Origin of the sequence: Streptomyces mangrovi, assembly GCF_900114215.1 — a bacterium.
GTDB lineage: Bacteria > Actinomycetota > Actinomycetes > Streptomycetales > Streptomycetaceae > Streptomyces > Streptomyces barkulensis.
This window is the reverse complement of sequence record NZ_FOSG01000029.1, coordinates 1-53,785: the sequence shown is the minus strand read 5'-3', so window position 1 is coordinate 53,785 and position 53,785 is coordinate 1. Positions and strand designations below refer to the sequence as shown.

The window sequence follows — 53,785 nt, the reverse complement described above, 5'->3', positions numbered from 1 at the left end:
CCGCGACACCTCGCAGATGTTCATCACCGGCCCCGACGTGGTCAAGGCGGTCACCGGCGAGGAGATCACCCACAACGGGCTGGGCGGCGCCGACGTCCACGCCGCCACCTCCGGAGTGGCGCACTTCGCCTACGACGACGAGGAGAGCTGTCTGGAGGACGTGCGCCACCTGCTGTCGCTGCTGCCGGCCAACAACCGCGAACTCGCCCCCGTCGAGCCCTCCGACGACCCGGCCGACCGGCTCACCGAGGCCCTGCTCGACCTGGTGCCGACCGAGCCGGGCCGCGCCTACGACGTGCGGGCGGTGATCGAGGAGATCACCGACGACGGCGACTACTTCGAGGTGCACCCGGCGTGGGCCCCCAACATCGTCTGCGCGCTGGCCCGGCTGGACGGGCATGTGGTGGGCGTGGTCGCCAACCAGCCCTCCGCCATGGCGGGGGTGCTGGACATCGAGGCCTCCGAGAAGGGCGCGCGGTTCGTGCAGTTCTGCGACGCCTTCAACATCCCGCTGGTCACCCTCGTCGACGTGCCCGGCTTCCTGCCCGGCGTGGACCAGGAGCACGACGGGATCATCCGGCACGGCGCCAAGCTGCTGTACGCGTACTGCAACGCCACCGTGCCGCGGATCTCGCTGGTGCTGCGCAAGGCCTACGGCGGCGCGTACATCGTCATGGACTCGCGCTCGATCGGCGCGGACCTCGCCCTGGCCTGGCCGACCAACGAGATCGCGGTGATGGGCGCCGAGGGCGCGGCGAACGTCGTCTTCCGGCGCGAGATCAACGAGGCCGACGACCCGGAGGCGGTGCGCCGGCAGCGCATCAAGGAGTACAGGGCCGAGCTGATGCACCCCTACTACGCGGCCGAACGCGGCCTGGTCGACGACGTCATCGACCCCCGCGAGACCCGTTCGGTCCTGGTGCGCTCCCTGGAGATGCTGCGCTCCAAGCACGCCGACCTGCCGTCGCGCAAGCACGGCAACCCGCCGCAGTGAGGAGGAACCCCGTGACCGCGCATGCCGAGCCTCCCCCGCCGGACACCGGACCGCGGGTCCTCGTGCGGGTCGAGAGGGGGGCGCCGACGGACGACGAACTGGCCGCGCTGGTCGTCGCCCTCATGGCCCGCGCCTCCCACACCTCCCACGCCTCCGGCGCGGAGCCGGCGGAGGGGGAGGAGGAGCGCCGCCACCGGGCGCGCTGGCGGCGTCCGGAGCGCGTCACGGGCCACCGCGCTCCGCGCAGCTGGAGGGACGAGACGCACCGCGCCGTCCCGGCCGCGGGAGGCCGCCGATGAGGAGACGCGGCCTCGGGGTCGTCCGCGCCGTCGCGGCGGCGGCGGCCGCGGCCCGGCTGCCGGTCCCGGCCGTCGGACCGGGCGGGGCCCTGCGGGCCCCCGGCGGCCCGGGGCACCGGTGCACGGACCACCGGTGCCCCGGTCACCGGTGCACGGCCGAACCGGGGGAGCTGTGGGCCGAGGTGGAGGCGCTGCGGCGCCGGGTCCGCGAGCTCGGGGACCGGATGGAGATCCAGGCGCTGATCGACCGCTACGTCACGCTCCTGGACACCCAGGACGAGGACGGGTTCGACGAGTCCTGGCCCGCCACGGTCTTCACCGACGACGTGCGGCTGCGCTTCCCCGTCGGGAGCCACCGGGGCCTGGAGGGCGTGGCCGGTTTCCACCACCGGGCCAAGGCGAGGTTCGACCGGACCCTGCACACCGCGTCCAACTACGCGGTCCGGCTCGACGGCGACCGGGCCCGGGTGCGGCTCCACATGACCGCGACGCATGTGCACGGGGACAAGCCGACGGGGCCGTTCTTCGGCATCGGCGGACCCTGCGGCGGGCTGGCGGTGCGCACGGAGCGGGGATGGCGCCTCGCGGAGTGGGAGTACGACCTGACCTGGGCGTCGGGACCCGGCCCGAACGGTACCCCGCTGGTGTGGCGGGGTACCCACTACACCCCGTCCTGACAACCGTCCCGGCACCCGGCCGGGCACCCCGCTCCGGCGCCCCCTTCCGGTGGTGCCGGAGCGGGGCGCCGGACCGGGGCCGTCGCTTCCGCGTGCTCCGAGGAGGACTGATCACATGCCCGATTCACCGGACACCGGTGTTCCGGATGTCCGCGAGACCGTTCTCGACGCCGCGGGCGTCCCGCTGTCGGCCCTGGTCGCCGAACCGGCGGAGCGACCGCCCAGGGCCGTGCTGGTCGCCTTCCACGGGGGCGGGATGAGCGCCGGCTACTTCGACAGCCGGGCCCGCCCCGGGCTCTCGCTGCTGGAACTGGGCGCCCGGCTGGGGTACACGGTGCTGGCGGTGGACCGCCCCGGCTACGGCCTGTCCGCCCCCCACCTGCCCGAGGGGCAGCGTGTGGCGGACCAGGCGGAGACCGTGCACACCGCGCTGGCCGGGTACGCGGCCGCCCACGACACCGGCGCGGGCTTCTTCGTGGTCGCCCACTCCAACGGCGGCAAACTGGCGCTGGCGCTGGCGGCCCGCGCCGCCGGCGGTGACGGGCCGATCGGCCTGGACGTCTCGGGCCTCGGCTGCCGCCTCGCCGTCGAACCGCACCGGATCCCCGGCCCCGGCGGGCACGGCGACTGGCGCCGCCACTGGGGAGCGCTGCGGCTGTACCCGCCGGACGCGTTCCGCCTGGGCGGCGGGCTGGTCAGACCGGTGCCCGCGCTGGAGGCCCGGGAGGGGCCGCTGTGGCCGCGGATGTACCCGCGGATCGCGTCACGCGTCACGGTGCCCGTCCGCTTCACCTTCGCCGAGCAGGAGCAGTGGTGGCGCTGTGACGAGGAGGCTCTGGCCGCGCTCAGGGCCCCGCTGACCGCCGCCCCGAGGGTGCGCGTCGACTTCCAGCCCGACGCGGGGCACAACATCGGCCTCGGCTGGGCGGCCCGCACCTACCACCTGCGGGTCCTGGGCTTCCTGGAGGAGTGCCTCCTCGCCCGGGACGCCGCCCCCGCCGGCCGGCCCCGGCCCGCGACCGCCCGCGGCACGGGACCCGGCACGGGATCCGGTACGGAGAAGAGTCCGTCCCCAGGAGAGGAGGAACGAGATGTCCCTGAGCGTCGAGGAGGCGGGCCGGACCGCGCAGAGGCTCCGGCCGCCCGGCTCACGCGGTGAGACGGCCCGCCGCGGCGGTCTCGCGGACGCGGACGCGGACGCGGGCGGGCCGGACCGCACGGCGGCCGGCGTCCGGGCCCGGGAGGGGTGCGGCTGCCGGGAGGCCGAGGCGCAGCGGCCCGCGCTGCTGGCGGGGGAGGAGGGGGAGCATCCCGACCCCCATGTCTTCCGCGGCCTCGACTGAGCGGCCGGTCCCGCCGCCGTCGCCGCCCGCCGCCGCACCGCCCGCCGCGCCGCCCGCCCTCACCGCCCGCCGTAGAGACGGAGGAACGTCTCCACGCCGGAGGAGATGAGCGCCTCCGCCTCCTGCCGGGGCAGGGGGCGGGCGCCGTGGAAGGACCGCTCGTACACCTCCATGGTGACGAGCTGGACGAAGTGGGTCGCGGCGAGCCCGGGGTCGGACGCGTGGATCCGGCCGGCGGCCGTCCACGCGGCGAAGTGCTCGCCGAGCCGGGCCCGGGTGTACTGCGGCCCCTGCGAGCGCCAGTCGGCGAGGACCTCGTCCGGCAGCCGGGAGGCCTCGGTGAAGATGATGCGGACGAGGGCGAAGTGCTCCCCGAAGCCCTCCCGGGGCGTGGTGAGGTCGTGTCCCAGGCCCTCGAGCGCGGCACGGACGTCGTCGGGGTCGGTGAGGTGGCGGTCGACGAGCGCCCGCTGGTACTCGGCCACCGCGCGGGTGCTCTCCCCCAGCACGGCGAGGAAGAGCCGCTCCTTGTCCTGGTGGTGGTTGTAGATGGTGCGCTTGGACACCCCGGCCTCAGCCGCGATGGCGTCGACGCTGGCGCCGGTGTAGCCCTCACGGCCGAAGACGGTGCGCGCCGCGGCGTCGATGGCGGCTCTCTTGGCCGGGCGTCCGGTACGGGTGACCGTGTCCGACGGCATGGCCGGCTCCTCTCGCTGATGGCCGATGGCCGGTTCACATTTTGCTATGCACGGTGTAGTTTACTTTCTGTGGACGGGGCGGCGGAGGAACGAGTCCCCCGCTGTTCCGCCGTGCCCCGTCCATCATGGCGAGTCGCCGTGCTCTGAACCGGATGGGGGCGTGGAAAGGAACCACGGCATGTTCGGCAAACTGACGGTCACCAAGATCTTCTGCGCGGACCTGGACGCCATGGTCGCGTTCTACCGCGACCGGCTCGGTCTGGCCGTGCGCGAGGAGTACCCCGGCACGGCCGTGGTCCTCGACACCGGTCACGGAGGCGAGCTGATCCTGGCCAGGGGGGACCGGCCCGCCGAGGGGGACCGGCCCATCAGCATCGCCTTCACCGAGGTGGACATCCCCGCGGCGCGGGAGGCGCTGGCGGACCTCGGGGCCACCGGCATCGTCCCGCACAAGACGGGCCGGCGCTTCGAGGTCCGCGACCCGGAGGGCAACAACGTCATCTTCGTCGACGCCTGACCGGCCGCGCCGGGCCGCCGTACGCTCTCTCCTCCCCGGAGCGGACGGCGGCCCGGCGTGCCTCAGTCGGTGAGCGCCAGCTCCACGTCCGGCACCACCGGAACGTCCGGCACCACCGGAACGTCCGGGGCGGCCGCGTCCCGGCCGGAGCCGAGCAGCGCGGGCAGCTCCTCGGCGCACAGCTCCATGTGCCGGACCACGAGGTCGTCCGGCATCCCGGCGATGCTCGCGAAGAGGATGACGTGCTCCACCGGGAGCCCCCGGGCGAGGTCCTGGATGTGCCGCGCCGCCTGCTCCGGCGTGAGCACCCGGTGCAGCTCCCGCAGCTCGTCCCCGTCCCGGTCGGGGTCGAGCAGTTCCGGCTCCGGCTCGTCGCGGCCCTCCGCCCAGCCCAGCCGGTAGCTGTTGCGCTGGTGGACGACGTGCGGCACCAGGCGCGGCCACACCGCCTCGGGGTCGTCGGCCAGGGTGAGGAACAGTACGCCGCCCGCACGGGCGGCGTTCACGTCGTGACCGCCCTCGGCCAGCCCCGCACGGTAGTGCTCGAACATGGGCCGGGACAGGTTCAGGTACCCCATCCCCGCGCGCCCGGCCATCCGGGCTCCCCTGGGACCGTAGAAGCCGCCCCACACCGGCACCGGACTCTGCAGCGGTCCCGGGGTGACGGCGCGCTCCTCCCACAGCCGGCGCACCTCCCCGACGGCCTGCCCGGCGCGGGAGACGCGGCGCTCGTAGGGGACGCCGAAGAGCTGGAACTCCGGCTTCCGGTAGCCGGCGCCGACGCCGAGCTCCAGCCGGCCCCCGCTGATGAGGTCGACCAGCGCCGCCTCCTCCGCCAGATGGGCGGGTTCGCGCAGCGCGGGCAGGACGACCGAGGTGCCGATCCGGGCGTGCCGGGTACGGGCGGCGGCCGCGGCGGCCATGGTCAGGGGCTGCGGCAGGTAGCCGTCCTCGAAGCGGTGGTGCTCGGTGAACCACAGACCGCCTATGCCGCGCCGGTCGGCCTCCTCGCAGAACTCCAGGGTGCGCGCGTAGTGGTCCGCCCACGGACGTTCCCACCGCACGGGGTTGCGCATGTCGAAAAGCAGGCCGATCTTCATGCCGACTCCGTCTCAGGATTTCGGAAGAGCGAGAAAAGCGGGAAAAACGAAAACGAAGACACCCAGGACCACCGGTCCTGGGTGTCTTCTGTGCCCGCGGGGGCGCCGGGGCCGTTCTCCGCGGCTCCCCGGCGCCCCCGCGGAGATTCAGTTGCTGGTGAACTCCACCACGTTGCCCTCGGGGTCCTTCATGTGGAACTCGTAGCCGTCCGGGTGCCTGGTGATCTCACCGGGTCCCAGGTCGCCCAGCGCCGCGTGCGCCGCCTCGATGTCGGTGTGGGTGAAGGCGTAGGTGACGGCGGGCTTCTCCGCCTGCTGGAGGATGAGGCGGGTCCCGGCCTCGGTGACCAGCACCTGCTCGCCCTCCTTCTCGGCGAGGGTCTTCATGCCGACGCGGTCCCTGTAGAACTCCGTCATGGCCTTGAGGTCACGGCAGTAGATGACCGTCAGGGAATTGTTCGCGTACATGGTGGACTCCCTTGTGGGAAGTGGAAGTGGAATTCCCCGTCGCGAATACGGTAGGGGGCGGAATCTGAATTCTTCGTCCGGGCGGCGTCAAATCTTCGCAGGTACCGGACGGATGCCGGACGGATGCCGGGCGGACACCGGGCGGGCGCCGCACGGGCCGCCCGCCCGGATCACCCCTCGTAGGGGCGCTCGGCGCGGCCGCTCCGGAGGGTGGTGCCCCACCAGTCGAGCTGCTCCAGCATCCGCTTGGCCGCGGAGGCGGCCGCCTCCTGGTCCTTGGGCAGGCCGTCCTCCCCGAAGACGTCCCAGGCGTTGTGGAAGCTCAGGGCGTCCCGGACGGTGACCGTGTGCATCTCGGCGAACACCTGGCGGAGCTGCTCGGCGGCCCGGACGCCGCCGGCCTGCCCGCCGTAGGAGATCAGACCGGCCGGCTTGGCCTGCCACTCCTCGCGGAACCAGTCGATCGCGTTCTTCAGCGACGCGGGGAAGCTGTGGTTGTACTCGGGGGTGACCACCACGAAGGCGTCGGCGGCGGCCAGGCGCCGCGACAGCTCCTGCTCGTGGGGGGCGGCGGCCGGGTCGGTCTCCTCGCCCCAGCCGGGCATCACCAGGGGGAGCGGCACGTCGGCGAGGTCGATCACGTCCACCTCGTACCGGCCGTGGGCGCGGGCCTCCTCGGCGAACCAGTTCGCCACCGTCGGCCCGAAACGGCCCCGGCGGACGCTGCCGATGATCACGGCGAGGCGCAGCGGCATGTCGGTCATCACGGTCTCCTCGGTCGGTTGGCTCTCGCGATGACCCAACGTTCCAACTTGAACCTAAGGTGAAGTCAAGTCAGTCTGGTGTGTATGACGTCCCTCTCCTGGAAGACGCAGGAACTGACCGTCGGTGAGCTGTCCGCGCGCAGCGGCGTGTCCGGCTCGGCGCTGCGCTTCTACGAGCGCAACGGCCTCATCCACAGCCGCCGCACCACCGGGAACCAGCGCCGCTTCAGCAGGGACACCCTGCGCCGCGTCGCGTTCATCCGGGCGTCCCAGCGGGTCGGGATCCCGCTGGAGCGCATCCGCGAGGTGCTCGGGATACTCCCGCAGAACCGCACGCCCGACCGCGAGGACTGGGCGCGGGTGTCGGAGTGCTGGCGCAAGGACCTCAACGAGCGGATCCTCCAGCTGGAGGAGATCCGCGACGACCTCGACGACTGCATAGGGTGCGGCTGCCTGTCCATGGAACGCTGCGGCCTGGTCAACCCGATGGACATCGCCGGTGAGGAGGGGCCGGGGCCCCGGCGGCGCCTCAACCACTGAACGGGTCCGGGCCCGCGCCCCGGAAGGCGCGGGCCCGGGCGCGCGGGCGCGGGTTGTGCGGGCCCGGTCGCTCAGGCCGCCCGGAGCGCCGCGGCGAAGGCCTCCTCGGACTGCTCCCCCGTCAGGGTGGGCCCGCCCTCGAACTCGAAGACCGGGACCGCGCGCACGCCCAGCGCGCGCACGCTCTCCAGCTCCCGCCGCAGTTCGGCCTCACCCCCTTCGGACACGGTCACCCCGGCCTCCTCGGCCAGCCGGGCGAGGACCTCGGGGTCGCCGAGGTACAGCCCGTCGGTGAAGTGGGCCCTGAACAGCCGCTCGACCATCTCCTCCGCCCGCCCCTGGGCCGCCGCCTGGGCGATCAGCCGGTGCGAGTGGAAGGTGTTGGCTCCCACGGCCCGCTCGTAGCGCAGGTCCAGGCCCTCCCGCGCGGCGGCCTGGGCGATCCGCCGCGCGCTCTCCAGCGCGCCCGGTCCGAACGCCTCCCGCAGGGCGTCGAGCAGCGGCTCGGGCTCGTCGGGGGCGTCGGGGGCGAGCTGGAAGGGCCGGAACTCCAGCTCCGCCGTGCCGCCGCCCTCACGGTGCCGCCGCAGCACCCGGGCCAGCCGGGTGTACGCGATGTAGGAGTGGGCGCAGACGACGTCGAGAACCATGGTGATCTTCATCGGTCCACCTCTCTGTTGGCTGCCATCATCTTCAAAGGGGCCGACACCACCGGTTGGTTCACGCCACTTCCGGCCGCCCGGACGGCCTCCAGCAGTTCGGCCTCCCGCAGGCACTCCGGCCCGGCCACCACCTCGCCCGCGCGCACCGCGGCGGCGAAGGCGTCAAGGGTGCGGGCGACCTGGTCCTCGGGCGGCAGCCGCGGCTCCTCGCGCTCCGTGCCCCGCTCCACGAGCACGGCGGGAGCCTGGTCGGGGCCGGGGGTGAAGGCCCGGTCGACACGGATACGGCCGCGCGAGCCGACCAGTTCGTAGCAGGAGCGGTAGCCGTGGTCCAGGCCGAACAGCAGCTGCGCGGTGACCCCGCCGGGCGTGCGCAGCAGCGCGGCGCCGGAGACGTCCACACCGTGGCGCGGATGCGTCTCCAGGTGCGCGCCGAGCACCGACAGCTCGTGGCCGAGGAAGTGCAGCGCGGCCCGCACGGGGTAGACGGCGGTGTCCCACAGCGCGCCGCCGCCCAGCTCCGGGCTGTGGCGGATGTCGCCCTCGGGACGGGCCGGCACCGTGAACTCGGCTCGGAAGGAACGCAGTTCGCCGATGGCTCCGCCGCGGACCAGCTCGCCGACCGCCCGGTGCTGGCCGTGGTGGACGAACATGACGTTCTCCATCAGCGCCAGCCCCCGGGCACGGGCCAGGGAGAGGAGCGCGGCCGTGCGGTCCCGCCCGGTGGTCAGCGGCTTCTCCGCCAGTACGTGCTTGCCCGCCCGCAGCGCGGCCTCGACCCAGCGGGCGTGCAGCGCGGCCGGGAGCGGCACGTACACGGCGTCGATCTCCGGGTCGGCCAGCAGCTCCGGGTACCCCGTCGCCCGGCAGCCGTAGGGCCGCGCGGTCTCCTCGGCGCGCCGGGGGTCCCGGGCCGCGACGGCGGCCGGCCGGACGTGGGGGGAGGCCGCCATGGCGGGGAGCATCCGGCGCCGGGCGATGTCCGCGCAGCCCAGCACACCGATCCGGACCGGTTCCGTCACAGCTCCACCGCCCCCGTGTTGAAGCAGGCGAGCAGCGTGCGCGCCTGGACGTTGACGTAGTGGCCGTGCCGCACCAGGGCGTTGAGCTGGTCGACGCTGACCCAGCGGTAGCCGGGCGGCGGCGCCGTGCCGTCCCCGGCCCCGGTCACGGCTCCGCCCTCGTCACCGTCATCGTCCGAGACCACCAGGTAGCGGGACTCGGCGTTGAGGAACCGGCCGCCCTCCTCGGAGTGGACCGCCTCGTACAGGACGCTCTCCGGCCGGGCCCGCAGCACCCGGTCCAGGAAGGCCGGCCGGTCGGCCCCGGCGAGGTGCGCGTAGTTGTCCGGCGTGTACTGGACGGTCGGGCCGAGCTCGACGGTGTCCAGGAAGCCGCCCTCGACGCGCGCGTGGACCAGCACGTGCGGCACGCCACCGATCCTGCGGGTGAGGAACGCGGTCACCCCCAGCCCGACCGGCTCGAACAGCGGCTGGGTCCAACCGGTGACCTCTCGGTTCCCGGCCTCCACGGAGACGGCCACCACCTCGAAGTACCGCCCGGCCTCGTGGCGGATCGCCCACTCGTCCCGCCGCCAGCCGTCCACCCGGTCCAGCGGGACGCGCTCGGCCCGCACCTCGTGCCGGGACCGCTCGGCGGTGAACCAGGACAGCAGCTCGGTGTCCGAGTGCAGCGCCCCCCGCCCGTCGCGCCCGGCCGGGGCGCAGGCCAGGACGGTGCGGGCGTCCATGTTGACCACGTTGTCCCGGCGCAGCAGCTCGCCGATCTGCCCCAGGGTCAGCCAGCAGAAGTCCGGGTCCACCGGTACGTCGCCGGCGGCCTCCACCAGCATGTTCCGGTTGGACTTGCGGAAGAACCAGGAGCCGTGCTCGGACTGGAGCACGTCGGCGAGCACCCGCCCGCGGCCCGGCGAGACGAAGTGGTCGATGTACTTGACCGGCGAACCCCGGTGCACCCCGGTGTAGTTGGAGCGGGTCGCCTGCACGGTCGGGGAGAGCTGGAGCAGGTTCCTGTTGCCCGGCTCCATCTTCGCCTGCATCAGGAAGTGCAGGACGCCGTCGAACTCCTTGGCGACGATGCCCAGGATGCCCACCTCGGGCTGCTTGATGATGGGCTGGCGCCACTGGCGCACCGGCCCCTCGTCCACCTCGGCGTGCAGCCCCTCGACGGTGAAGAACCGACCGCTGTCGTGGACCAGGTTCCCGGTCCCCTCCTCGAAGGACCAGCCCCGCAGCCGGTCGAAGGGGATGCGCTCGACGGAGAAGCGGTGCGCCTCGGCCCGCCGGGCGAGCCAGCCGGCGAACTCGTCGGTGCGCATCTGGGCCCCGGCGCCGCGCTCGGCGGCGGAGCGGGCCAGGCGCGCGGGCAGCGCGGTGTCCTCCCGCGGCCGCAGCGGGACCGTGGTCGTCACCGGTGCCTCCCCACGAACTCCTTCACCGAGGAGACGACGTAGTCGATCATCTCGTCGGTCAGTCCCGGGTAGACGCCGATCCAGAAGGTCTGCTCGGTGATCAGGTCGCTGTTGGTCAGGTCGCCCACGACCCGGTGCGGGCGGTCGACGTACGCCGGCTGGCGGGTCAGGTTGCCCGCGAACAGCCTGCGGGTGCCGATCTTCCGGCCCTCCAGGAAGTCCACCAGCGCGGCCCGGCTGAACGGGGCCCGGGGGTCGACGGTGATCACGAACCCGAACCAGCTCGGCTCGCTGCGGGGCGTGGCCTCGGGCAGCAGCAGGTGCGGGACCCCGTCCAGCCCCTCGCGCAGCCGCCGCCAGTTGCGCCGCCGCGCCTCGATGAAGCCGTCGAGCTTGTCGAGCTGGGTCAGGCCCAGGGCGGCCTGGAGGTCGGTCGCCTTCAGGTTGTAGCCGACGTGGGAGAAGATGTACTTGTGGTCGTAGCCCTTGGGGAGCTTGCCCATCTGGTACTCGAACCGCTTGAAGCAGGTGTTGTTCTTCCCCGGCTCGCACCAGCAGTCCCGGCCCCAGTCGCGCAGCGACTCCACGACGCGGGCCACCTTCAGGTCCGAGGTCAGCACGATGCCGCCCTCGCCCATCGTCAGGTGGTGGGCGGGGTAGAAGCTCACCGTGGAGAGGTCGCCGAAGGTGCCGGTCAGCCTGCCGTCGTAGGTCGAGCCCACCGCGTCGCAGTTGTCCTCGACGAAGAACAGGTCGTGCTCACGCGCCAGTTCGGCGATCTCGGCGACCTCGAAGGGGTTGCCGAGGGCGTGTGCGATCATGATCGCCCTGGTCCTGGGACCGATGGCCCGGGCGACGCGCTCGGCGGTGGTGTTGTAGATCCCCATCTCCACGTCGACGAAGACCGGGATCAGGCCGTTCTGCACGATCGGGTTCACCGTCGTCGGGAAGCCCGCCGCCACCGTGACCACCTCGTCGCCGGGCTTCAGCCGGCGGTCCCCCAGAACATGGGAGGTCAGGGCGGTCAGGGCCAGCAGGTTGGCCGACGAGCCCGAGTTCGTCAGATGGGCCTTGCGCCGTCCCAGCAGCCGGGCGAAGCGGGACTCGAACGTGCGGCACCGCCGTCCCGCGGCGATGCTCATGTCCAGCGCGGCCTCCACCAGCGCCGCCCGGTCGTCGGCGTCCAGCACCGCTCCCGAGGGCCATATCTCGGTGACACCGGGCACGAAGCCGCGGTCGCCCTGGACCTCCAGGTGGTACTTGCGGGTCTCGTCCAGGACCAGAGCCCTGTGCTCACTCATGTTCGGCTCACTTCTCCCTCGTCAAGGCGTGCCCCGTGGAGCGCTCGTCGCCGCCGTGCTTGGCGGCCTTCCACCAGCCGGGGTTGGAGCGGTACCACTCGACGGTCTCCGCCAGCCCCCTTTCGAAGTCGATCCGCGGCGCGTAGCCCAGCTCCTCGCGGATCTTGGTCTCGTCCAGCGAGTAGCGCAGATCGTGGCCCTTGCGGTCGGCGACGTGGCGGACCATGGACCAGTCGGCGTCGCACAGCCGCAGCAGCCGCTCGGTGACGGAGCGGTTGGTCTGCTCGTTGCCGCCGCCGACGTTGTAGACCTCGCCGGCGCGCCCCCGGGTGAGGACGAGCTGGACGGCGCGGCAGTGGTCGTCCACGTGCAGCCACTCCCGCACGTTGCGCCCGTCCCCGTAGAGCGGCAGGGGCTCGCCCTCCAGCAGGTTCGTCACGAACAGCGGGATGAGCTTCTCCGGGTGCTGGTACGGCCCGTAGTTGTTCGAGCAGCGGGTGATGGACAGGTCCAGCCCGTGGGTGCGCCAGTAGGCGCGCGCGACCAGGTCGGAGCCGGCCTTGGACGCCGCGTAGGGCGAGTTGGGGGCCAGCGGCCACTCCTCCGTCCACGACCCCCGCTCGATGGAGCCGTAGACCTCGTCGGTGGAGACGTGCACCACCCGCTGCACGCCCGCCTCCAGACAGGCGTGCAGCAGGTTCTGGGTGCCGCCCACGTTGGTGCGCACGAACTCGGCGGCCGACTCCAGCGACCGGTCGACGTGGGACTCGGCGGCGAAGTGCACCACCGCGTCGTGGCCGGGCAGCAGCTCCCGCAGCAGCACCGGGTCGCACACGTCGCCCCGTACGAACTCCAGCCGCGGATGGTGGGCGGGCAGGTTGTCCCGCCGCCCGGCGTAGGTCAGTTTGTCCACAACGGTGACCCGGGCCTCCTCGTACCCGGCGTAGCCGCCGTCGAGGAGTGTGCGCACGTAGTGCGAGCCGATGAAGCCCGCTCCGCCGGTGACCAGGATCCTCATGCCGCCACCTCGATCCGGGTGTGGTCCCCGATGACGAGCCGGTGCCGCGCCGAGGCGCCCACACTGGCGTTGCGGCCGATGAGCGAGCCGTGCAGCCCGGGCAGATCGGCGATCGACGCGCCGTCGAGCACGATCGAGTCGGTCAGCCGGGTGTTGCGCAGCACGCAGTCCCGGCCGATGGACGTGCCGGGGCCGAGGTCGCTGCCCTCCACGACCGAGCCCGCGCCGACGATCGCCGGGCCCGTGATCCGGGACCGCACGATCCGGGCGCCGGCCTCGATCACCACCGGGCCGGTGACCTCGCTGTGCGCGTCCACCTCGCCGGCGGCGTACGGCCGCAGCGTCTCCAGCAGGCGGCGGTTGCACTCCAGCACGTCCTCGACGCGTCCGGTGTCCTTCCAGTAGCCGCCGTACACGCTTCCCCGCACGTCGCGGCCCTCGGCCACGAGCAGCTGGATGGCGTCGGTGATCTCCAGCTCGCCGCGCGCGCTGGGCTCGATCGCGGCGACCGCGCGGTGGATGGCCGGGGTGAAGAAGTACACCCCGATCAGCGCCAGGTCGCTGCGCGGCCGGGACGGCTTCTCGACCAGGCGCTCGACCCGGCCGTCGGCGTCCAGCTCGGCCACCCCGAACGCCCGCGGGTCGGCCACCTTGTGCACCACCACCTGCGCGTCGGGCCGCCGCGCGGTGAACTCCTCGGCGATCGGGACGATCCCCTCGGGCAGCATGTTGTCGCCCAGGTACATCACGAAGTCCTCGTCGCCGAGGAAGGGTCTGGCCAGCGCCACGCAGTGCGCCAGCCCCAGCGGCCTCTCCTGCGGGATGTAGGTGACGCGCACCCCCATGGACGAGCCGTCGCCGATCACCTCGGAGATCTGGGCGGCCCGGTCGCCGACGACGACGCCGACCTCGGTGACGCCCAGCGCGCGGATGTTGTCCAGGACGTGCGCCAGGACCGGCTTGTTCGCTATCGGTATGAGCTGTTTGGGCATGGAGTAGCTGAACGGGCGCAGACGGGTGCCCGACCCGCCCGACAGCACCAGGGCCTTCATGGCAGTTCTCTCCTCACAGCGGTACGCGGCGGGGGCTGTCCTCCTGCCGGCGGGCCAGCAGCCCGGCCGACAGCGCCTGTGCCACGGAGGGCGCCTCGGCGTCCTTGTCCGACAGCAGGGGCGGTTCCGTGAACCCCCAGGGCAGCGCGAGATCAGGATCCAGTGGGTTGATGTCTATCTGCGTGCCGGGCACATAGGTGCTGGACAGCACGTAGCAGATGCAGGTGTCGTCGGTCAGTGCCAGGAAGCCGTGGCCGACGCCCTCGGGCACGTAGACCGCCCGGCCCGACGCGGCGTCCAGCTCCCGCACGGAGTACCGGCCGAACGTGGGGGAGCCCACCCGCAGGTCGACCACGATGTCGCGCAGCGCTCCCCGTACGCAGGTGACGTACTTGGCCTGGCCGGGAGGGCGGGCCACACCGTGGATGCCGCGCAGGGTGTTGCGGCGGGAGGTGGAGTAGTTGATCTGCCGGGGCGTGAACGGATGCCCCAGGACCTCCTCCAGGAGATCGGTGCGCAGTCCCTCGTAGAAGTTGCCGCGCCGGTCGTGGAGCTGCTCGGGCGTGACGACGTACGACCCGGGGACGGCGGTCTCCTCGACGCGCACGGCTACTCCCCGCCGGCCGGGTCCGCCGACCGGTTCTCCACGGCCTTGCGCAGCTCGTCGGCCACCGTCCGCACGTCCGTGTCGTCGAGCCCCTGGTGCAGCGGCAGCAGCAGCGTGGTCTCGGCGGCCTCCTCGGCGCCGGGCAGCCGGAGGTGGGTCGCCCCGTAGGCGGGCACCCTGTGCAGCGGCGGGTAGCGGAAGGTCGTGTAGATCCCCCGGTCCAGCAGGTCGGCGGCGACTTGGTCGCGGACGGCCGGGTCGAGCCGCACCCAGTAGAAGTAGTAGGAGCCGGTGTGCCCCTCGGGCAGCGGCGGGGGCAGGCGCACGCCCGCGGCGTCGGACAGCAGCCGGTCGTAGGTCTCGGCGACCTCGCGCCGCCGGGCGATGTTCTCCGGCAGCCGCCCGAGCTGGACGCTGCCGATGGCCGCGGTGACGTCGTTGCCGATGATCCGCCGGCCGAAGTTCCGCACGTTCAGCTCCCACCAGCGGTGGGACACCTTCGCCGCGGAGAAGCCGCTGGACTGCTCCAGACCGTGGTACGCCAGGGTGCGGGCCCGGCGCGCGAGTTCCGGGTCGCGGGCGTAGAAGGCGCCGCCGTCCCCGGTGACCAGCACCTTCATGGAGTCGAAGCTCCACACGGCCAGGTCGCCGAAGGTGCCGCAGGCGGTTTCGCCGGCGCGGGAGGCCACGGCGCAGGCGGCGTCCTCCACGAGCTTGACCCCGCGTGCGCGGCAGAGCTCCGCGATGGCGGCGATGTCGCCCGGGTACCCGCCGTAGTGCAGCACCAGCACCGCCTTGGTGCGGGCGGTCAGCGCGCTCTCGACCTGGGCGGCGGTCGGGTTGAGGGTGCGCGGGTCCACGTCGCAGAAGACGGGGCGCGCCCCGGTGGCGGCGACGGCGTTGGCGGCGGCGACGAAGCTGACCGAGGGCATGACCACGTCGTCACCGGGGCCGAGCTCCAGCAGCTCGGTGGCGAGGAAGAGCCCGGCGGTGCACGAGTTGATGAAGACGACCTGCTCGGGGTCCGCCCCGATGTGCGCGGCGAACTCCGACTCGAAGGCCTTGGTGCGCGGCCCGTGCCCGAGCCAGTTGCTCTCGAACACCTCCGCGACAGCTGCTAGTTCCTTCTCGCCCAGACTGGGCTGGAATACGTTGATCATGCCTCTCCTTGAGGGGTGGGCCCCGCCCTCCGGGCGAGGCGCTCGGTGGTGCGGCGGGCCGGTACGGCGCGGGCCGCGCCGCGGCGCCGCGGGGACGCGTGCGGGAACGCGTGCGGGACACGGCCAAGAACCACGGACGGGAAGACGGACGGGAGGACGGACGGGAGGACGAGCCGAACCGGGGGCGGAAACACGAGCGGGGCCGCGGCCAGTGGCCGCGGCCCCGTGGGGACCGGAGACGTCCGCCGTCGGTCAGCGCACCTCGAAGATCTTGTACTGACCCTTCTTGAGGAACATCACGCCGTCCTCGGCGTCCTTGAACCAGTTGATCACCACGTGCGGTCCCGGCTCCAGCGGCAGCTCCACCACCTGGGAGTGGCCGGGGGAGAGCGGGAGGGCGCCCGGGCCGTTGCCGAGCGGCCCCGGGTCGTCCGGGAACCGGCCGTGGTCGCCGAACTGGTCGAACCAGGCCACCAGGTCCTCCTCGGTGACCCCTTCCTCCAGCGGGAAGACCACGGCCTCCGCGAGCTGCCGGGCGGGCATGTGGTTGCGGAACAGGATCGGCCGGCCGGCCCGCACGGTGCCCGAGACGGTGAAGCGGGGCTCGCCGCCGTCCATCGTGGCGGTCAGCGTCGCCGAGGCGCTCGGGACGCGTCCCGAGAACGCCCCGGAGACCACGAGCCTCTGTACCCGCGGTTCGGGGGAGTTGACGTGGTGGTAGTCGAAGAGGAAGTAGGTCCCCGGCCGGAGGATCTGGGTGAAGGACGCCGGCAGGTCGGGGTAGACCACCGTGCCGCCGAGCAGCGTTCCGGCCGCCTCCAGTTCCCCGCTGCCGCTGATGATGGCCTCGGGGTCCGTCGAGATGACCTTGCCGATCGCGGCCCGGAGCTCCTCCCACGGGACTCCCTCGTGGGGGCGGGCCAGGCCGACCCAGCCGGTGAAGTCCTGCGTCGTCGTCGTGCGGAAGGTGGTCGGGCCCGGGGTCGCGGTGCTCGGCGCGGACATGCCGTCCGCGGTGGAGTGGATCTCCAGGACGCGGCTGTCCAGGGTGCCGTGCTGCGTCCCGGCCCAGGCCGGCGCACCGGCCCGGGCCCGGACGGGCAGCTGCTCCGGGGCCGCCGCCGCGGGAGCCGTCTGGGAGACGGCCAGCAGGACACCGCCGAGCACACCGGCCCAGACGCGGCGCAGTAAGCGTTTGTGCACCAGATGCCTCCTCGGATGGGGTCTTGAACAGGTCTTGGACGGGCTTGGACGGGCTTGGACGGGGCCTGCGCGTGGCCCGCGGGCGGCTCAGCGCGCGGCCAGCTTCTCCAGCTGCGGGACGAACTCCGAAGGCGGCGGCAGCTCGGCGAGCTCCCGGGCGAGCGCCCCCGCCCGCTCCCGGTAGGAGGGCTCGGAGAGCAGCTCGCGGCACGCGGTGGCGACGGCCTCGTCCGTGGCGTCGTCGGGCGCCAGCGAGATCGCCGCCCCGTAGTCGGCCAGCCGTCGCACCGGGGGCAGGAAGGCGAGGGTCTCGGAGACGACGAGCTGGGGGACGCCCGCGCTCATGGCCGTCATGGTGGTGGCGCCCCCGGCGTGGTGGACCACCAGGTCGCAGGTGGGGACCACGACGTCCAGCGGCAGCCAGCCGGTGCGGACGCCGGGGAGCACCCGGCGCAGTTCGGACGCCAGCTCCTCCGGGGCGGGGATGACGATCTCCACGTCCAGCGGGGCGATCCGCTCGGCCAGTCCCCGCAGGAACTCCAGGCTCCGCTCGCGGCTCGCCCGGCTGCCGGCCGTCAGGCACACCCGGGGGCGTTCGGGCCGGGAGTACATCCACGGCTCGGCCTTCCGCTGCAGGTTGCCCGGGGTCCAGCGCATGAGCTGCGCGTCGGGGAAGGCGTCGGGCGGGGTGAGGCTCGGCGGGTAGATCTCGATGCGCAGGTCCGGTTCCGGTATCCGGTCCAGTCCCAGCTCGCGCAGTTCGGGCTCCAGGACCGGCAGCGCCCCCTCGTCCGTCCACCGCCAGTCGCCCGAGTCCCAGGCGACCCGTATGTACGGCACCCCCAGACGGGCGGCGATCAGCGGCGCCGCGTAGCACATCGTGCCGCCGACCACGATGTCCGGCCGCCACTGCCCGGTGAACTCGCGGAGCGTGGCGTAGCCCTCGGCCCCCAGGTGGGCGAACCAGCCCCCGGTGAAGCGCATCTCCTCCTCGAAGCCCTTGACGAACGTCCGGGGGTTGCCGTTCCGGTCGGTCCACACGTAGTGCCAGATGTCGTGCTCGGCCATGGAGACCGCGGGGATCCCGTTGCCCGACACCGAGGGCATCATCGGTTCGTTCGCGGCCATGAAGACCTCGTGTCCGCCGCTGCGCAGCGCGTTCGCCAGCGGCACCAGTCCGAAGACGATCGCGGGACTCCCGGCGCCGATGAACAGTGCTCTCACTATCTCCTCCAGGTCTCGCGGTGGTCGGCGGCGCCGCGGCGGGCTGCTACGCCTCCTTGGTGGTTCCGGCGGCCGGCACCGCGGAGTCCTTCGGGACGTCCTGCTCCCCGGCGTTCTCGCCGGGGTCGTTCAGCCTGACGACCAGGAGGACGATCAGCAGGACCAGCGCGATGCCGGTGGCGGCCAGGTATCCGGTCCTGACCGATGTGGTGTCGACCAGCGGCCCCAGCAGCAGGGGCGAGACGAACTGGCCGGCGAAGCTGGCGGTGCCCGACAGCGCGGTCGCCTGACCGCGCAGGTCCGGCGGGGCCGAGTCCCCGATGAGCACGGTCACGGCGGGCATCTGCAGTCCCATGCCCAGACCGAACAGACCCATGGCGACCGCGATCAGCACGGGCGATCCGGTGGTGGACATGATCGCGAAGGCGGTCACCCACAGCAGTGCGACGAGCTGGAGCAGCCTGCGGTAGCCCAGGCCCGCCCGGGCCTTGGCGTAGGCGAGGCCGACCAGGGTCATGGCGACGGAGTTGGCCATGCTGATGAGGGCCACGACGAACGGCGCCCGGACGCCGACCTCGCCCAGCCGGATCGGGGCGAACACGGCCAGGCTGTACAGCAGCAGGGACGCCACGATCAGCATGGCGTAGTACCCCAGGATCGCGGGACGGCGGCGCAGCAGCGGCAGGATGCCGCCGCCCTTCTCGTCCCGGTCGGTCTCGGCGGCGGCGCGCGGCAGCACCAGCAGCGTGGCCAGGCCGAGCGGGATGCCGAGGGTGTAGATGGCGAAGGGGGTGTGCCAGGAGAACTCGCCGAGGGCGCCGGCCAGGAGCGGCCAGGCGACGCCGCCCAGGCTGATGGCGGTGGACCGCCAGCCCATCACCTTGTCGCGCGCCGTTCCCCGGTAGTAGGCGAGCAGGGCGACCGTCGTGCCGGTGAAGACCGCCGCGGCGCCCAGGCCGAAGACGAACCGGCTGGCGATCAGCGCGGCGTAGGACTCGGTGAACATTCCGGCGCCGCCCGCCACGCCGTACAGGACGAGCCCTCCGGCCAGCGGGGCGCGCACTCCCCAGCGGTCGATCAGCCATCCCGCCAGCGGGCTGGCCAGGGCGGTGGCGAGGCCGTGGGTGGTGATGATGAGACCCGCGGCGGTACCGCCCACGCCGAGGTCGCTGCGTATGACCTCCAGCACGGGCGCGACGACGGCACCGGCCATGATGGTGAGGGTCGACGCGAGCAGCAGTATGACCAGTGGGGCCGGGCGGCCTACGCTCCGGCCTTCCTCGGGAGGGTTCATCGAAGGGCTCCATTCGGTGAGCGGTGGGTACGCCGATACAGACCCTCCAACTTGAACGTAACTTCAAGTCAACCCGGGAACGTGCCGTGGTGCCGGAGGGGCGAACGAGTCGGGGAGACCCGCGCCCGGCGGCCGGGGGGCGGTGCCCGGCCCGGAGGGGAGGGGGCCCGGGCGGCTCCGCGCCGCCCGGCCGCCGGGCGGCCGGCGTCAGCCGGTGCGGGGGGTCGGCCGGTGCGGCGCGTCAGCCGGTGTAGGGGGTCCTGGCACGTGCCTCGCGCAGCGTCCGTCCCCACCACAGGAGCTGGTCGAGGAGGGCCTTGGCCGCGGGCTCGCTGCCCTCGGGGCTGACCGGCCTGCCGTCCTGCTCGAACTTGTCCCAGGCGTTGTGGAAGCTGAGCATGTCGCGCACCGTGAGCGCGTGGACCTCGGCGAAGATCTGCCGCAGGTGCTCGGCGGCGCGCAGGCCGCCGCCCATGCCGCCGTAGGAGACCAGGCCCACCGGCTTGGCCTTCCACTCGTCCAGGTACCAGTCGATGGTGTTCTTCAGGACGGGGGAGGTGGTGTGGTTGTACTCGGGCGTCACGACCACGAACGCGTCCGCGGCCTCGAGCCGCACGCGGAGGCCCTCGTAGACCTCCTTCGTCCCGGCGTCCGGCTCCTCGCCGAAGGGCGGCATGGCCAGCGGCAGCGGGTGGTCCACGAGGTCGATCAGATCGACGCTCACGCCGCCGTGCTTCTCGGCCTGGCCCGCGAACCATCGGGCCACGGTCGGCCCGAACCGTCCACCGCGCACGCTCCCGATGATGACGGCCAGCTTGACGGCATCTTCCGACATATTCCACTCCGGGTTTCTGGCAGGGCAGGCTGCCTCGATGTGGCGCTCCGTTGCGCAACCACCGAAAAGGAGGTTGCGAGCACAGCAGTAATTCTCTTCGGATGCGATCGGATTCAACAAGAAATCTGACGAAGAATTGCAGTTCGGATGTGCGGACCGCGGCGGCGCCCGGGTGTTTTCGCCGGTCGGCCGTTTCCGGGGCGGGCGTCCGGCCGGGCCGAGGGCGCAGTGCTCCCGCGCCGGCCTGCACGGAGGATGGAAGGATCCCCTCCGGGAAACGGTGGAGCGGGATCGGCGGGATTTCCCGCCGGGGACGGCCCGTGCGGTGTCCGAACGGCCGGGGTACAGAGCAAGGGAACCTAGTGGACAGGTTCTTCGGGTGGGTCGTGCCGCGTCAAGGGTATTCGCCGGGGACGACCGCAAACCTGTGTCAGGAAAATTAGATTCATCAAATCCGTGTCAATCGACGTCAGATTCTCTCAAATTCTCCGCGAGATTCTCGGGGGGCCGGCCGGGGCCGGTCGGGGGCCGGGGTCCGCCGGAGGTGCGGGGTCCACTGGGGGTGGAGGCCGGTCGGCCGAAAATGTGCGGTTCACAGAGGGAACTGCACCGTGTAGTTTACTTGGCGTGGGCGGGGCCGCCGAGGCCCGCTCCCCGGGGCCGCCGTGCCCTGCCCACACCTTCGGGCCGTCCGCGGCCCGCCTCCCCGTGACCGACCGACCAAGGGACCGGTGTCATGTCGCATCCGCTCACCCCCGCACGTCCCTCCGACACGGGACTGCGCGGGAGACTCCCCCGCTACGCCCTCTACCTGGCGGGCTGCGTGGTCTTCGCCTCCGGCGCCACGCTGTTCATCCACTCGGGACTGGGCGTCGACCCCCTCGACGTCCTCTCCCTGGGGATCCTGGAACACGTACCGCTGACCATCGGGCTGGCCCAGGCGATGATCGCCGCGGTCTGCGTCGCCCTGTGGTCGGTGTGGAACCGCCGCCGCCCGGTGGTGATGCCGTTCGTGACGTTCCTGCTCTGCGGCAGCCTCATCGACCTGATGCGGCTCGCCGACCCGCAGTGGATCCGGCCGGTGCCCGCGCTGGCCCTGGCGGTGCTGCTGTGCGCCTACGGGTCGGGCCTGATCATCATGAGCGGCACCGGGATACGCGCCATGGACCTCATCGTCATCTCGCTCCACCAGCGCATGGGAGTGCCGTTCTGGGCGGCGAAGGTCGGGGTCGAGGCGGTACTGCTCACCCTGGGCTGGCTGCTGGGCGGTCCGGTCGGCGTGGGGACCCTGGCCTTCCTGGTCTTCGTCGACGGACTGATCCAGCCCTTCATGGCCTTCAACGCGCGGGTCCTGAAGCTGACCAACCACGGCCTGGCCGCTCCCGCGGCCGGATCGTCCCGCCCCCTGCGGCCGGTCCTGGGCAGCGCCCGCTGAGCGCACGCCCCCGCGCTCCGCGCTCCAGTCCTCCGGGCCCCGCGCTCCGCGCGGGGCCCGGAACGGCGGTCAGGCGACGTCCATGCCGCCGTCGAGGGTGATGATCTGGCCCGTCACCAGGGAGCTGGAGGGCTCGGCGAGGCGGGTGATCCAGGGGGTGACGTCGTCGGTCTCGCCGACGCGGCCCAGCGGCACCTGGTGCTTCACACCCTCGAACAGGCCCTCCACCTGCTCCGGGCCCAGCCCGTTGGCCGCGTACGCCTCGGTGCGGACGAAGCCCGGGGCGACCGCGTTGACGCGGATGCCCTTCGGCGCCAGCTCGGCCGCCCAGCTGCGGGTGAGGCTGTGGACGCCCGCCTTGCTCGCGGCGTAGACCGAGGAGCCCGGGGAGGCGTTGTGGCCCGCGCGGCTGGAGACCAGCACGATGCCGCCCCCGGGGGAGCGCAGCATCGGCAGCAGCTTCCCGGTGAGCAGCAGCGGTCCGACCAGATTGATGTCCACGACCTCGCGGACGGTCTGGGCGGACAGGGCCTCCAGCGGGCTGAAGCGGAAGACGCCCGCGTTGTGGACCAGGACGTCCACCGTTCCACCGAGTTCGGTGACGGCGGCGGCCACGGCCTCGGCCCCCGTCTCCTCGCGGACGTCGGCGGTCACCGTGACGACGGCGGGGTGCAGGGCGGCGACCTCCGCCAGGCGCTCGGCGCGGCGGCCGGTGACGACCACGTGCTTCGCGCCGAGGTCGGCGAAGGCCAGGGCGGCGGACCGGCCGATGCCGGTCCCGCCTCCGGTGACGACGACGGTCTGATCGGCGAAGGGCTTGTCCGACATGCGTGCTCCCTGTCTGGGCCGGATGGGTGGTCGGCCGGTCGGACGGCCGGTTGGACGGCCGGTTGGACGGGCCGGGTGCGGTCGGCGGCCAGTACAGCCCGGGCCGCTGCACCGCCGGTCGAGCCCGGCCGGAGGGCGGGGGAGCGGACGGCCGGGCGCCGGACGGTCAGGGGGCCTCGAAGCGGATGTCGCGGGCGCCGGCGTCGTCGGCGGCCGCGGCGAGCAGGCGCTCGGCCTCCCCGGCGAGCGCCTCGCGGTCCGCGGCCTTCAGCGCGGCGAAGGGTTCGAGGACCAGCGTGGCCGCCTTCTTCCTCCGGTCGATCCGCCAGGTCCCGGCCACGAAACCGTCCACCAGGAAGGTGGACTTCACCAGGCCGTTGCGGGTGATGATCAGCCGGCGCTGTTCGTCGGTGAGGATCCGGGTGCGGTCGGCGTGGGAGAGCAGGACGTTGTCGAACTCCGGCAGCAGGCGGACGGGCGCCGGGACGTCGGGGCCGGGGCGCGGGGCGTTCGGGAGGTCGAAGAGCTCCCGGCCCTTCTCGTCGCGGAAGACGGCCAGTTCGGGGCGGAGGTCCTTGAAGACCGCGGCCATCCGGGTCATGCCGGACCAGGTCTGCATGTCCGCGGCCGTGGCCGGGCCGAACGCCGCCAGATAGCGCCGCACCACCTGACGCGCCGAGTCGTCGGTGGACAGCGGCTCGCCCAGCCAGGCCTCGGCGGTGGTGTGCGCGGCCTGCCCGCTCTCGCCCCACAGGCCGCGCGGCGGCACCTGCACCAGCGGCTCCAGGGCGCGTACGACGTTGGCCAGGGCGAAGGCGTCCCGGTCCGGCCACCGCTCGGCCAGCCGTTTGCCCAGCTCGCCCAGGGTCAGGGGCTCGGACTCCACCAGGCGCCGGCCCTCGGCGGCCACCTCGGCGAGGTCCAGCCCGGTCAGCTGACGTCCGAAGGAACTGTTCAGACCGCGGGTCAGGGAGGTGTGCAGCACCGGGCGCAGGGCCAGGCAGTCGCGTGCGGTGGCCAGGTGGATGGTGCTGCGCATCAGCACCAGGCGTACCGCCCGCCGCTGTCTGACCAGTGTGGCCAGATCGTCCAGGCGGAAGCCGGCGATGCGGGTCCACAGGCCCAGATAGGGCGGGTTGGGGGCCTGGGCCTGCATACCGACCAGATGCTCCAGGACGTCGGACGCGGAGGCGGTGGTGCGCTCCAGCAGCCACTGCCGTGCCAGCAGCGCCCGGTTGAGCGCTCGCCGGTCCAGCACGCTCGGCGTTCCGTTCGTCATAGGGGTTCCTCTCCGGTGGTACGGCTGGTGGTACGGCTTCGGTGGTACGGGCTGTGGCGGTGCGGCTTCGGTGGTACGGCGAACGCGCGGCGGTGCTCCCGCGACGTCCTTACACGTCGCGGGAGCACCGCCGCGCGGTGGGGGGTTCGGGGAGGGCGGGCGGAGGTTCAGGACAGCTTGACCAGGACCGTACCGCTGTAGCGGCGCCGGAGCAGATCCACGAACGCCTGCGGCAGCGCCTCCACCCCGCCGTCGACGACCGTGTGCGGGAAGACGATGCGGCCCTCCCTCAGCCATGCGCCGAACCGCTCGTTCCAGCCGTCGATCTGGTCGGGGGTGTGGAGGGTGGCGAAGCCGCGGAACGACAGGTCCCGGCTGATCGCGGTCATCAGCGGCAGGCGCGGGCTGCCGCCGTCCCCGCCGTGCTGCCCGGCGAGCGCGCCGCACAGGGCGAACCGGGCGCCGCGGTTGGCGAGTCGGACGGCCGCCTCGAACTGCTCGCCGCCCACGTTGTCGAAGACCACGTCCAGGCCGTCGGGGGCCAGTTCGGCGAGCTGCTCGGCCACCGGGCCGTCGTGGTAGTCGAAGGCGGCGTCGAAGCCGATCTCCTTCACCAGGAAGTCGATCTTCTCCCGGGAACCGGTGCTCCCGATGACGCGCTTCGCGCCGCGCAGCTTCGCGATCTGCCCGGCCAGCGCGCCGACGCCGTTGGTGGCGCCGGAGACGAAGACCGTCTCGCCCTCGCCGGCGCCGACGGTGTCGACCATCCCGTGCCAGGCGGTGGGGCCCTGGGAGAGGAAGTACTCCGGGCCGGGCAGCAGGTCGCGGTCGCGGCGGAAGAACTCCTGCGCGGAGCCGACCGCGTACTGCCGCCAGCCGGAGAAGTGCTCGACGAGGTCGCCGACGGCCAGGTCGGGGCTGCTGGAGCGCACGACCGTGCCGACGGTGCGGCCCCACATCGCCACCCCCGGCTGGAAGACCGGGATCGGCAGCTTCGTGGCCGGGTTCATCTGGTCGCGGGCGACCGAGCCCAGGGTCATCCAGTCGTTGCGGACGACGACCTGGCCCTCGCCGGGCTCGGACAGTTCGCTCTCGCCCATGGCGAAGTGGTCGAGGGTGACCTCGCCCTCGGGGTCCGGGTAGGCGGCCAGCCGCACTTCGAGGCTGGTGGCGGGCAGGGCGTCGGGCAGGACGGCGGTGCTCATGAGGTGCTCCTTCGCAGTTCCACAGGGAGGGTGAGCGGGTTGTGGTTGACGTCGCCGGTCCGCCAGGGGACCTCGGCGGCGGGCACGGCGAGCCGCGCCCCGGGAAAGCGGCGGGTCAGCTCCTCCAGCGCCACGGAGAGTTCGAGGCGGGCCAGGGGAGCGCCCAGGCAGCGGTGGATGCCGTGCCCGAACGCCAGGTGCGGGTTGTCCGCGCGGGAGGGGTCGAGGTGTCCGGGGTCGGCGAAGACCGCCTCGTCGCGGTTGGCGGAGGCGAAGGAGACGAACACCGCGTCGCCCGCGGGGACGACCGTCCCGCCGACGGCCACGTCCTCGGTGGCGAGCCTGGGCAGGCCGGAGGTGTCGTCCGCGTTGAGGTTGACGGTGCGCAGCAGCTCCTCGACGGCCGCCGGCACCTCCCCGGGGTGTTCGCCCAGCCGGCGCCACAGCTTCGGGTGGTGGGCGAGCAGGGTGAGGGTGAAGTTGGCGATCTGCCCGGCCGAGGAGTCGAATCCGGCGCCCAGCAGGGTGTACCCGAGGCCGATCAGCTCCTCCTCGCTCAGCCGGTCCTCCCCGAGCCGGGCGGTGGTGAGAGCCGACAGGACGTCATCGGCGGGGGCGGCGCGCTTGGCGGTCACGAGGGAGGCGATGTAGGCACCGAGGCTCTCGCGGGCCTCCACCGCCTGCTCCTCGGGCGCCGACAGGTCGGCGAACCGCCGCACCCAGGTGTGGAACCGTCCGCGGTCCTCCCCGGGCACGCCCAGCAGTTCGCAGATGACGGCCATCGCCAGCGGGGCGGCGAACCGCGCCACCAGGTCCACCGGTCCGCCCCGGTCCGCCTCCGGTTCCAGGTCCCGCAGCAGCCCGCCGGCCAGCTCGCGCACCCGCGGCCGCATGCCCTCGATCCGCCCGGGCGAGAACGCCTGGGAGGCCAGGGCGCGCAGCCGGGTGTGGTCGGGCGGGTCGAGGGAGACGATCATGCCCGGCGGGGCCTGGAACAGGCCGCTGAAGCGCGGGGCGCCGGGTGCGTACATCGCGGCCCGGCTGAACCGGGGGTCCTCCAGCACGGCCCGTACGTCCGCGTGCCGGGTCACCAGCCAGGCGTGGCCGCCGCCGGCCGTCCCCACCCGTACGACGGGCCGCTCGGCGCGCAGCCGCGCGTAGACGGGGGCGGGGCCCCGGTAGCTCGATCCCGGGAACGGGAAGGGGGGCAGGGGCTCGGGGGCGTGTGCGGCCTCGGATGAGGTGCCGGCAGGGGCCTGGTGGACGGTCACGGCGTCGCCTTTCGCGGTCTCGGCTCGCGGTGCGGTGCGGTGCGTGGGCTGCGGTGCGGGTGCGGTGCGCGGCCCGGGGCGGGGCGGCGGGCGTCAGCGCAGCGGGCGGAAGAAGGAGCGCAGCTCGCCCACGAGCAGTTCGGGCTGCTCCAGGGCGGGGAAGTGGCCGCCGCGGTCGTGGTCGGTCCAGCGGCGCAGATCGGTGAAGCGGCCCTCGCACCAGGCGCGCGGCATCCGGCCGTCCTTGGGGAACAGCGAACAGGCGGTGGGCACGCCCACCGGGCCCAGCGCCATCTTGTTGTGGCTCTCCCAGTAGACGCGGGCCGAGGAGGCGCCGGTGGCGGTGAACCAGGCGACCGACACCGCGTCCAGGATCCGGTCCCGGGGGATCACCTTGTCCAGGTCGCCGTCGTGGTCGCTCCAGGCCCAGTACTTCTCCACCATCCACGCCAGCTGCCCGGCCGGCGAGTCCGTCAGGCCGTAGCCGAGGGTCTGGGGGCGGGTGGCCTGGAGGACGGAGTACGCGCCCTCGCTCTGCTGGAACTCCTTCAGCGCGGCCAGCCCGGCCAGGTCCCGTTCGTCCAGCTCCACCTGCTCCTGCGGCGGACGCGCGAAGGGCATGGCGATGTGGATGCCCGCCAGACGTTCCGGGCGGGTCTCGCCGAGGATCGCGGTGAGGAACGAGCCCCAGTCGGTGCCGTGCGCGGCGTAGCGGCCGTAGCCCAGCCGGGACATCAGCTCGTCCCAGGCGGCGGCGGTGCGCTCGATCGTCCACCCCGCCTCGGCCGGCTTGTCGCTGAAGGCGAAACCCGGCAGGGAGGGGCAGACCACATGGAAGGCGTCGGCCGGGTCCTCGGGGTCGGTCAGCGCGCCGACGACGTCCAGGAACTCCACGACCGAGCCGGGCCAGCCGTGGCTGAGCAGCAGCGGCATGGCGTCCGGGTGCGGGGAGCGCACGTGCAGGAAGTGGACGCCCAGGCCGTCGATCTCCGTGCGGAACTGCGGCAGCGCGTTCAGCCGCGCCTCGGTCGCGCGCCAGTCGTAGCCGTCACGCCAGTGGCCGGCCAGCTCCTCCAGGTACTCCAGGGGGACGCCCTGGGACCAGTCGCCCACGGTCTCGGCCTCGGGCCAGCGGGTCCTGGCCAGCCGTTCCCTCAGGTCGGTGAGGTCCGCCTCGGGGACCGCTACGCGGAAGGGCGTCACTGCCGTGCTCATCGGCGTTCCTCCAGGGCTGGGCTGGCTGGGCTGGCTGGGCTGGTTTGACTGGCTTGACTGGCTTGACTGGCCGGCCGGGCCGGGACGAGCCGCTCCACCGGACGGGCCGCACGCTACGGACGCGGCCTAGAGACCGGGTCGAACAGCGCCCGGGGCGGAGGAAGGGGGGTTCGAGCCCTGTTCATGCCTCTCTCCAGAGGCGGGTGTCAGCGTCGCAGCCGTCCTGACGAGGAGGGACCAGCGATGAGCACACAAGCCGAACAGACCGGTGCGGCAGCGGAGGAGACCTTCCCCTACGAGCGGAAGTGCCCGTTCTCCCAGCCCGAGCAGTACGCGCAGTTCGCCGACGAGCCCGTGAAGCAGGTCCCGCTCACGACCGGACTGAAGGTCTGGGCGGTCACCGGGCACGAGAACATGCGCCAGCTGCTGACCGACCCGCGCACCAGCGCCTCGCGCAAGGAGGCGAACTTCCCCTTCTACTTCGACGCCCCGCCGGAGTTCCGCACCGAGACGTCCTTCATCGGTTACGACCCGCCCGAGCACACCAAGGTCCGCCGCAAGGCCGCCGTCACCTTCACCAACCGGCGTGTGCAGATGCTGCGCCCGCAGATCGAGAAGATCGTCGACGAGGCGATCGACGCGATGATCGAGCAGGGCCCCGGCGTGGACATGCACCACGCCCTCTCCCTGCCGGTGCCGATGACGGTGATCTGCCTGCTGCTCGGCATCCCCTACGAGGATCATGAGTTCTTCCAGGTCAACGGCACCACCCTGCTGGGCGGCACCGCGACCATGGCCGAGCGCCAGGCCGCCCTGGTGGACGTCAACAACTACCTGTTCGACCTGGTGGCCAAGAAGGAGAAGGAGCCCGGCGACGACCTGCTCAGCCGGGCGATCGCCGAGTACCGCGAGTCGGGCGAGGAGTACGAGGCCCGCGATCTGGTCAACCTGTGCCGGCTGCTGATGAACGGCGGGCACGAGACCACCGCCAGCATGATCTCGCTGGGCACCGCCTGCCTGCTGGAGCACCCCGAGCAGCTGGAGCAGCTGAAGGCCGACCCCGAGCTGATCGGCCCGGCGGTCGAGGAGCTGGTCCGCTACCTGACCATCGGCGACGCGGCCGTGCCGCGCGTGGCCACCGACGACATCGAGCTGGCCGGCGCCACCATCCGCAAGGGTGACGGCATCCTCTGCCTCGGTCTGACCGCCAACCGCGACGCCGAGGTGTTCGACAACCCCGACGAGCTGATCCTCGCCCGGGGCAACCGCCGCCACTTCGGCTTCGGTCACGGCCTGCACCACTGCATCGGAGCGGACCTGGCCCGGCTGGAGCTCCAGCTGGTGTGGGGCAGGCTCTTCGAGCGCATCCCGACCCTGCGGCTGGCCAAGCCCTTCCAGGAGATCCGCTCCAAGGAGCGCGCGATCATCTACGGCCTGTGGGGACTCCCGGTCGCCTGGGACGAGTGAGCCGGTGATGGGCCCTCTGGAGGGGCTGAGGGTCGTGGAGCTCGCCGCGATCGGGCCCGCGCCCTTCGCCTGCATGATGCTCGCCGACCTCGGCGCGGACGTCGTACGCGTCGACCGGGCCGACGGCCGCCGCTCGTTCCCGGACTGGCACGTGGTGCTGGACCGCGGGCGGCGGTCGCTCGCGCTGGATCTGAAGGACCCCCGGGGCGTGGCGGAACTGCTGTCGCTGGTGGAGACGGCCGACGTGCTCGTCGAGGGTTTCCGGCCCGGGGTCGCCGAGCGGCTGGGGATCGGCCCCGGGGACTGCCGCGCGCGCAACCCCGCCCTGGTGTACGCGCGGATGACCGGCTGGGGCCAGGAGGGGCCGCTCGCGCGGGAGCCCGGCCACGACATCAACTACCTGGCCCTGACCGGGGCCCTGCACGCGATCGGGCGGGCCGGCGGGCCGCCCGTTCCCCCGGTGAACCTGCTGGGGGACTTCGGCGGCGGCGGGATGCTGCTGGTCGTCGGGGTGCTGGCGGCGCTGCGCGAACGCGAGGCCTCCGGTCTCGGGCAGACCGTCGACGCGTCGATCGTGGACGGCGTCGGCGCGATGCTCGGCATGCTGGTGGGCATGGCCGGAAGCGGCCAGTGGAGCCATGAGCGCGGGACGAACCTGCTCGACGGCGGCGCCCCCTTCTACCGCTGCTACGAGTGCGCCGACGGCCGCCACATGGCCGTCGGGGCACTGGAGGAGCGCTTCTACACCGCCCTGCTGGACGGGCTCGGCCTCGATCCCGGATCGCTTCCGGACCGCGACGACACCGCCAACTGGCCTTTTCTGCAAAGGCTGTTCGAGGAGTGTTTCGCCCGGTACGACCGCGACACCTGGACGGCCCGCTTCGCCGGGACCGAGGCGTGCGCCACCCCGGTGCTCACCGTGGAGGAGGCGGCCTCCCATCCGCACCACCGGGCCCGCGGCAGCGGCCCGACCGCGCCCGCGCCGCGCTTCAGCCGGACTCCGGCGCAGCCGTGCTGACACCGCGTACGCACCACCGCGGGCCGCCCGCACGGCGCAGGCACCGCACGGCGGAGCGCCCGCCGGCGAGAACCACTCGCCGGCGGGCGCTCCGCCGTGTACCCGTCGGGCGTCACGCCGCCCAGTGCGGGGTCTCCAGAAACTCCAGCACCGCCACCGACCAGACGTAGCCGGCGCCCGCGCCCTGGAGGACGGCGATGTCGCCGGGCCTGGGGGAGCGCGTCGCGATGACGTGGTCCAGGCCGAGGACCGGGTCGGCCGTGCCGACCATTCCCAGGTCCAGGCCCCAGTCGAAGGTCGAGGTGGCCCGGTCGACGCCCAGCAGGCCGTAGATGGCGTGGGTCGCGATCGACTCGGCGATGTGCTGGTGGAGGAAGAAACGGATGTCGGCCGACTCCACCTCCGCCTCCTTGAGCGCGTGTTCCAGGGAGTACTTCACATTGCCCGCGATCTTCTCGATCGCGCCGTCCAGCTCCAGGTCCTCCGCCAGCAGGTAGTCGCGCTTGCGGGCGCTGACGCGGATGGTCTCGCCGCCGGGGAAGGGGACGTCCGTCCACGCGGCGCCGCTGCGGCCCATCGACTCCAGGGAGGAGTCGCCGATGGAGAAGGTCGAGCGCACCCGGGCGAAGCCGCCCCGGCTGGAGAGCACGAACGCGGCCGCGCCGTCGCCCTCGACGGTCTGCTCGTCGGTGCCCCACCGGTCGATGTAGGGCATGCGGAAGGCGTCGCCCGCGGTGACGAGGGCCGCGGTGACGTCCGGGCGGCCGGTGACGAACGAGCCGCCCAGCTCCAGGGCGGCCAGCATGCCGTTGCAGCCCTGCTTGATCTCGTAGGCCGGTCCGCTGCCGCCCACGGTCTCACGCTGGACGTAGCTGGCCGGGGTCCACATGTCGAGTCCCGGGTGCCCCAGGTAGCTGTGCAGCACCAGCCCGAACTCCTCGGGATCGTGCCCGGATCTCTCCACCGCCTGCCGGCCGGCCTTCGCCGCCATCATCGGGCCGATCTCACCCGGCGCCGCCACCCGGACGGCGCGGTAGCCGTTCACGGCCTTCTTCTTGGAGGTGTAGCGGCCCGCGGCGATCGCCTCGTCGGCGGTCTCCACCTGCTCGGGCAGGTAGCTGCCCACACCGGCGATGTACAGGTCGTTCCAGCGCATGTCAGTTCTCCTTCGTGGCGGTGGCGGTGGCGGTGGCTGCTGCGGCCGTGTTCGTGGCCGTGACCATGGCAGCGGGCGCGGCCGCGTTCAGCTCCCGGACGAGCGCCTCGGCCGTGGGCGCGCGGTAGACGCGCCGGGAGGGGAGCATGACGCCGAACCTGCCGTGGATGCGCCGGACCAGCTGGGCCGCCAGCAGCGAGTGGCCGCCCAGGTCGAAGAAGTCGTCCTGGGCCTCGACCTCGGGTATCCCGAGGACCTCGGCGAACAGCTCGCACATCTCGCGTTCGTTGGTGATCATCTGATGCCTCCGTGGTTTCCTTCGTGGGGGGGCTGTATGGGGGGTGTGGTGGGGGGAGGCGGGCCTTCCGCGTGTCAGGCCGCGGCCAGCAGGTCGAGGAGCTCGTCGTCGTACAGCTCATCGGTGGACATGCCGCCGGCCGCGGCGGCGAAGTAGCGCGAGGTCAGGGAGGCCGAGGTCCGCACCGCGCGCAGCATGGCCAGCCGTTCGGGAGTGACCTCCAGCCGGCTCACGAACAACGTGTTCCGGTACCCCTCGAAGAGTTCCTCCTGGTGCCGGTCGGCGTACCGGCGCAGGGCCTCGTCCAGCCGCGCGGGGTCGTGCAGCCCCTCGCCGACGCAGTCGGCCAGCAGGTCGGTCTGGAGGAAGGCGTCGCTGATGCCGCGGGCGGTGATGGAGTCCTTGTGGTGCGCGGCGTCGCCCACCAGCGCCCAGCCGGGGCCGCTCGCCCGCCGGAAGAAGTTCTGCTGGTCGCCCGTGCCGCGCAGCCGCTCGACGCGCTCGCCCGCGACGGCCCGCCCGTACAGGTCCGGCGCCGTGGTGCGGATGTTCTCCAGGTAGTGCGACAGCGCGTCGCCGCGCACCCGCCGGAACTCCGCCTGGGGAAAGTACGCGGCGATCAGCGTGGCCCCGTCGTTGGTGGGGATCGCGCCGATCCACCGGCCGGGCCGCTCGTACAGCTCGAAGTCGGCCCGCAATCCCTGCCAGTACGTGTAGTAGATGCAGGTCTGGAGCGGGTCGTGGACGGTGAACTCCGCGCCCACGCCCCGGGCGAACGCCGACCGCATGCCGTCGGCGCCCACCACCAGCCGGGCCCGCTCCCGTGTCCGCGTCCCGCCCGCCGTACGGCACAGGACGCCGGCCACCCGGTCGCCCTCGAACAGGGGTCCGGAGACGGAGCAGTTGTCGCGGAACTCCGCCCCGGCGGCCACCGCGGCGTCGACGAGGATCTGGTCCAGGACCTGCCGGCGCGGCGCGTACGCCGTCCGGTACCCGTCGGAGGGCGCCGAGCAGCCGTCCAGCCGGACGTCGCCGACCTCGTAGACGCTGCGCTCCAGAGGGGGGCACCCGGAGGCCCGTACGGCGTCCAGGACCCCCCAGCGCGCCAGGCGGGCCACTCCGGGCTGGTGGATGTAGTGCGTCGAGAGAGTGTCGCTCGGGAAGCGCGCCCGATCGAGGAGCAGCACGCTGTAGCCGGCCCGCGCGAAGCGCAGGGCTGTGGAGGCGCCCGCGACACGGGCGCCCACCACGATGACGTCGTACATGCCGGGCCTTCCTTTCTGGCCGGTCTGGCCGGTTCCCGGCCCTCTTCCGACCGGCGGAGCGCGACCATGGCACGGCCGCCTCGAAGGCGGCTTGCGTTCCGCCTCTCGCGGGAGGTCCACCGGGGCTCGACCACCGCGGCGTTCCCTGGGCGCCCGGAGCACCCCCGAGAGGAGAAGCGGCGATGACATCGGTACCGGAGGTTTTCCGCGACTGGGCGGCGAAGGCGCCCGACGCCGCCGCGATCTCGGCGGAAGGGGAGCGGATCAGCTACTCGGAACTCGACGCCTGGTCGGAGGCGGTCGCGCGGCACCTCGCCGAGGACGCCGGGGTGCGCGCCGGGGACCGGGTCGCGGTCTCCATGGAGCGCTCCCCCCGGCTCGTCGTGGCGATGCTCGGGGTGCTCAAGGCCGGCGCGGCCTACGTGCCCGTGGACGTGAACGAGCCGGACCGGCGGCTGGCCGCCGCGGTGGAGGACGCCGGGGTGCGCGTGGCGCTGTGCGAGGAGGGGGAGGAGGACCGCTTCACCCTCCACGGGGTGTCCACGGTGCCGGTGCCCCCGCCGCCCGCGGCGCCGCCGGAGGGCGGTCGCGCCCCCCTCGGTCCAGTCGGGCCGCACGATCTGGCCTACCTGATGTACACCTCCGGATCCACCGGCCGGCCCAAGGGCGTCATGGTGGAGCACCACAGCATCGTCAACCTGGCGGACGACCCCGACTTCGCGGACTTCGGCCCCGGCGACAGGATCCTGCCGACGGCGCACGTGGCGTTCGACGTCGCGACGTTCGAGATCTGGGGGGCGCTGCTCAACGGGGCCGAGCTGGTGATGGTCCCCGCGCACCGGACGCAGCCCGAGGAACTGGGTGAGACGCTGCGCCGCGAGGGCATCACCTTCGTCTGGCTGACGGCGGCGCTGTTCCACCGCCAGATCGAGGTGGACGTCCGCGCCTTCGAGGGCGTCGGCACGGTCATGGCCGGCGGCGACGTCCTGTCCGCGCCCCACGTCCGCGAACTGCGCGACGCGGTGCCCGGCTGCCGGATCGTCAACGGCTACGGGCCGACCGAGGCCACCGCCTTCACCACCTGCCACCGGGTCGGCCCGGACGAGGAACTGGGCCGGTCCGTGCCGATCGGCCGCCCCCTGCGGAACGTCGAGGCCCGCATCGTCGGTGAGGACGGCCTGCCCGTCCCCGACGGCACCCCCGGCGAACTGTGGATCGGCGGCGCCGGGGTGGCCCGCGGGTACTGGGAGCGCCCCGAACTCACCGAGCGGGCGTTCGTCACGCCCGCCTGGGCGAAGGGCACCCGGTTCTACCGCAGCGGCGACCGGGCGCGGCGGCGGCCCGACGGCGTCGTGGAGTTCCTCGGCCGCATCGACGACCAGTTCAAGCTGCGCGGCTTCCGCATCGAGCCCGGCGAGGTCGAGAGCGTGCTGGCCGGCCACCCGCAGGTGCGCAACGCCGCCGTCGCCGTACGGACCAGCCACCTGGGCGACCAGCGCCTGGTGGCGTGGGTGGTCCCGGCCGGCGACGGCGTGGAGCGGCGTGCGCTGCGGGCGCACCTGCGCGGCCGGGTGCCGGAGCAGATGATCCCGGCGGTCTTCGTCGAGGTCCCCGAACTGCCCATCACGGCCAACGGAAAGACCGACCGCAAGGCCCTGCCCACGCCGGAGTGGACCTCCAAGGCGGTCTACGTCTGAGGAAGGTCCAACGGCTCCCGTCGCACAGGGGTTCCCGGCCGCAGCGGCGCTCCAGCGGCGCTCCAGCGGCTTCTTCCACACTGCGTAAAGGCATGACTACGGCCATGGGCCGCCACCCCCTGAAGCCCCGATAGTCAGAGAGGTACATCATGGCTATTTCGACTGAAAACGTCTCTTCCGCCGGTGAGGAGGTGACACCTCTTGCGACGGACGCGGAGCCGACCGCCGGCGCCCCGGCCGCCGAGGACGTGCCGGACCCCAAGCGCTGGCTGGCGCTGCTGGTGCTGCTGGTCTCGGCGTTCATGGACTTCCTCGACGGCACCATCGTCAACGTGGCGGCGCCCGCGATGCAGAAGAGCCTCGGGGCGGGCTATTCGGCCATCCAGTGGATCATGGTGGGCTACCAGCTCGCCTTCGCCCTCCTGCTGATCCTCGGCGGACGACTCGGCGACATCTACGGCCGCAAGAAGGTCTTCCTGATCGGCGTCGCCGGATTCACCATCACCTCCCTGACGGCTGGGCTCGCCCAGGAGCCGTGGCAGCTGGTGGTCTCCCGCATCGCGCAGGGCGCGTTCGCCGGCGTCATGGTGCCGCAGGTGCTGTCGATCATCCACGTCACCTTCACCACCGCCAAGGAGCGCGGCGCCGCCTTCGCGATGCACGGCGCCGTCAGCGGCGTGGCCGCCGCCATCGGCCTCTCCGCGGGCGGTCTGCTGGTGGCCTGGGACCTCTTCGGCCTCGACTGGAGGCTGATCTTCCTGATCAACGTGCCGGTCGGCATCTTCGGCATGATCTACGGCTCGAAGGTGATCAGTGAGTCCAAGGCACCGCAGGCGCTCAAGCTGGACGTCATCGGCGTCGTCCTGGGCACCGCCGCCCTGGTGATGGTCATCTACCCGCTGCTCCAGGGCCGCGAACTGGGCTGGCCGACCCTGGGCTTCGTGTCCATGGCCGCCGCGGTCCCGGTGCTGGGCGCCTTCATCGCCTGGCAGAAGCACAAGACCCGCAAGGACAGTTCGCCGCTGGTCGCGCTGAACCTGTTCCGCATCCGCAGCTACTCCTCCGGCCTCGGTGTGAACCTCGCGGTCTACATCGGCGTGGGCATGTTCAACATCGGCTGGATGCTCTACATGCAGATCGGCCTGGGCTGGTCCCCGATGCGCGCGGGCCTCACCAGCCTGCCGTTCTGCATCGGCGCCTTCCTCACCGCCACGATGTCGGTGATGGTGCTGGTGCCGAAGTTCGGCCGCAAGGTGATGCAGATCGGCGCCCTGGTGCTCATCGCGGGCCTGCTCGACTTCATCTGGGTCGCCGGCAACTACGGCAGCGGGGCCGAGTCCCTGCACCTGGCCCTGCCGCTGCTGCTGATCGGCATGGGCTTCGGCCTGGTCGCCACCCCGCTGCCCCTGGTCGTCACCTCCGAGGTGCCGGCCGAGGACGCGGGCTCGGCGTCCGGCCTGGTCAACACCAACACCCAGCTCGGCTTCGCCATCGGCGGCGCGCTGGTCAGCGTCGTCTTCTTCGCCGGCCTGGCGGGCAACACCGGGGCGGCCGTCGACGGCCAGGTGCCGGAGCTGCGCAAGGAACTGGCCGCCACCGCGGGGCTCTCCCCGGAGCGCGCCGACGACGCCATCGCGGCCTACCGGACCTGCATGGTCGAGCGGTCCCGGCAGAAGGACGTCGCGGTGACCCCGGAGAGCTGCGCGTCCGTCCCCGTCCTGCAGGACAAGGATGTCGCCGCGGTCCTGGAAGCGCATCGGGAGGACGCCACCGGCGTCTCCTTCGCCAAGAGCTTCCAGACGCTGATGTGGGCCTTCATCGGGATGTCCGCCCTGGTCATCCTGCTGATGTTCGCCATTCCCAGGCAACTGATGGGACAGGGCGGCCCCGAGGGCGCGGACGAGCCGGAGAAGCCGAAGCCCGCCGCGGTGTGATCCCCGCGCACCCCGGTCGCTGTCACGGGGGGTGGGCCGGCGCCCTGAGCCGGTCCGCCCCCCTTCGACATGCCCGGACGGGGACCACCGGCCCTCGAGCGCCGGTCCAGCCGGTCGTCGGACGGTGGGCCGTACCCGCCGCGGTAGTCGGCCGCCGGCGGCACCAATGAGGAGGGACGATGGCCGATCGGCGCTTCCAGCTCTACGACACGACCCTGCGCGACGGAACACAGCAGGAGGGCCTGGCGCCGACGGTCGAGGACAAGCTCGCCGTCGCACGCCACCTGGACGCCTTCGGGGCGGGCTTCATCGAGGGCGGCTGGCCCGGAGCCATCCCCAGGGACACCGAGTTCTTCCGCCGGGCGCGCACCGAACTGAACCTGCGCAACGCGGAACTGGCGGCCTTCGGGGCCACCCGCAGGCCCGGCACCCTGGTCACCACCGACCCGCAGGTGCGGGCGCTGCTGGAGGCCGAGACCCCGGTGGTGACCCTGGTGGCCAAAGGCCACACCCGGCACGTCGAACTCGCCCTGCGCACCACGCTCGCCGAGAACCTGGCGATGATCGGCAGCACCGTACGGCATCTGGTGCGGGCCGGCCGCCGGGTCTTCGTCGACGCCGAGCACTACTTCGACGGATACCTCGCCAACCGCGAGTACGCCCTGGAGGTCGTCCGCGCCGCCGCCGAGGCCGGCGCCGAGGCCGTCGTGCTGTGCGACACCAACGGCGGCTCGCTGCCCGACGGCATCGGCGCCGTGGTGGCCGACACCCTCACCGCCACCGGCGCGCGCCTGGGCATCCACTGCCACGACGACTCCGGCTGCGCGGTGGCCAACACCCTGGCCGCCGTGGACGCCGGCGCCGACCATGTGCAGGGCACCGCCCACGGCTACGGGGAGCGGTGCGGCAACGCCAACCTGTTCACCGTCGCCGCCAACCTGGTCCTCAAACGGGGCCGCACGGACGTCGTCCCCGCCGAGCGGCTGCGGGAGATGGCCGAGACGGGCCGCGCCATCGGCGAGCTGACCGGGGTGCACGCCCACCCGGCGGCCCCGTACGTCGGCGCCTCCGCCTTCGCGCACAAGGCCGGGCTGCACGCCTCCGCCCTGCGCGTGGACCCCGACCTGTACCAGCACATCGACCCGGCCCGGGTGGGCAACGCCATGCGCACCCTGGTCTCCGACATGGGCGGGCGCTCCTCCATCGAGCTCAAGGCCCGGGAGCTGGGCTACGAGGTCTCGGCCGGCTCCGAGCCGGTGGCGCGGGCCGCGGCCCGGGTCAAGGAGCTGGAGGGGCGCGGCTACAGCTTCGAGTCCGCCGACGCCTCCTTCGAGCTGCTGCTGCTGGAGGAGCTGGCCGGCGGCGGTCTGGAGCACCCCTTCGAGGTGGACGCCTGGAAGGTCGGGGTCGAGGAGCGGTCCGGCGGCGAGGTGCGCACCGAGGGTTCGGTGCGGCTGCGGATCGACGGCACGCCGCTGGCCGCGACCGGCACGGGCAACGGGCCCGTCAACGCCCTGGACCGGGCGCTGCACCAGGCGCTCGACCCGTTCTTCCCCGAACTGGCCCGGCTGGAACTGGCCGACTACCAGGTCCGGGTGCTGGGGAACGGCTCGGGCAGCGCCGCCGCCGCACGCGTCCTGATCACCTTCACCGACGGACGCCGCCGCTGGGGCACCGTCGGCGTGGACGGGAACACCGTCGCCGCCTCCTGGCGGGCCCTGCTGGACGCGGTCCGCTACGTCCTGCTCACCGAGCGCGGGGCCGACCACCGCGCCCACCGCCGCGCCGCGGTCCCCGCGGTCGCGGCCGCGGGCTGACCGCGCCGTCCCGGACGGCACCGACGACACCCGGACGAGATGGGGAGTGGACCGTGCGAGTGGAAGACATCTACATACGGGGGACCGGGGTGCGGCTCCCCTCGTCCCTGCCGGTGGCCGACGCAGTGGCGTCGGGCGCCTGCCCGGCCCGGGTGGCGGCGGCCACCGGCATGGTCTCGGTGGCGTACTCACCGGACGAGTCCGCCGCCGAGATGGCCGTGCACGCCGCCCGCACCGCCCTGGACAGGGCGGGCGGCAGCGGTGGCGACACCGATCTGATCCTGCACGCCGACACCTACCACCAGGGCCAGGACCTGTGGCCCGTCGCCTCCTACGTACAGCGCGAGACGCTCGGCAACAGCTGCCCGGCCATCGAGATCCGGCAGATGTCCAACGGCGGCATGGCCGCCCTGGACCTGGCCCACTCCTACCTCACGGCCGTCCCCGGGCGCCACGACGCGCTGCTGACCACCGCCGACCGGTTCTGCGAACCGGGCATCGACCGCTGGCACACCGACCCGGGCACCCCGTACGCCGACGGAGCCACCGCGCTGGTGCTCTCCCGGCGCGGCGGGTACGCCCGGCTGCGCTCCCTGGCGATGCTCGCCGACCCCGAGCTGGAGCCCCTGCACCGGGGCGACGAGCCGTTCGGGCGGGCGCCCTTCTCGCACCGCGTCCCGGTGGACTTCGAGGAGGCCAAGCGCTCCTTCGTGGCCCGGGTGGGCATGTCCTACGCCGTCACCCGCGCCCACGCCGGGCAGCAGACCGTGCTCAAGCAGGCGCTGGCCGACGCCGACCTGGAACTGGGCGAGGTGGACTGGGTGGTGCTGCCGCACTTCGGGCGGCGCCGGCTGCGGTCCATCTACTACCAGCCGTTCGGCATCGACCCGGCCCGCACGGCCTGGGAGTGGAGCCGCACGGTCGGGCACCTGGGCGCGGGCGACCAGTTCGCGAGCCTGGACCACCTGGTCGTCTCCGGCCGGGCGCGGCCCGGCGACAACTGCCTGCTGGTCGGCGTCGGGGCCGGCTACAGCTGGGGCTCGGCGGTCGTGGAGATCCTGGACCGGCCCGAGTGGGCGCACGCTGCCTGAGCACGCCGCCTGAGCACACCGTCTGAGCACGCCGCCTGAGCACGGCGGCGCGAACCCCCGAACCCCTTGAACGCGGCGGGCCGGCACCGCCCGGCCCGCGCCCCCCCCGCCCGGCGGTCCGCCGGGCGGGCTCGAACACCCCTCCTCCGGCGCTCCAGTCCTGCTCGAGCGCACCCTGCCAATCTGACACAGGCGCCGTGCGAGCGGCGCGACCCGAAGGGAAGATCCGCCATGGTGCCGAACACCGCCACCGCCGTCGCCGAAGCCGCCGGAACCGGGGCCACCGGGACCGCCCGGACCCACGTCACGGAGCACGCCGTCGTCGTCGACGCGCCCGCGGACACCGTCTACGGCCTGGTCGCCGACGTCTCGGCCTGGCCGCAGGTCTTCGGCCCCACCATCCACGTCGAGGTGCTGGAGGAGCACGCCGACGAGCAGCTCCTGCGGATCTGGGCCACGGCCAACGACCAGGTCCGCTCGTGGACCTCGCACCGCATCCTCGACAGCCGCGCCCGCACCGTCTCCTTCCGCCAGGTGGCCTCCGCGCACCCGGTGGCGTCGATGGGCGGGAAGTGGCTGGTGGAGCCCAACGACGACGGCGGCAGCCGCGTCGTCCTGCTGCACGACTACACCGCCGTGGACGACGACCCGGCGGCGGTCGAGCTGATCGAGCGGGCCGTGGACCGCAACAGCCGCGCCGAGCTGGCGGCCCTGAGGAACGCCGCCGAGCAGAGCGGCGGCGCGCGGGAGGACGGCGGGCGGACGGGTGCGGAGGACGGCGGGCTGCGCTTCACCTTCAGCGACTCGGTGGACATCGGCGGCTCGGCCGAGGACGTCTTCGCCTTCCTCGACCGCGCCGACCTGTGGCCCGAGCGCCTGCCCCACGTCGCCCGCATCGGCCTGGAGGAGTCCCCCTCCGACGGCGGCGGCTCCACCGTCCAGCGCATGGACATGGACACCCGCAGCCCGGACGGCTCCCTGCACAACACCATGTCCGTGCGGGTGTGCTTCCCCGACCGGTCCGTCATCGTCTACAAGCAGCTGCGGGTACCGGTGGTGATGAGCGGGCACACCGGCCGCTGGGAGATCGAACCCCATGGAAAGGGCGTGCGCGCCACCTCCTGGCACACCGTCACCCTCGACCCCGAGGGGGTGCGGCAGCTGCTGGGCCCCGAGGCCACGCTCGCCGAGGCGCGCGCCAAGGTCCGGCAGGCCCTGGGCGCCAACAGCACCACCACCCTCCAGCACGCCAAGCGGTTCGCGGAGGACCTTCATGACCGACCGTGACCTCAGCAGTCCGCTGACCACAGTCCACCGGTTCACCGTCAAGGGGGACCCGCGCCGGTTCGAGCAGGAGTTCCGGGAACACTCCCAGTACCTGCGCGGCCGGCGGGACTTCTCCTATCTGGTGACCGTGCGGCTGCTGGACTCCCCGGCCTCCTACGTCCACGTGGGGCACTGGCGGAGTCTGGAGGGCTTCATCGAGACCGTGCACACCGAGACGTTCCTCGAACACGTGCGGTGCCTGGAGCCCATGGTGGACACCGAGGCCGACCAGGCGGTCAGCGTCGACCGCCTGCTGGTGCGCAACGCGCTGCCCGGGCACGACAACGTGGTGCTGCTGCCGTGCACCGTGCTGGGCGGGGTGCGGGAGTTCGAGAAGGAGGCCCGTGAGCTGTTCCGGTTCCTGGCCGGCACCGGCGGCTTCGGCGGCTTCGACCTGCTGCGCTCGACCTTCCGGCCGCAGCGGTACCTGGGCATGGCGTGGTGGGCCGACACCGGGTCCTGTGAGCGGGCCCTGGTCAGGGCCGAGCGCGCCGGGGCGTACGGCGGGCTGGGCCGGGCGGCGCGCTTCCGTGTCGAGCGCACCCGGCACATCGCCTACGAGCGGGGGCTCGCGGCCTGAGCACGGCCGCCGGGAACGACGGGCCGGGCCCTTCGGGGCCCGGCCCGGCCGCGTCCATCCGACCGCGTCCATCCGACCGCGTCCGCCCCGCGAGCGCCCCTCGAGCCGCGGGGCGCACCCTGCCCGCATGGCCAACGACACACCACAGGCCCTGCTGACCGTCGTACGGGGGAACCCCGACGCGGGAGAGCTGGCCGCCGTCACCGCCGTACTGCTGGCGCTGTCGGCCCACCGGACCCCCGCGGACGCGGACGGCCCGGGGGAGCCGGACGCCGCGGCGGACGCCGGTGACCCGGAGGCGTCCGCGGACCGCGCCGGCTGGCCGGCCGGGCGGACCGGCTACCGCCCGCCCACGGCATGGTCGCGGGCATGACGGGGAGTCGGCCCGGCGGACCGGGGGCGCCCGGCGGTCCGGGGGATGTCGAGTCCGGTTCGAGAGGACGTTCGTACCTTCCCGGAGAAGTCACACGGGCCGGTGCCGCGGGCACGGCGGCCACGACGGCACGCGAGGGGGAGGCGATGAACGGTTACCGGAGCTTCACCGATCTCATTCTGTCCAGGGCCCGGGACACGCCCGGGCGGGCGGCGCTCGTCCTGCTGGGCGAGGCCGGTGGTCCCGGCGGCGAGCAGAACGCCGAGACCGTCTCCTACGGGGAGCTGGACCACGAGGCCAGGAAGCTGGCCGGCTGGCTCCAGGAGCACGGCGCCCAGGGCGAGCGGGTGCTGATCCTGCAGTCCTGCCGGCGGCTGTTCGCCGTCAGCCTGGTGGCCTGCCTGTACGCGGGGGCCGTCGCCGTCCCCGTGCCGCCCGCGGGCGGCCGCCGCCACCACGAGGAACGGGTGACCGGCATCGTCAAGGACGCCGCCGTGCGGTTCGCCCTGACCGACTCCGCAGACGCCCCCGAGGTCTCGCGGCTGCTGGCCGGCGCCGGGTACGGGGGCGTCGCCTGCCTGCCGGCGGACGCCGTCCCCGGGGCGGGGCCGTGGCACCGGCCCGACCTCGGACCCGACTCCGTGGCCTTCCTCCAGTACACCTCCGGCTCCACCCGCGACCCCCGCGGCGTGGTGGTCACCCACGGCAACGTCATGGCCAACCAGGCGGCGATCGGCCGCGCCCTGGGCACCCGGCCCGGCGACCGGCTGGGCGGCTGGCTGCCCTTCCACCACGACATGGGACTGGTCGGCCAGCTCCTGCACCCGCTGTGGCTGGGCGGCACCGCCGTTCTGCTGTCCCCCACCGCCTTCGTCAAGCGGCCGGTCCGCTGGCTGGAGGCGATCTCCCGGTACGGCGTGCGCGTCAGCGGCGCCCCGGACTTCGCGTACGAGCTGTGCCTGCGCCGGATCACCGACGAGCAGCTCGCGGGCCTGGACCTGTCCGGCTGGGAGGTCGCCGTCAGCGGCGGCGAGCCGGTGTGCGACCGGACCCTGCGCGCCTTCACCGAGCGGTTCGCCGCGGCCGGGCTGCGGCCCGGAGCGCTTACCCCCTGCTACGGGCTGGCCGAGGCCACCCTGCTGGTGACCGGCGCCGTGCGCGGGCCCGGCGGGGATCCCGCGCGGCTGGTGGTGGACGCCGCCGCGCTGGAGCGCCACGAACTGCGCGAGCCGGCCTCCGGCGCCGCGCGGCGCACCCTGGTCTCCTGCGGCCCCGCCGCCGACGGCGAGGTGCGCGTCGTGGAGCCCGCCGGCGGCGAGGTGCTGCCCGAGGGCCGCATCGGGGAGATCTGGCTGCGCGGCCCCGGTGTCGCCCGCGGCTACTGGGGCCGCCCGGCGGAGACCGCACTGGCCTTCGACGGACGCACCGCCGACGGGGACGGCGGCCACCTGCGCACCGGGGACCTGGGCGCCGTCGTGGGCGGCGAGCTGTACGTCACCGGCCGCCTCAAGGACATGATCGTGGTGGCCGGCCGCAACATCTACCCGCAGGACCTGGAGCGCACGGTGCAGCGGGTCAGCTCGCTGTTCGGGGCCGCCACCGCGTTCGCGGTGCCCGGCGAACGGGACCGGATCGTCGTCGTCCAGGAGCTGCGCGCCCGCGGCCGGTACGACATCGACCTGGCCGCGCTGACCTCGGCGGTGGGCAACCGCCTGACCGAGGAGTTCGAGGTGCGGCCCGGCGGGGTGCTGCTGGTACGCCCCGGCACGGTGCGCCGCACCACCAGCGGCAAGGTGGAGCGCGCCGCGATGCGCGGTCTGTTCCTCCGCGGCGAGCTGCGGCCGCTGCACGAGGAGATCCTTCCCGAGGTCAGGGAACTGATGACGGCCGGGGCACGGTGATGGGGGCGTACGGGGACCGCGCCGACGCGCTGGAGCGCGCCTTCGGTCCGCTGGACGACCCGGCCAACCCGCTGGGCCAGGACGCGATCCTGGCCGCCGACGCGGCGGGCCGGGTGCCCGCCGGCGCGGAGGAGGTCCTCGACGCCCACCGCTTCAACGCCGAGTTCGTGCCCGCGGAGCTGGGCGGCGGACTGTCGCGGATGGACGGTCTGGGCCGGGTGCTGCGGCCGGTCTTCCGCCGGGACGCCTCGCTCGGCTTCGGCCACGGGCTCAACTGCTTCTTCGCCGCCGCCCCCGTCTGGATCGGGGGCAGCGCCGGGCAGCGGGCCGAGGTGGCCGGGCATCTGCTCCAGGGCCGCCGCGTCGCCGTGGCACGGCACGAGGTGGCGCACGGCAACGACTTCGTCCGCGAGGAGTTCACCGCCCGGCCCGCCGGCGGCGGGTTCCTGCTGAACGGCAGCAAGTCGGTGATCGCCAACGCCTCGCGGGCCACCGGACTCGTCGTCTTCGCCCGCACGTCCACCGGCGGCGGCGGACGCAGCCACTCGGTGCTGCTGCTGGACCGGGACGGGCTGCCCGAGGGCCGGCTGACCGACCTCGCCAGACGTCCCACCAACGGGATGCGCAGCGCCGAGTTCGGCGGGCTGCGGGCCGCGGACTGCCCGGTGCCGGGCGGGGCGCTGGTCGGCGAGGCCGGCGGCGGCTACGAGCTGTCCCTGCGCTCCTCGCTGCTCATCCGGGGCCTGATCCCGTCCATCGTGCTGGCCGGGGCGGACACCGCGCTGCGCACGGTGACCCGGTTCGCGGTCCGCCGCCGGGCCACAGGGCGCTCCCCGCTGGACGTCCAGCATGTGCGCGACGTCCTCACCGGCGCCTTCCTCGACCTGCTGCTGAGCGACTGCCTGGCCCTGGTGGCCACCCGGGGACTGCATCTGATGCCCCGGCAGACCAGCGCGTACGCGGCCGCGGCCGCCTATCTGGCCCCGAAGATCGTCGCGGAGTCGATGGACGAGATGTCCGCCGTCCTGGGCGAGGAGAGCCTCGCCCGGGACGGCGCGTACGCGATGTTCGCCAAGCAGCTGCGCGATCTGCCCGTCACCTCGCTGGGCCATGCGGGCAGCGCGGGCCGCCAGGTCAGCCTCCTGCCCCAGCTGCCCTTCTTCGCGCGGCACGTGTGGTTCAACGACGCCGAGGCGCCCGCCGAGCTGTTTCGGCCCCACGGGGACCTGCCGCCGCTGGATCCGGCCGGGCCCGCCCTGCTGGGCGACAGCGATCCGCTCGCCGCGACCCTGGTGGCCACCGACGGCCTGCTGGGCTCCGACGGCCTGCCCGGGGAGGCCCCGGGGGAGCGGGGGGCGCTCGGCGCGCTCACCCGCGCCCTCGTCGCCGAACTGGGCGAGCTGCGCACGGCGTTCGCCGGGATCGGGGCGGACGACCGCGCGGCCCTGGTCGATCCGCGCAGCTTCGCGCTGGCCGACCGGTACGCCCTGGTGCTGGCCGCCGCCGCCTGCCTGGGCGTGTGGCGGGAGCAGCGGTCCGGCGGCGCGGCCGGAGCCTTCCTCGCCGACCCCGCCTGGCCCACCGCGGCCCTCTACCGCCTGTGCCGGCGGCTGGGGCTGCCGCTCCCGGAGCGGCCCGCCGCGTGCGAGAGCCGGGTGCTCGCCGAGGTCCTGGCACGGCTGCACGGACGGCGCAGCTACGACCTCTACGGCACGGGTCTGGCCTGACCACCCCCGCGCCGCCCCCCTTCGGATCGCTGAATAAGGAGCGCGAGATGTCCGTACCCCCCCGCCGGGTGCGCGAGCAGGCGTACGCCGACTGGCTGACGGAACGCCTGGCCCACTACCTCGGCCGGCCGGTGGAGGAGGCCGTGTCGTTCGCCGAGCACGGCCTGGACTCCGTGGCCGCGCTCAGCCTCTACGGCGACATCGAGGAGAAGTACGGCCCGCTGATCGACCCCACCGACGTCTGGGCGTACCCGACCGTGCGCGCCCTGGCGCGGTATCTGGCGCTGCGGGACCCCCGGCCCGGCGGGGACGGCCGGGTGCGCGCGGCGTTCGTCTTCACCGGGCAGGGCTCCCAGCATCCCGGTATGACCGCCGGCCTGTACCTGCACTCCACGGGGTACCGCGCGCATCTGGACGCGGCGGCCGACGCGCTGCTGCCCTACACCGGCCTGTCGGTCGTCGACCTGATCCTCAGCGGGGACGCGCGGATCCACCAGACGGCGTTCGCCCAGCCCGCCCTGTTCGCCGTCGAGTACGCCCTGGCCCGCACGCTGGAGGAGTCGGGGGTGTGCCCGGTGGCGGTGCTGGGCCACGGCATCGGGGAGTTCGCCGCCGCCACCGTCGCCGGGGCGCTGACACTGGAGTCGGCGGCCCAACTGGTCTCCTTAAGAGGGGCGTTCATGCAGTACCTGCCCTCCGGCGGCGGGATGACGGCCACCTGCGCCCCCGCCTACGAGGCCGCCGAGCTGCTGTCCTGCGAGCCCGGCGTGAGCATCGGGGCGGTCAACGCGGCGAAGGCCACCGTGCTGTCCGGGGAGATCGCCGGTCTGGAGCGGATCCAGGAGAAGCTGGCCGCACGCGGCATCGCCGCCACCCCGCTGAAGGTCACGCACGCCTTCCACTCCCCGCTGATGGCGCCGGTCCTGCCGCGCTTCGAGCAGGTGGCCCGGAGGCTGCCCGGCGGCGCGCCGAGGGTGCCGTTCTACTCCACGGTGCGGGGCGGCTACACGGGCGAGCCGCTCTACTCCCCCTACTGGTCCCTCCAGATCACCTCCACGGTGCGGTTCGCCGACGCGGCCCGGCAGCTGCTCGCCCAGCAGGCCCCGACCCATGTCGTCGAGATCGGCCCCAAGGCGGTCCTCACCCCCTTCGTGCGCCGCATGGGCGGCAGCCGGGGGCCGGTCTGCCTGGCCATGTGCCGGGGGCCGGAGAGCAACGCGGTGGACCTCGCCGGAGTGCTGTCCGAGCTGGACGCCGGCCCGCTCTCCCTGTCTCTGGCGGAGGGCTGAGGTGGCGCCTTCCGCACGGGCCGCGGGAAGCGGTGAGCACGGGGGAGGGGGGCCGGGCCTTCTGGAGGTCGCGGGCCCCCACGGCCCCTGGGACCGGGTCCGGGGGGAGCTGGCGCACCGGGGGACCGCGGTGGTGGCCGGGCGTCTGCCCGACTGGCGCCTGCCGGGCGGGGAGGCGGCGCTGCGCCGGATGCTGGGCCGGGACTGGCACCGCTACGAGGCCATGTCGCAGCCCCTCATGAAGGAACGTTTCTCCGCTTCCCGGCTGCTGCTGCGGCACGTGATCGCCGCGGCGATCGACACGGTTCCGGAGCAGGTGGACCTGGCGTACCAGCCCGGCGGGCGGCCGTATGTGCGCGGCTGCGACCAGATCGACATCAGCCTGAGCCACACCCGCCGGACGCTGGTGGCCGGGATCACCCGCAGAGGCCGGATCGGGGTGGACGTCGAGTCGGCGGACCGCCGGATGGCCGGCACCGGCTCGGAGTCCCAGGGCTGCACCCCGTACGAGCTGGCCCGGCTGGACGAGGGGGAGGCGGGTGAGCGCAACGCCACGCTGGTGCGGTTGTGGACCCTGAAGGAGGCGTACAGCAAGGCGCTCGGCCAGGGGCTGCGCTTCCGGTTCACCGAGTTCGGCTTCGACCTGGGCGCGGACCGGATCCGGCTGGTGCGGCCCGACGGCACCCCGGCGGACGGCGGCGAGTGGGCGTTCGGCACCGGAGTGCTGGGCGGGGATCCGGGCGGGGATCCGGACGGCGGGCAGGACGGGGACCCGGGCGGGGGGTACGTCGTCGGCACCGCCGTGTACGACTCCGGGTTCGGCGAGACCTCCGACCTGTCGGTGCGCACCGCCCTGGACGCCGGCCTCCTCGACGCGCTGCTCGGCGCGGCGGCCCCGCCGACCGCCTTCGAGGCGGACCCGCGAGCGGCCCCGTGAGCGGCCCCGCGGGGCACCCGGGGCACGCGGCTCAGGGGATCCAGCCGGCCTCCTCGGCGATCCGCACGGCGTCGATGCGGTTGCGGGCGTTGAGCTTGGCGACGATGGTCGTCAGGTAGTTGCGGACGGTCCCCTTGGACAGGTAGAGGGTGCCGGCGATCTCGGCGGCGTCGGCGCCCTGCGCGGCCAGCCGCAGCACCTCCAGCTCCCTGGGGGAGAGGGGGTTGTCCGGGCAGTCCCAGGCGGACAGGGCCAGCTGCGGGTCGATGACCCGCTGGCCCTGGGCCACGGAGCGCACGGCGTGGGCGAGCCGGTCGGAGGGCGCGTCCTTCAGCAGGAACCCGGTGACGTGCGCGGCCAGGGCCCGGCGCAGGGTGCCCGGACGGCCCAGGCTGGTGAGGATCAGGGTCCGGCAGTCGGGAAGCCGCTCGTGCAGCTCGGCCGCCGCCGTGAGGCCGTCGACACCGGGGAGGTCGACGTCCAGTACGGCCACGTCGGGCCGGGTCGCCAGCGCCCGCTCCACGACGAGGTCCCCCCGGTCGACGGCGGCCACGACGCTGAAGTCGGGCTCCAGCTCCAGCAGGGCGACCAGTGCTCCCCTGATCATGTGCACGTCCTCGGCGAGCAGGATCTTCACCGCCAGCATTGGCCCCCCAGACCAGGATGGCGCCCGGCTCCCGGACCGGACGCTTGTGTCAGGCCGCGGATCTCGCGGCGTTCGCCGTGCCCAGCCTCCCGGCCTCCGGCGGATGCGCCGCCGCCGCGGGATGCGCGGGGGCCTGTGCGACGAGGTGGAACCGGCCGTCCTCGCGTACGCCCGCCTCGACCCGGCCGCCGATCGCCGCGAGCCGGTCGCGGAGGTTGCCCAGGCCGCTGCCGCTGTGCGCGGAGCGGTCCGGACGCTGCCCGGCCACCCCGTCGTTCACCAGGCTGAGCACGACGGTCTCTCCCTTCGACTCGACCGATACCACGCAGGTCTGGGCCTTGCTGTGACGGAGGATGTTGGTGACGCCCTCCCGCAGCGCGGTCGCGAGCACGGTGTCGGTGACCGGGTGCAGCCGGCCGCAGGAGACGTCCGTCCGCGCGCGGATGTCGGCCGTCGCCAGGATGGCGGCGGCCGACTCCGCCTCCGCCGCCAGCGACATGTCGCGGTAGCCGCTGGCGACCAGCCGTACGTCCGACAGCGCCTGCCGGGACACCTCCAGGACGGAGGCGATCTCCTCACGCGCCCGGTCGGGCCGGGAGTGCACCAGGCGGTACGTCAGCTCGCTCTTGAGCGTGATGGCGGACAGGCTGTATCCCAGCAGGTCGTGCAGGTCGCGGGCGAACCGCAGGCGTTCCTCGGTGACCGCCATCCGGGCCATCTCCGCCCGCGACGCCTGCACCTCGGCCACCAGATCGCTCAGCCTCGCCGTCCCGTAGAGGATCAGTCCCGCCATCATGGTCGAGGTCGTCAGATAGACGACCGTCACCCAGTCCAGACCGGCCGAGACGGTCATGGCCAGCATGGTGCCCGCGATCACGCCGTAGGAGGGCCAGGCCACCCTGCCGGGGAGCAGGAGCAGCAGCGAACCGGCCAGCGGGCCGGCCATGCTCCCCCAGTTCAGGCCGAAGAAGAGGAACGGCAGATAGGTCAGCACGGCCTGCGCCAGCAGGGTCGCGCAGCGGCGGCGCGGAGACCAGCGCTGCGCGCGGGGGGATATGTGGAGGAACTGGAAGACGAAGACCGCGGCCACACACCCCAGGCACAGCAGCACCTGGCTCCGCTCGGCGCCGCTGCGCAGGACGTTGAGCAGCGAGATCCCCGAGTAGTACAGCAGGGTGGCGACCGTGATCGTCCTGGCCAGCTTCGGCGCGAGCAGTTCGCGGTGGCGCGTCTGCGACCGCAGGGGAGACGTGCTCCGGGCCCCCGCTTGAGCGGGAGCCCGGAGGGAGGAGACGCTGTCCGGGGTGTCGTGCACCTGGCTGCTCCTCGGTCAGAAGCCATGACGTTGAACCACGAGTTGACCGCATCGTATTGGCCATCGGCTGACTCTGGCCACCGGCGAGGAGCAGCGTCCGAAATCAGACGAACAGCGGGACCGGATTCAGGTTCTCGTAGGCCGTCGGCCGCTCGAGTCGGCCAAGTGTCACCGGTATGTCGAACAGGCGGCCCGGCGCGAAACGCGCCCAGAAGTGGCGCAGACCGGGGGCGATCACCCTGACCACCGGAACGCCCACGTCAGGGCGCGTCTGATCGAGCACCAGCAGCTCCGTTCCACGGGCTTCGAGAAGGGAGCGCGCTGCCTCCACATCGTCGTGCAGATCGTGACGAGGGGTGTGCGCGTAGTCATGGGGGGCCAGGGGGGTCGTTGACTGGCTCGGAGCCAAATATGGCTGGTTTCTTATGGTCGCTCGGGTCCACCACTCCACCAGTTCGGCGGGCGCGGCACCATATCCGGCCCCTTTCTCGGCTTCTCCGGCTTCTCCGGCTTCTTCGGCGTTCCCGCCGACGCGGGCCACCGAGGCGGCCAGCTGCCCCATCTCCGTCAGCGCGCGGCGCAGCGCCAGCCGGGGGTCGAAGTGGGCGCCGAATCCCAGGACGATGTCCTGCGCGGGCTTGTCCGTGCGCCGCGACAGCGCCGCCATCACGGGAATGCCCAGGTCGGAGGTGAGATCCAGGACCCACAGATCCCGCCCCATCCGCGCGTAGACCTCCCGCAGCCCGGCGAGCCAGGGTTCGTCGAAGGCGTCCAGGTCCACGGCCGGCTGACGGGTGCGGTTGTACCACCACAGGGCCACCGCGTCGCGCTCGACCAGCTCCAGAAAGCCCTGGACGACGGCGTCCTCCAGACTGCTGCCGGCCGCGTTCCCGTTGGAGTCGGCGCGGGGCTCGCCCGCGTCCGGGGAGGTGCGTTGGCCGAAATACAGCATGGAGGTCGGCAGCAGCCGGTGGGTCCGGGCCGTCAGGGACCACACGGGCGTCCACTCCACCGGGCGGTCGGCGTCGAAGGGGGCGCACACCTGGTGGAAGGGGGAGGCGGTGGCGTTCCAGCGCTCCCGGTCCCGGAACTGCCGCTCGTCGAAGAGCTGGCACGCGTTGGGGTGGATCGCCTGCTCCCCCAGGCCCCGCAGGCTGTCGTACACCACGGGCTCGTCGCCCTGGCGGGTGGCGCTGTAGCGCTCCACCGCCTCGCACAGGGCGCCGACCTCGGCCTCCAGCGCGGTGACGCCCTTGCCGCCGCTGAGACTGCGCAGCCCGCCGCGGAGGTCGGCGAGCGTGTGCGCGTCCAGCGCCAGATTGTGGCCCGAGACATAGGAGTTGAGGCCCTCGGGCAGCCGGTCGTCCCGACGGACCTCGCGCACGATCCCGGTGACCGGGTCCACCAGATGCCCGTACCGCTTCAGGACCTCCTCGGGAGTGAGGGCGCGGTCGTTGCTCCCGCCCCGCGCCGCCTTCGGCCGGGGCGCCAGGGCGACCGGCCGCCGCACCAGCCCGGAGACCAGCGACGGGTCGCCGCACTCCGGGCACTGGGGGCGCCGGTGCACCGTGTGGTGGCCGGTGCCCAGGGTGAGGGTGTCCAGGACGCGGACGGCGCCCTGGCCCTCGTTGCGCACCCCCGCCAGCCACTTGGCCGCCTCCAGCACCGCCATCCGCAGACCCATCCCCCGCCCGGCCGCCAGGGAGGCGGGCGGGCGGGGCAGGGGCGCATCACTGCCGATGGCCCGCTGGAGCGGCACCTCCGAACGGCGGTGGATGCGGATCCGGTGCGCCAGGCAGGACCAGCAGGGCCCCGCGCCCGGCCGGAACACCGGCCCCACCCAGGGCTCGGGGCCATAGGGGCCGGCCAGCAGCCAGGGCAGTCCCCGCTCGCGGTGCCAGGCGTCCACGGACCGCAGTCCGGGCGCCAGGTAGTCGTCGCAGAGCACCAGCGAGAAAACGTTACTGCCGAGTCCGCCGTCACCGGCGCCCTCCCGCCCGGCCCGCTCCCCCTCGGGCGCGGGGAGCGGGCCCAGCACCCTCAGCCCGGACTCCTCGCAGGCGGCGCGGGCCTGGTCGCCGTCCACCCCGCCGACGGTGACCAGCCGTACGGCGGTGCGGGCCAGCGCCGCGCCCGCGGCGCCGCCGTCCAGACCGGCCAGCTCCCAGTAGGCGGCCGCCGAGACGTCGGTCCCCTCACCGGGAGCGGACCGGTAGCCGACGAGATTGGCCCGTGCCAGTTCCCCGATGATCCGGCCGGCCTCCGCCGGAGGGACCAGGGAGCCCGCCTCGCGCAGCACCCCGGCCACCGTGCGGGTGCCGTCCAGCAGCGGGGCGAGTGCCTCGGCGGGCCGGCCGTACAGCGCCCTGACCCCGCGCGGCGAGAGCAGGTAGACCGCCTCGCCGGGCACCACCTCGGCCCGCAGATGGCGACGGAAGCCCACGAAGGGGCCGCCGCCGGCAGCCTCTTCGCGTTGTCTCACGCTCCCACCGGCCCCGGAACCTCCAGGCGGAAGTCGTCCGCGCGGGTGCAGCCGAAGCAGGCCAGCTGCTCGGCGTCGCGGGTGTCGAGCTGCTCCAGGTCCTCGATGAGCAGCGGGTCGCCGGCGTAGACCGGTTCGGACGCGTACAGTCCGAGCTCCGCGAGGATCGCCACGGAGTCCGGCACGCCGCCGTGGGGCGCCTCGGCGGCGGGCAGGCCGAACCCGGACAGCACCGCCACCGGGTCGGCGGTGTAGCGGGCCTCCAGGCCGGGCTCCAGCCCGGTGCGGACGGCCAGTTCGGCGAAGCGCCGGTCCTCCGCGCCGGTGTTCTCCGTCGAGGCGGTGGCGGACGTGTTGGTTCGCATGTGAAGACCCCCTGTGAGTCGGACGGCCGAGCGTTCGAATCAATCGTGATGATTGTGTGATCCCTGCCGCCGGGGAGCCCAGTGCGGCGTTCACCACCGACCCATGAGATTTTCACGACCCCGCTCATGAGCGCCTCACTGTGCGCCGCTCCCGCACCGTGCGAGCCTCACTCAATGCTCCGAGAGGAACCGTCAGGCGGACTGCCGGCGGATTGAGCTCGACAAGGGGAGAGCACACCATGGAGATCAAGGTTCTGGGTCCGCTCGCGGCGGTGGAGCGGGGAGTGTCTGTGGTCCCGAGCGCCGCCAAGCCGAGGCAGATCCTCGCACTGCTCGCCCTCCAGGCCGACCACGTGGTGACCGTGCCGACCCTGATGGAGGAGATCTGGGGCGAGAACGTCCCGCGCAGCGCCGCCACCACCCTGCAGACCTACATACTCCAGCTGCGCCGCAGGATCGCGGTGGCGCTGGAGGGCGATCCGGCGCGGGAGGCCAAGGACGTGCTGATCACCCAGCACGGCGGCTATCTGCTCCAGGTACAGCCCGGCCAGGTGGACGTCCAGGAGTTCGAGCAGCTCGCCGCGTCCGGCCGGGCCGCCCACGACGCCGGCGACGACCGCAAGGCCTCCGAGATGCTGGGCCGCGCGCTGAAGATGTGGCACGGCCCCGCACTGGTGGACGTGAGGGTCGGCAGTGTCCTGGAGCTGGAGGTCCTGCGCATGGACGAGGACCGGATGGCGGCACTGGAGCGCCGCGTCGACGCCGACCTGCGGCTGGGCCGGCACACCGAACTCGTACCCGAACTGCGGGTACTGGCGGCCCGTCACCCCATGCACGAGAACTTCTGCGCCCAGCTGATGGTGGCCCTGCACCGCTCCGGAAACTCCTGGCGGGCCCTGGAGGCCTACCAGCGGCTGCGCAACACGCTCATCGAGGAGCTGGGCATGGAGCCCTCGCCGAAGCTCCAGCGGCTGCACCACGCGGTGCTCTCCGGCGACCCGCAGCTGGACGCCACGGCGCACGCGGTGCGCTGACCGGCGCCGGCCGGTGCCTGCCGGCCGGCGCGGGACGGGCGCGGGAGAGGCCCGGCGGCTGCTCCAGCCGACCTCTAGGCGGCGTTCCTACGTTCGCCCGATGACGATCCTCGACGACATCACGACGAGTGCACCGGCACCGCGGACCGCCCCGGACCAGGACCTGGACCGGGCGCCGGACCGGGTGGCGGAACCCGGCCCCGATCTGCGCCGGGCCACCGCGGAACTGCTCCGGCTCAAGGAGGAGGTGGGCCGGGGCCCCGATCCGGACGCCACCCGCCGGCAGCACGCCAAGGGCAAGCTCACCGTCCGCGAGCGGCTGGACGTCCTCTTCGACGAGGGCACCTTCACCGAGATCGAGCCGCTGCGCCGGCACCGCGCCACCGGCTTCGGCCTGGAGGACCGCAGACCGCACGGCGACGGGGTGGTCACCGGCTGGGGCACCGTCCACGGCCGGACCGTCTTCGCCTACGCCCACGACTTCCGGATCTTCGCCGGCGCCCTGGGCGAGGCCCACGCGCAGAAGGTCCACAAGGTCATGGACCTGGCACGGGCCGCGGGCGCGCCGCTGGTCTCCCTCAACGACGGGGCCGGCGCCCGCATCCAGGAGGGCGTGACCGCCCTGGCCGGCTACGGCGGCATCTTCC

51 protein-coding genes are annotated in these 53,785 nt (G+C 73.4%); 23 read left to right on the top strand and 28 right to left on the bottom strand.

The features are described 5' to 3' along the window. From BM237_RS26800 to BM237_RS26780, 5 genes are all read left to right on the top strand, one after another. The coding region (locus tag BM237_RS26800) for an acyl-CoA carboxylase subunit beta (protein ID WP_281253978.1) at nt 1–994 on the top strand (994 nt) is incomplete at its 5' end. Nucleotides 995–1,005: 11 nt separating this feature from the next. Beyond that, the gene (locus BM237_RS26795; protein WP_093852325.1) at nt 1,006–1,293 is read left to right on the top strand and encodes an acyl-CoA carboxylase epsilon subunit; all 288 of its coding nucleotides are present in this window, start codon (nt 1,006–1,008) and stop codon (nt 1,291–1,293) included. Then, nucleotides 1,290–1,970 carry a nuclear transport factor 2 family protein gene (locus BM237_RS26790; protein ID WP_093852324.1) on the top strand — a complete coding sequence of 227 codons (681 nt, stop codon included), beginning with the start codon at nt 1,290–1,292 and terminating at the stop codon, nt 1,968–1,970. The genes BM237_RS26795 and BM237_RS26790 overlap by 4 nt, the downstream gene beginning before the upstream one ends. Nucleotides 1,971–2,085: 115 nt before the next feature. Continuing rightward, nucleotides 2,086–3,129, top strand: coding sequence for an alpha/beta hydrolase (locus tag BM237_RS26785; protein WP_093852323.1), 1,044 nt, complete (start codon nt 2,086–2,088; stop codon nt 3,127–3,129). Next, nucleotides 3,062–3,313, top strand: coding sequence for a hypothetical protein (locus BM237_RS26780; RefSeq protein ID WP_093852322.1), 252 nt, complete (start codon nt 3,062–3,064; stop codon nt 3,311–3,313). Before BM237_RS26785 ends, BM237_RS26780 begins: the two co-directional genes overlap by 68 nt. A 59-nt stretch (nt 3,314–3,372) precedes the next feature. Here the strand turns inward: BM237_RS26780 and BM237_RS26775 are convergent, their stop codons facing one another. After that, on the bottom strand, nt 3,373–4,011 hold the full coding sequence (locus BM237_RS26775) for a TetR/AcrR family transcriptional regulator (RefSeq protein WP_093852321.1): 639 nt from the start codon (nt 4,009–4,011) through the stop codon (nt 3,373–3,375). Nucleotides 4,012–4,189: 178 nt separating this feature from the next. Between BM237_RS26775 and BM237_RS26770 the strand changes: the two genes are divergently transcribed. Beyond that, a complete protein-coding gene (locus tag BM237_RS26770) occupies nt 4,190–4,528 on the top strand; it encodes a VOC family protein (protein ID WP_093852320.1) in 339 nt (112 codons plus the stop codon). A gap of 62 nt (nt 4,529–4,590) precedes the next feature. On the opposite strand, the gene BM237_RS26765 is transcribed toward BM237_RS26770, so the two are convergent. The 3 genes from BM237_RS26765 to BM237_RS26755 form a co-directional block, all read right to left on the bottom strand. After that, on the bottom strand, nt 4,591–5,628 hold the full coding sequence (locus BM237_RS26765) for an LLM class flavin-dependent oxidoreductase (protein ID WP_093852319.1): 1,038 nt from the start codon (nt 5,626–5,628) through the stop codon (nt 4,591–4,593). Between the two features lie 147 nt (nt 5,629–5,775). Beyond that, nucleotides 5,776–6,096: a VOC family protein gene (locus tag BM237_RS26760; RefSeq protein WP_093852318.1), complete on the bottom strand. Its 321-nt coding sequence runs from the start codon at nt 6,094–6,096 to the stop codon at nt 5,776–5,778. A gap of 170 nt (nt 6,097–6,266) precedes the next feature. Next, nucleotides 6,267–6,860, bottom strand: a complete 594-nt coding sequence (locus BM237_RS26755) for an NADPH-dependent FMN reductase (protein WP_093852317.1) — start codon at nt 6,858–6,860, stop codon at nt 6,267–6,269. 84 nt (nt 6,861–6,944) lie between these two features. On the opposite strand from BM237_RS26755, the gene soxR reads away from it, so the two are divergent. Next, entirely contained in the window at nt 6,945–7,400 is a 456-nt protein-coding gene (gene soxR / locus BM237_RS26750) for a redox-sensitive transcriptional activator SoxR (RefSeq protein ID WP_093852316.1), read from the top strand. Between the two features lie 71 nt (nt 7,401–7,471). On the opposite strand, the gene BM237_RS26745 is transcribed toward soxR, so the two are convergent. The 12 genes from BM237_RS26745 to BM237_RS26690 form a co-directional block, all read right to left on the bottom strand. Then, nucleotides 7,472–8,062 (bottom strand): DsbA family oxidoreductase, encoded by a 591-nt coding sequence (locus BM237_RS26745; protein WP_093852315.1) that lies wholly within the window; start codon nt 8,060–8,062, stop codon nt 7,472–7,474. Continuing rightward, entirely contained in the window at nt 8,059–9,084 is a 1,026-nt protein-coding gene (locus BM237_RS26740; protein ID WP_093852314.1) for a Gfo/Idh/MocA family protein, read from the bottom strand. The genes BM237_RS26745 and BM237_RS26740 overlap by 4 nt, the downstream gene beginning before the upstream one ends. Further along, nucleotides 9,081–10,493: an NDP-hexose 2,3-dehydratase family protein gene (locus BM237_RS26735; protein WP_245794067.1), complete on the bottom strand. Its 1,413-nt coding sequence runs from the start codon at nt 10,491–10,493 to the stop codon at nt 9,081–9,083. The genes BM237_RS26740 and BM237_RS26735 overlap by 4 nt, the downstream gene beginning before the upstream one ends. Then, nucleotides 10,490–11,794: a lipopolysaccharide biosynthesis protein RfbH gene (gene rfbH, locus BM237_RS26730; RefSeq protein ID WP_093852313.1), complete on the bottom strand. Its 1,305-nt coding sequence runs from the start codon at nt 11,792–11,794 to the stop codon at nt 10,490–10,492. Before rfbH ends, BM237_RS26735 begins: the two co-directional genes overlap by 4 nt. 7 nt (nt 11,795–11,801) lie before the next feature. Next, on the bottom strand, nt 11,802–12,812 hold the full coding sequence (gene rfbB / locus BM237_RS26725) for a dTDP-glucose 4,6-dehydratase (protein ID WP_093852312.1): 1,011 nt from the start codon (nt 12,810–12,812) through the stop codon (nt 11,802–11,804). After that, nucleotides 12,809–13,864, bottom strand: a complete 1,056-nt coding sequence (locus BM237_RS26720; protein WP_093852311.1) for a glucose-1-phosphate thymidylyltransferase — start codon at nt 13,862–13,864, stop codon at nt 12,809–12,811. The genes rfbB and BM237_RS26720 overlap by 4 nt, the downstream gene beginning before the upstream one ends. Nucleotides 13,865–13,877: 13 nt before the next feature. After that, complete coding sequence (locus BM237_RS26715; RefSeq protein WP_093852310.1) at nt 13,878–14,471, bottom strand: dTDP-4-dehydrorhamnose 3,5-epimerase family protein; 594 nt, start codon at nt 14,469–14,471, stop codon at nt 13,878–13,880. A gap of 2 nt (nt 14,472–14,473) precedes the next feature. Continuing rightward, nucleotides 14,474–15,631 carry a DegT/DnrJ/EryC1/StrS family aminotransferase gene (locus BM237_RS26710; protein ID WP_093852309.1) on the bottom strand — a complete coding sequence of 386 codons (1,158 nt, stop codon included), beginning with the start codon at nt 15,629–15,631 and terminating at the stop codon, nt 14,474–14,476. 252 nt (nt 15,632–15,883) lie between these two features. After that, entirely contained in the window at nt 15,884–16,834 is a 951-nt protein-coding gene (locus BM237_RS26705) for a hypothetical protein (protein ID WP_093852308.1), read from the bottom strand. A gap of 87 nt (nt 16,835–16,921) precedes the next feature. Further along, nucleotides 16,922–18,058 (bottom strand): nucleotide disphospho-sugar-binding domain-containing protein, encoded by a 1,137-nt coding sequence (locus BM237_RS26700; RefSeq protein ID WP_093852307.1) that lies wholly within the window; start codon nt 18,056–18,058, stop codon nt 16,922–16,924. A 46-nt stretch (nt 18,059–18,104) separates the two neighbouring features. Then, nucleotides 18,105–19,352 carry an MFS transporter gene (locus BM237_RS26695; RefSeq protein WP_093852306.1) on the bottom strand — a complete coding sequence of 416 codons (1,248 nt, stop codon included), beginning with the start codon at nt 19,350–19,352 and terminating at the stop codon, nt 18,105–18,107. Nucleotides 19,353–19,593: 241 nt separating this feature from the next. Continuing rightward, a complete protein-coding gene (locus BM237_RS26690; protein WP_093852305.1) occupies nt 19,594–20,187 on the bottom strand; it encodes an NADPH-dependent FMN reductase in 594 nt (197 codons plus the stop codon). A gap of 736 nt (nt 20,188–20,923) precedes the next feature. Here BM237_RS26690 and BM237_RS26685 point away from each other — a divergent pair. Next, the gene (locus BM237_RS26685) at nt 20,924–21,622 is read left to right on the top strand and encodes a YczE/YyaS/YitT family protein (RefSeq protein WP_093852304.1); all 699 of its coding nucleotides are present in this window, start codon (nt 20,924–20,926) and stop codon (nt 21,620–21,622) included. A gap of 69 nt (nt 21,623–21,691) precedes the next feature. On the opposite strand, the gene BM237_RS26680 is transcribed toward BM237_RS26685, so the two are convergent. The 5 genes from BM237_RS26680 to BM237_RS26660 form a co-directional block, all read right to left on the bottom strand. Continuing rightward, nucleotides 21,692–22,450, bottom strand: a complete 759-nt coding sequence (locus BM237_RS26680) for an SDR family NAD(P)-dependent oxidoreductase (protein WP_093852303.1) — start codon at nt 22,448–22,450, stop codon at nt 21,692–21,694. Between the two features lie 166 nt (nt 22,451–22,616). Continuing rightward, nucleotides 22,617–23,729 (bottom strand): winged helix DNA-binding domain-containing protein, encoded by a 1,113-nt coding sequence (locus tag BM237_RS26675; protein WP_093852302.1) that lies wholly within the window; start codon nt 23,727–23,729, stop codon nt 22,617–22,619. A gap of 167 nt (nt 23,730–23,896) precedes the next feature. Then, nucleotides 23,897–24,934 carry an MDR family NADP-dependent oxidoreductase gene (locus tag BM237_RS26670; RefSeq protein ID WP_093852301.1) on the bottom strand — a complete coding sequence of 346 codons (1,038 nt, stop codon included), beginning with the start codon at nt 24,932–24,934 and terminating at the stop codon, nt 23,897–23,899. Beyond that, the gene (locus BM237_RS26665; RefSeq protein ID WP_093852300.1) at nt 24,931–26,205 is read right to left on the bottom strand and encodes a cytochrome P450; all 1,275 of its coding nucleotides are present in this window, start codon (nt 26,203–26,205) and stop codon (nt 24,931–24,933) included. The genes BM237_RS26670 and BM237_RS26665 overlap by 4 nt, the downstream gene beginning before the upstream one ends. A gap of 93 nt (nt 26,206–26,298) precedes the next feature. Beyond that, nucleotides 26,299–27,420 (bottom strand): epoxide hydrolase family protein, encoded by a 1,122-nt coding sequence (locus BM237_RS26660; protein WP_093852299.1) that lies wholly within the window; start codon nt 27,418–27,420, stop codon nt 26,299–26,301. A 243-nt stretch (nt 27,421–27,663) separates the two neighbouring features. Between BM237_RS26660 and BM237_RS26655 the strand changes: the two genes are divergently transcribed. Both BM237_RS26655 and BM237_RS26650 read left to right on the top strand, forming a co-directional pair. Then, on the top strand, nt 27,664–28,887 hold the full coding sequence (locus BM237_RS26655; RefSeq protein ID WP_093852298.1) for a cytochrome P450: 1,224 nt from the start codon (nt 27,664–27,666) through the stop codon (nt 28,885–28,887). A 7-nt stretch (nt 28,888–28,894) separates the two neighbouring features. Then, entirely contained in the window at nt 28,895–29,905 is a 1,011-nt protein-coding gene (locus BM237_RS26650; RefSeq protein WP_093852297.1) for a CaiB/BaiF CoA transferase family protein, read from the top strand. Between the two features lie 112 nt (nt 29,906–30,017). Here the strand turns inward: BM237_RS26650 and BM237_RS26645 are convergent, their stop codons facing one another. From BM237_RS26645 to BM237_RS26635, 3 genes are all read right to left on the bottom strand, one after another. Then, on the bottom strand, nt 30,018–31,061 hold the full coding sequence (locus BM237_RS26645) for a ketoacyl-ACP synthase III family protein (RefSeq protein WP_093852296.1): 1,044 nt from the start codon (nt 31,059–31,061) through the stop codon (nt 30,018–30,020). A gap of 1 nt (nt 31,062) precedes the next feature. After that, nucleotides 31,063–31,359 carry an acyl carrier protein gene (locus BM237_RS26640; protein ID WP_093852295.1) on the bottom strand — a complete coding sequence of 99 codons (297 nt, stop codon included), beginning with the start codon at nt 31,357–31,359 and terminating at the stop codon, nt 31,063–31,065. A 74-nt stretch (nt 31,360–31,433) separates the two neighbouring features. Then, complete coding sequence (locus tag BM237_RS26635; protein ID WP_093852294.1) at nt 31,434–32,624, bottom strand: NAD(P)/FAD-dependent oxidoreductase; 1,191 nt, start codon at nt 32,622–32,624, stop codon at nt 31,434–31,436. A gap of 182 nt (nt 32,625–32,806) precedes the next feature. Here BM237_RS26635 and BM237_RS26630 point away from each other — a divergent pair, with 182 nt between their 5' ends. The 11 genes from BM237_RS26630 (at nt 32,807) to BM237_RS26580 (ending at nt 47,296) form a co-directional block, all read left to right on the top strand. Continuing rightward, the gene (locus tag BM237_RS26630; protein WP_093852293.1) at nt 32,807–34,321 is read left to right on the top strand and encodes an amino acid adenylation domain-containing protein; all 1,515 of its coding nucleotides are present in this window, start codon (nt 32,807–32,809) and stop codon (nt 34,319–34,321) included. Nucleotides 34,322–34,512: 191 nt separating this feature from the next. Continuing rightward, complete coding sequence (locus BM237_RS26625; protein ID WP_175541146.1) at nt 34,513–36,255, top strand: MFS transporter; 1,743 nt, start codon at nt 34,513–34,515, stop codon at nt 36,253–36,255. A gap of 179 nt (nt 36,256–36,434) precedes the next feature. Continuing rightward, nucleotides 36,435–38,072, top strand: a complete 1,638-nt coding sequence (cimA, locus tag BM237_RS26620; protein ID WP_093852291.1) for a citramalate synthase — start codon at nt 36,435–36,437, stop codon at nt 38,070–38,072. Nucleotides 38,073–38,125: 53 nt separating this feature from the next. Next, a complete protein-coding gene (locus tag BM237_RS26615) occupies nt 38,126–39,163 on the top strand; it encodes a ketoacyl-ACP synthase III family protein (RefSeq protein ID WP_093852290.1) in 1,038 nt (345 codons plus the stop codon). A 231-nt stretch (nt 39,164–39,394) separates the two neighbouring features. Continuing rightward, nucleotides 39,395–40,450 (top strand): aromatase/cyclase, encoded by a 1,056-nt coding sequence (locus tag BM237_RS26610; RefSeq protein WP_093852289.1) that lies wholly within the window; start codon nt 39,395–39,397, stop codon nt 40,448–40,450. Beyond that, the gene (locus BM237_RS26605; protein ID WP_093852288.1) at nt 40,437–41,069 is read left to right on the top strand and encodes an antibiotic biosynthesis monooxygenase family protein; all 633 of its coding nucleotides are present in this window, start codon (nt 40,437–40,439) and stop codon (nt 41,067–41,069) included. Before BM237_RS26610 ends, BM237_RS26605 begins: the two co-directional genes overlap by 14 nt. A 127-nt stretch (nt 41,070–41,196) precedes the next feature. Then, complete coding sequence (locus BM237_RS26600) at nt 41,197–41,442, top strand: acyl-CoA carboxylase subunit epsilon (RefSeq protein ID WP_093852287.1); 246 nt, start codon at nt 41,197–41,199, stop codon at nt 41,440–41,442. A 146-nt stretch (nt 41,443–41,588) separates the two neighbouring features. Continuing rightward, nucleotides 41,589–43,343: a fatty acyl-AMP ligase gene (locus BM237_RS26595; RefSeq protein WP_093852286.1), complete on the top strand. Its 1,755-nt coding sequence runs from the start codon at nt 41,589–41,591 to the stop codon at nt 43,341–43,343. After that, nucleotides 43,343–45,070, top strand: a complete 1,728-nt coding sequence (locus BM237_RS26590) for an acyl-CoA dehydrogenase family protein (RefSeq protein WP_093852285.1) — start codon at nt 43,343–43,345, stop codon at nt 45,068–45,070. Before BM237_RS26595 ends, BM237_RS26590 begins: the two co-directional genes overlap by 1 nt. Nucleotides 45,071–45,117: 47 nt before the next feature. Further along, the gene (locus BM237_RS29610) at nt 45,118–46,359 is read left to right on the top strand and encodes an acyltransferase domain-containing protein (RefSeq protein WP_093852284.1); all 1,242 of its coding nucleotides are present in this window, start codon (nt 45,118–45,120) and stop codon (nt 46,357–46,359) included. A 1-nt stretch (nt 46,360) separates the two neighbouring features. Then, nucleotides 46,361–47,296 (top strand): 4'-phosphopantetheinyl transferase family protein, encoded by a 936-nt coding sequence (locus BM237_RS26580; protein WP_217655937.1) that lies wholly within the window; start codon nt 46,361–46,363, stop codon nt 47,294–47,296. A 31-nt stretch (nt 47,297–47,327) separates the two neighbouring features. Here BM237_RS26580 and BM237_RS26575 read toward each other — a convergent pair whose 3' ends face one another. The 4 genes from BM237_RS26575 to BM237_RS26560 form a co-directional block, all read right to left on the bottom strand. Next, the gene (locus BM237_RS26575) at nt 47,328–47,942 is read right to left on the bottom strand and encodes a response regulator transcription factor (RefSeq protein ID WP_093852282.1); all 615 of its coding nucleotides are present in this window, start codon (nt 47,940–47,942) and stop codon (nt 47,328–47,330) included. Nucleotides 47,943–47,991: 49 nt separating this feature from the next. Further along, nucleotides 47,992–49,257, bottom strand: a complete 1,266-nt coding sequence (locus BM237_RS26570; protein WP_245794066.1) for a sensor histidine kinase — start codon at nt 49,255–49,257, stop codon at nt 47,992–47,994. 103 nt (nt 49,258–49,360) lie between these two features. After that, nucleotides 49,361–51,739, bottom strand: coding sequence for a TOMM precursor leader peptide-binding protein (locus BM237_RS26565; protein WP_139238187.1), 2,379 nt, complete (start codon nt 51,737–51,739; stop codon nt 49,361–49,363). Continuing rightward, a complete protein-coding gene (locus tag BM237_RS26560; RefSeq protein WP_093852281.1) occupies nt 51,736–52,104 on the bottom strand; it encodes a hypothetical protein in 369 nt (122 codons plus the stop codon). Before BM237_RS26560 ends, BM237_RS26565 begins: the two co-directional genes overlap by 4 nt. A 239-nt stretch (nt 52,105–52,343) precedes the next feature. Here BM237_RS26560 and BM237_RS26555 point away from each other — a divergent pair, with 239 nt between their 5' ends. Together BM237_RS26555 and BM237_RS26550 are read left to right on the top strand one after the other, a co-directional pair. Then, the gene (locus tag BM237_RS26555) at nt 52,344–53,138 is read left to right on the top strand and encodes an AfsR/SARP family transcriptional regulator (protein WP_093852280.1); all 795 of its coding nucleotides are present in this window, start codon (nt 52,344–52,346) and stop codon (nt 53,136–53,138) included. A gap of 100 nt (nt 53,139–53,238) precedes the next feature. Then, nucleotides 53,239–53,785, top strand: a 547-nt coding sequence (locus BM237_RS26550) for a carboxyl transferase domain-containing protein (RefSeq protein WP_281253977.1), incomplete at its 3' end; no start/stop codon positions are given.

Coding starts and splice junctions, on each gene's coding strand:
- BM237_RS26760 (WP_093852318.1), bottom strand. CDS start 6,096: ATGTACGCGAACAATTCCCTGACGGTCATCTACTGCCGTGACCTCAAG.
- BM237_RS26675 (WP_093852302.1), bottom strand. CDS start 23,729: ATGACGAACGGAACGCCGAGCGTGCTGGACCGGCGAGCGCTCAACCGG.
- BM237_RS26600 (WP_093852287.1), top strand. CDS start 41,197: ATGGCCAACGACACACCACAGGCCCTGCTGACCGTCGTACGGGGGAAC.
- rfbH (WP_093852313.1), bottom strand. CDS start 11,794: ATGAGTGAGCACAGGGCTCTGGTCCTGGACGAGACCCGCAAGTACCAC.
- cimA (WP_093852291.1), top strand. CDS start 36,435: ATGGCCGATCGGCGCTTCCAGCTCTACGACACGACCCTGCGCGACGGA.
- BM237_RS26785 (WP_093852323.1), top strand. CDS start 2,086: ATGCCCGATTCACCGGACACCGGTGTTCCGGATGTCCGCGAGACCGTT.
- BM237_RS26640 (WP_093852295.1), bottom strand. CDS start 31,359: ATGATCACCAACGAACGCGAGATGTGCGAGCTGTTCGCCGAGGTCCTC.
- BM237_RS26590 (WP_093852285.1), top strand. CDS start 43,343: ATGGGGGCGTACGGGGACCGCGCCGACGCGCTGGAGCGCGCCTTCGGT.
- BM237_RS26630 (WP_093852293.1), top strand. CDS start 32,807: ATGACATCGGTACCGGAGGTTTTCCGCGACTGGGCGGCGAAGGCGCCC.
- BM237_RS26755 (WP_093852317.1), bottom strand. CDS start 6,860: ATGACCGACATGCCGCTGCGCCTCGCCGTGATCATCGGCAGCGTCCGC.
- BM237_RS26745 (WP_093852315.1), bottom strand. CDS start 8,062: ATGAAGATCACCATGGTTCTCGACGTCGTCTGCGCCCACTCCTACATC.
- soxR (WP_093852316.1), top strand. CDS start 6,945: ATGACGTCCCTCTCCTGGAAGACGCAGGAACTGACCGTCGGTGAGCTG.
- BM237_RS26770 (WP_093852320.1), top strand. CDS start 4,190: ATGTTCGGCAAACTGACGGTCACCAAGATCTTCTGCGCGGACCTGGAC.
- BM237_RS26690 (WP_093852305.1), bottom strand. CDS start 20,187: ATGTCGGAAGATGCCGTCAAGCTGGCCGTCATCATCGGGAGCGTGCGC.
- BM237_RS26575 (WP_093852282.1), bottom strand. CDS start 47,942: ATGCTGGCGGTGAAGATCCTGCTCGCCGAGGACGTGCACATGATCAGG.
- BM237_RS26560 (WP_093852281.1), bottom strand. CDS start 52,104: ATGCGAACCAACACGTCCGCCACCGCCTCGACGGAGAACACCGGCGCG.
- rfbB (WP_093852312.1), bottom strand. CDS start 12,812: ATGAGGATCCTGGTCACCGGCGGAGCGGGCTTCATCGGCTCGCACTAC.
- BM237_RS26655 (WP_093852298.1), top strand. CDS start 27,664: ATGAGCACACAAGCCGAACAGACCGGTGCGGCAGCGGAGGAGACCTTC.
- BM237_RS26645 (WP_093852296.1), bottom strand. CDS start 31,061: ATGCGCTGGAACGACCTGTACATCGCCGGTGTGGGCAGCTACCTGCCC.
- BM237_RS26670 (WP_093852301.1), bottom strand. CDS start 24,934: ATGAGCACCGCCGTCCTGCCCGACGCCCTGCCCGCCACCAGCCTCGAA.
- BM237_RS26720 (WP_093852311.1), bottom strand. CDS start 13,864: ATGAAGGCCCTGGTGCTGTCGGGCGGGTCGGGCACCCGTCTGCGCCCG.
- BM237_RS26555 (WP_093852280.1), top strand. CDS start 52,344: ATGGAGATCAAGGTTCTGGGTCCGCTCGCGGCGGTGGAGCGGGGAGTG.
- BM237_RS26710 (WP_093852309.1), bottom strand. CDS start 15,631: ATGATCAACGTATTCCAGCCCAGTCTGGGCGAGAAGGAACTAGCAGCT.
- BM237_RS29610 (WP_093852284.1), top strand. CDS start 45,118: ATGTCCGTACCCCCCCGCCGGGTGCGCGAGCAGGCGTACGCCGACTGG.
- BM237_RS26775 (WP_093852321.1), bottom strand. CDS start 4,011: ATGCCGTCGGACACGGTCACCCGTACCGGACGCCCGGCCAAGAGAGCC.
- BM237_RS26695 (WP_093852306.1), bottom strand. CDS start 19,352: ATGAACCCTCCCGAGGAAGGCCGGAGCGTAGGCCGCCCGGCCCCACTG.
- BM237_RS26790 (WP_093852324.1), top strand. CDS start 1,290: ATGAGGAGACGCGGCCTCGGGGTCGTCCGCGCCGTCGCGGCGGCGGCG.
- BM237_RS26595 (WP_093852286.1), top strand. CDS start 41,589: ATGAACGGTTACCGGAGCTTCACCGATCTCATTCTGTCCAGGGCCCGG.
- BM237_RS26660 (WP_093852299.1), bottom strand. CDS start 27,420: ATGAGCACGGCAGTGACGCCCTTCCGCGTAGCGGTCCCCGAGGCGGAC.
- BM237_RS26610 (WP_093852289.1), top strand. CDS start 39,395: ATGGTGCCGAACACCGCCACCGCCGTCGCCGAAGCCGCCGGAACCGGG.
- BM237_RS26635 (WP_093852294.1), bottom strand. CDS start 32,624: ATGTACGACGTCATCGTGGTGGGCGCCCGTGTCGCGGGCGCCTCCACA.
- BM237_RS26605 (WP_093852288.1), top strand. CDS start 40,437: ATGACCGACCGTGACCTCAGCAGTCCGCTGACCACAGTCCACCGGTTC.
- BM237_RS26780 (WP_093852322.1), top strand. CDS start 3,062: ATGTCCCTGAGCGTCGAGGAGGCGGGCCGGACCGCGCAGAGGCTCCGG.
- BM237_RS26680 (WP_093852303.1), bottom strand. CDS start 22,450: ATGTCGGACAAGCCCTTCGCCGATCAGACCGTCGTCGTCACCGGAGGC.
- BM237_RS26685 (WP_093852304.1), top strand. CDS start 20,924: ATGTCGCATCCGCTCACCCCCGCACGTCCCTCCGACACGGGACTGCGC.
- BM237_RS26765 (WP_093852319.1), bottom strand. CDS start 5,628: ATGAAGATCGGCCTGCTTTTCGACATGCGCAACCCCGTGCGGTGGGAA.
- BM237_RS26650 (WP_093852297.1), top strand. CDS start 28,895: ATGGGCCCTCTGGAGGGGCTGAGGGTCGTGGAGCTCGCCGCGATCGGG.